Origin of the sequence: Undibacterium sp. TC9W (genome assembly GCF_049339865.1) — a bacterium.
Taxonomy (GTDB): domain Bacteria; phylum Pseudomonadota; class Gammaproteobacteria; order Burkholderiales; family Burkholderiaceae_D; genus Undibacterium.
Genome location: NZ_JBMPPJ010000012.1, coordinates 1 through 57671, shown reverse-complemented (window position 1 = coordinate 57671; position 57671 = coordinate 1). Strand labels below are relative to the sequence as shown.

The following is a 57671-nucleotide window of genomic DNA, read 5'->3' as shown; positions in this document are numbered from 1 at the left end:
AAAGGGGGCGTATTTTTGACGCCTTTTTCAGGCTGGACCGCAGTCGTGACCGCAGTACTGGTGGTTTTGGCCTGGGGTTGGCTATTGCAAAAAAAGCTATCGCTGCCCATGGCGGTGAAATAGTGGTGCAAGAAGGGCAATATGGTGGAGCCAGATTTGTTATTTCCTTGCCTGTTTTGCAGCATCTGGCACCAGTAAATCCATCAAATTCCGGGCTTACAAATTGATGACATTTGCCAGACAAGTTGGGGAAGACTTGCACCTTGCTGCTCTCTATCATTGCCCAATGTCGCAGAATTATTTGCGTTCTGTTTTGCCCTGATCAAGGCCCGCCATGAAAGTATTGCATTTTTACCGCACTTATCACCCCGATACGTTTGGGGGAATAGAGCAAGTAATACGACAACTGGCGGTGGGAACAGCCCGCCTGGGTGTGGATGCCGAGGTGCTGACCCTGACACGTAAGCGTGGCGATCTGGAACTGGAGCTGGAAGGGCATAAAGTACACAGGGTAATACAGAGTTTTGAAATTGCTTCCACCGGGTTTTCCTGGCGGGCGCTTTCGCGATTCAGGGAGCTGGCGAATAGTGCGGACATTATTCACTATCACTTCCCCTGGCCTTTTATGGATTTGATGCATCTGTTTTGCGGAATCAGAAAGCCAACTATCGTGACCTATCATTCAGATATTGTGAGACAAAAATTACTGGAAAAAGTGTATCAGCCTTTGCGCCACTGGTTTTTGAATGATGTGGACAGGATCGTTGCCACGTCGCCCAATTACCTGTCCAGCAGCCCGGTGTTGAACCGCTACCGCGACAAGACTGAGGTGATTACTTATGGACTGGACAAGGATATATATCCGCAGCCATCGCCAGAATTAATCGACAAATGGCAGCAGCGTTTTGCTGACCGCTTCTTTCTGTTCGTCGGTGTGCTGCGCTATTACAAGGGATTGCATATCTTGCTGGAGGCAGTGGCCGGTACAGATATGCCTGTGCTGATCGTTGGCAACGGGCCTGAGGAGGCTGCGCTGAAGCAGCAAGCCAGGGATTTGAATTTGGACAATGTGCATTTCCTCGGAGCCTTGCCAGAAGAAGATAAAGTTGCCTTGCTCAGTGTTTGCTATGGAGTGGTGTTTCCCTCGCATTTGCGCTCAGAAGCTTTTGGTATTTCGCTGCTTGAAGGGGCGATGTATGCAAAGCCCATGATTTCGAGCGAGATAGGAACTGGGACAACTTATGTCAATGTTGCAGATGAAACCGGAGTAGTGGTGCCTCCCGATGATGTGCCGGCCCTGCGGGCAGCGATGGTGCGTTTGAGGGATAAACCCGCGCTGGCAGCGCAAATGGGGCAATTTGCACAAAAGCGTTATCAGACAATATTCACATCTGAAATGATGGCTAGAAACTATGTACGTCTGTATGTGGATGTCATATCAGGAAATACGAGAGAACCTTGAGCATGGGCGTTGATGTTGCGAAATTGGAAAGAGGTGTCTATGATGCGGATTTCTTCCGCCCTTATGCCCGTAATGCCGCTTCGCTATTTTGATGATATTGAAGATATTGGCGATAAACCGGGTATACACACGACTACAATTGATCAGCATGAAATCTATACTATTTGCCTCCCTTTTTTGCATCGCCAATCTTGCTTGTGCCCAGACCCCGGCAGCTAGCATGTTGCCAGACGGTAGTTCGGATATGTATGTCGGCCTGGGGGTGGTTTCAGAGCCCAGTTGTGAAGTGGGTGGTGAGCAGACTAGCCGCATCATGCCTAATGTCCAAATGCAATGGAGTAATGGCGTGTTCTTGCGTAACACCAATCTCGGCATGCATTTGAGCCGCTCCAGTGGTTATGAGTATGGTCCTTTATTGTCTTATCAGCGAGGCTGCAGTGCCTCAGCTGCGCGCAAGCTGGCCGGGTTTGGTGATGTAGATGGCAGTTTTCAAGTCGGTGGTTTTTTTAACTTCCGTCCTATGAGCAACTTGCGTCTGGGGTCCAAATTATTATTCGGCACCGGCGCCGGTAAGAAGACTACGTACCTGAATGTAGAGGCACGCACTTATTACAAGATAGCATCCCATCATGGGCTGGCTTTCTCTTCTGGACTGGCCTGGAGCAGACGCTATTTTGATGGCGCCAACTCAAGGTTTGATCCTAATTTCGCAGATGGCTATCCTGTCTTTGTCAACGGCGATGGAAACAATTTTGTCGGTTCTGGCAGTCAGGTAATGATCGCAAAGTCGGGCAAGGACTTGGTGCATACCAATGCCAATGTCAGGAATTTTTATCTGGGTGCGAACTGGAACTGGGAGTTGAGTTCATCCTGGATAATCACTTCGCATGTGACCGGAGTGCATCAGTTTGATATCGACAGTGACAGTTTGTGGCTAGGCAAGAAGAATTACGTCACCGTGTATTCTGGCCTGGCATATCGATTTTAATTCGATTTTAATTTTACTAAAGCATGATCAATAAGTACGCCTCCATTTTTGTCCTGATGCAGTTAGCTTCAGTACAGGCTTTTGCGCAAATGAATAGCGCGACGCCTGTTACGAAGCCTGCGGCTGCACAGGTGGCAGAAAGCCAGGCCGAGACTGAATGGATCAGCTATCGCAGTGCTTACCGCCTGATGATACAGTTTGAGAAGTATGGCAAGCCCAAGAACCTGATCCAGAGCCATTTCCAGGTGAGCGCAAAAAATGGCAATCCTTTGCCAGACAATCTGCAATTGCATCTTGTCAGCAAAAACATGCGCTTGAATTTGCCACTGGATGCAGTTGGCCGTGCCAGTTTTCCCTTGCTGAAGTCTGCCTATGATGAAAATGCCGAGCTGGTGTTGAGCCAGGCTTCCGGGCAAGTCAATTTTCAAAGCCGGATATCGATTATTGCCAGGGCTGATGGTATTTATGAAGTTGCCGAATTACGCCAGGCATGTGAGCAGGCACTGACTTATCTGAAAAACATGGGGGATGCCAAAACTGCAAGCAAATCCTGTGTCGGCGTGAGATTTTCTTATTTGAAGAATACCGCTCAGGCAAGCATCAGGCTCAGGAGTGCGGACATGTCTGTGCATGCAATGACTTGGCAAGAGAATAGCGCATTCCCTGACGAAAGCAACAAGGCCTATAAAACCGTGACCTTACGTTTTGCAGACGCGCCAGAAAAAGGGCAGCTACTGGCGCAACAGCCACCTGTGGCAATTGCACCAGTCTTTGAATGAATTAACTACTGATTAATGCATTAATACAGCTTGCGTCCTACCAGCGACGCCAGTGCCTGCCGCCACCGCCACCCCAGTGAGGGCCGCTCTGTATTACAACGGGCGGAGGGCTGACATAGACCCGTGGCCCATAACCATAACCATACCCATAGTTTTGTGCCGGAGCTACGACGCAGCCAGACAAACCCAGCGCGCCTGTAAGTATGATAGCCAGTCCAAGAATGTTTCTTCGCATGATGTACTCCTGTTAGTACTCCAGTTGTAATGCTTGACAGGGCGTTTGCGTTGACAATTCAAGTGTAAGACTCTGTTGCTGATGTTTCAAAAAATAATTTGTAAGAATTGATAAGAATGTTGCTTATTTGAAAACTGTAATGAGCAATAACTTGAGCAAACATTTGTTGCGTCGCGGAACTTGACGCCGTGTGGTATGGTCTTAGGTTTGTTCTCTAACGACTATTGCCACAATAATATCTATATGCAAACCCACAGTTTAGCCTTACGCCCAACTATCTTGTCCCTGGCTATCATGGCCGCCTTCAGCCAGTCTTCCTATGCGCAAACTACTGCGCCGGCGACGCCTGCTAAAGCCGAAACTGCTGAAAAAGCAGATTCCAAGGCTCTTGAACCCAAAATACAAAAAGTAGAAGTACAGGGTAACCGCGTCTATGACGAACGCCGTCAGGACACAGCGTCCAAGATCGTCGTCACCCAGGAAGAAATCCTGCGTTACGGTGATACTACCGTCAGCGAAGTTTTGAAGCGCCTGCCCGGTGTGACCATAGGTGGCGTACAGGGCCGTGGTGGTGATATCCGCATGCGTGGTCTAGGCGCAGGTTATACCCAGATCATGCTCAATGGCGAACCCAGCCCACCCGGGTTTTCGCTGGATTCACTGTCCCCTGACCTGATAGAGCGTATAGAAGTCATACGAGCAGCGACGGCTGATCTGAGTACGGCATCTATTGCGGGTACCATCAATATCGTCTTGAGAAAGACCGTGCAGACAGCACAAAAAGAACTGAAGCTAGGCCTGTTTGAGGATGGTGGCAAGTTTGGTGAGAACATCAATTACCAAGTGTCTGACAAGGCTGGGCGCATGTCTTATTCGATCTCTGGCAACCTGAACAACGGGCAATATGAGCGCCCTTCGTATTCGGACGAGGTGCGCACGGATGTCAATGGCAGGCCTTACGCAACAACGCATACCAACAGTTTCGGGTGGGGCACTTTCAATAACCTGGGATTTTCACCGAGGATAAACTGGAATTTTGAAAACGGCGACACGTTGACCACGCAGAGCTTTGTCAATGCGAGCCGCTTTGATGGACACTTCAGTGAAGTGAGGACACCGGCTATTGTAGGCGCGTTACCGCAAGAATTAATTGGCAGGGAGGATAGCTTAAAGCCCATTTATGCGAGCGATTTGCAAAATGTACACACCGACTTCTCCATGTTGCGCACCAACTTGAACTGGATACATAAGCTGGCAGATAGCGCAAAGCTGGATGTCAAGCTGGGGCTGAACTACAACAAGCGCAACTCTGACGTTGAGTTGTGGGGTTATAACCCAAATAATGTACAGATACTTGATCGCAGGAGCATTTCAGGCGCTACAGACAAAGGCCTGACCATGAGCGGCAAATACAGTGCGCCATTTGTTCAGGATCATTCGTTTGTGTTTGGCTGGGATGGCGCATATAGCAAACGTGGTGAAACACGTACGCAATTTGATGTCAGTAACACTTTGCCGCTGATCAATCTTGACGAGAACTTCAATGCCGATGTGACCCGCATGGCTTTATTCGCCCAGGATGAATGGAATGTCACCAAGCAATGGTCTGTCTATGGCGGCTTGCGCTGGGAGGGTATTGATACCCGTAGCAGTGGTGCCTTCAAAGCGAGTACTGCTGATGCGACGAACACGCCTTACAGCATCCATAACAAATCCAGCGTCTGGAGCCCGATACTGCAAACTTTGTACAAGCTACCAGACAGCAAGAACGACCAGATCAGGCTGGGTCTTACCCGTACTTACAAGGCACCAGATACCAGCCGTTTGATACCGCGCCGTTTCATCTCGAACGATAACAAGAACCCGAATAGCCCGGACAGTATGGGTAATCCTAATCTCAAGCCAGAATTGGCCTGGGGTCTGGATATGGCCTATGAACACTATCTGCCTGGCGGGGGTATGCTCAGCGCCAGCGTGTTTGTACGCAAAATTGATGATATTACACGTACAAGGTTGTTGCAGGAGGCAGATGGCACTTATGTGACTATGCCAGTCAATGATGGTCAGGCAACGACTAAAGGTATAGAACTGGAAGCCAAATTTCCTCTGCGCGCCATGATGGAGGGAGCCCCTGCGATCGACTTCAGGGCAAATGTTTCTTTCAACTGGTCCAGCATCAGCAGCGTGCCTGGCCCGAACAATCGCCTGGATTCTCAAACACCTGTCAGCGCGAACTTGGGCATAGATTATAAACTGGACAAAATTCCCCTGACGGTAGGCGGTAATGCCAGTTTCCAAAGTGGTGGTCCAGTGAATATTTCTGCGACGCAAAGTTCTTATTCTGTGCCCAAGCGCGTTCTCGATGTATATGCCTTGTGGAAGTTTGACCCCAAGACGAACTTGCGTGTTTCTCTTGGTAATACCCTGCATCAGGATAATGTCAATATCGGTACTTACACAGGCAATACCGGTTCAGTGATCCAGACTTCAGTCACCCCTACCACCGTGACTGCCCGCGTCATGTTTGAACACAAGTTCTGACATCATCAGAACTAAAACAAGAAGGGCACTTCAATAATGAAGTGCCCTTTGTCTATATGGATAGGCTTAGAGTGTAAGTTAAGCGGCCAACTCAGCTTATTTCTTGCTCTCTTGCTTTGGTCTGCAGTATGAAGGCAGGTTGGCTGGCGGTACTGTGGTCTTGTCTATGCCTTTGACCGTCATTTTTTCTGGCGGTGTGCCTGTGGCGCATACCCATGCCACTGGCACAATAGGCGCATCTTCAACCACTGCCGGGCGCAGGCTCAGTACCTTGCCTTTTAGTACACCGTGGGCATTATTGCCAAAAGTGATATTGACCACACCCTCTTGCACCTCCACCGAGCTGATGAGGTTGCTGACAATTTTGTCGGCGACTGGCAAGCCAGCTGCAATATTGTCTGTCGGAAACTTCTTTTCAGTTTGCCAGGTAGCGGCGACAGGTTTTTTTGCGATATCAGCAAACTGTATGCCGACTTCCAACTGCTCCCTGACGACCTTGAACATATAGGATGGAACAGCCATGGCGGCCAGAATGGCAATGACGCCGATGACTATCATCATTTCCAGTAAGGTGAATCCTGAGTGTTTTTTCATAAAGCTGATTTTTGTTGAATGTTGAGTTTTTAGGAATATAGCGGATAAGCCTTGCTTATCACAATCTAAATATCAAGAGAATGTACTTCTGCAGCAGTTGGCGACACCTGTTGGCGTAATAAGCTATGACACAAGTAGACCTATCGTTGATAATGCGGGCAAACCAATTATCTTTTGCATCATGAATGATCCTATCCCTATATTCGGCTTCACCACCACCTTGCTGGAGCTGCTTTCATTTGCCTTGTCCGTCATTACGGTCGCCCTGAATATACGGCAGATACACTGGGCCTGGCTGTTTTCCATCCTTTCCTCTGGCATGTATGCCGCCGTATTTTTTGAAACCAAGTTGTACGGAGACATGGGTTTGCAGTTTGTCTTTATCATGGTATCTGTCTGGGGCTGGTTCAACTGGCTGCGTGGCGATGATAGTCATGAGCGCTTGCAAGTTACGCGTTTGAATGCGCAGAGCAGGTGGAATTCTCTAGGGGTGACTGTGCTGGCCTTTGTCTTGCTGGCCTGGTTCCTCAAGACCTATACCGATACTGATGTACCTTATGCAGACGGTTTTTTGACCGCAGGCAGCTTGCTGGGGCAGGTTTTGCTCAGCCGTAAAAAACTGGAGAACTGGCATGTCTGGATCTTCGTCGATGTGCTGTATGTTGGTCTGTATGTCTATAAGGGCCTGATGCTGACGGCACTGCTGTATGCAATTTTCGTTATCATGGCCATCATTGGCTTGCGTGCCTGGAGTAAAACATGTCCTCAGTAAATCGTGTCGTTATATTGGGGGCCGAGTCCTCAGGTAAATCCATACTGGCCGAGGCTTTGGCCGCGCATTACCAGACTCTGTGGGTGCCTGAATATTTGCGTGAATTCGTTGAGCAAAATCAGCGTGTTCCTAAGGCAGAAGAGCAAATCCTTATCGCCAGGACACAGGTGCAAAGGGAAGTCGAATTGCTGCCCAAGGCAAGGCAGTGGCTGTTTTGCGACACTGGTCCCATCATGACAGCCATTTACAGCCGCCATTATTTTGGTGAGCCTGATGCTGAACTGGCCGAGCTGGAGCTGGCGCATCAATATGATTTTTGCATAGTCACTGCGCCGGATTTCCCATGGCAACCAGATGGCTTGCAGCGTGAATCTGCCTATGTGCGCGACCGCGTACATCAGGAGGTATTGGATGTGCTGGATGAGAGGGAGATTCCTTTCTTGCTGGTCGAGGGACATACCCAGTCCAGGCTTGAACAAGTACAGTTCGCTCTATCTTTTCTATTGAGTTGAGTTCAATAAAAAAAGCACTGCAATCCTGGAGATGCAGTGCTATTTATGTGAGCTTATTTGGGTTTATCTGAGTTTATTTTAACTCATTTAAAACCCGGGCCAGGCTTAGTTATTTTCCATCAGGCTCTTCAGATGATCAGCGCGGGCCGGGTGGCGCAGTTTTTTCATGGCCTTGGATTCAATCTGACGTATGCGCTCACGCGTTACTTCAAATTGTTTGCCTACTTCTTCCAGCGTGAATTCGGTACTCGTTTCCAGGCCAAAACGCATGCGCAAGACTTTGGCTTCGCGCGGGCTTAAAGAATCCAGTGCCTCTTTCAGTTTCTCTTGTACGGATGCCTGCATCGCTGCTGCCATCGGTGACAGGGTCATGCTGTCTTCAATGAAGTCGCCAAGTTGAGAATCACCGTCGTCACCAATAGGCACGTCGAGCGAGACTGGTTCTTTGGCGATCTTCAGGATTTCCCTGACCTTGCCTTCTGGCAGGCCCATTTTTTCAGCAATCGCTACCGGCTCTGGTTCCAGGCCTGTGGTTTGCAGGAGCTGGCGACGTACCCGGTTCATCTTGTTGATAGTTTCTATCATGTGCACTGGTACACGGATAGTGCGTGCCTGGTCGGCAATCGCACGGGCAATCGCTTGCCTGATCCACCATGTCGCATAGGTAGAGAATTTATAGCCGCGACGGTATTCAAATTTATCCACGGCCTTGAGCAAACCGATATTACCTTCCTGGATCAGGTCAAGGAATTGCAGGCCACGGTTCACATATTTTTTGGCGATGGAAATGACCAGACGTAAATTGGCCTCAGTCATGGCGGCCTTGGCTTCGCTGGAACGTTTTTCACCAGCCACCATCTGCTTGTTGATTTCACGCAGGTCATGCAAAGGCAGGCTGACATTGTGTTCCAGGTCGATCAGCTTTTGTTGCAATTCACGCGCAGCATGAATATTGCGGCCCAGAATGGCAGCATAGCTGGATGTGCCATTCATTTCTTTGTTCAGCCATTCTGGATTGGTCGCATTCTGGCGGAAATGCTCAACAAAATACGCACGTGGCATGCCGCATTTATTGACCATCAGTTCCAGCATTTGTTTTTCAGTCTGGCGCAGCGTCTTCATTTGCTTGCGTAAGGAGTCGCACAATTTTTCCGCGGTCTTGACGCTGAAACGCATGCCTTGCAGCTCACGAGTGATAGCAATCTGCGCCTGCTGGTAAGCCGGAGATTTATAACCATCCGTGGCGCGGGCAGCCTGCATTTGTTCAAAGCGCATGGCGACGATCGCGAACTTTTGCAAAACCACATTTTTCATGTGCTGCAATTGCTCATCGCTGATGCCGCTGGCGTTTTCTGCTACTGCATCATCGTCGTCATCCAGATCGTCTAGATCGTCGTTGTCGCTCAGTTCTATGGCTGGCGCATCACTTGCATCAGGGTCCAGCAGACCGTCAATGATGTCATCCACGCGGATTTCATCTTTGGAAATCTTGTCGGCAATCGCCAGCATTTCTTGTATCGTGCCAGGACAGGCAGAGATAGCCTGCACCATGTCTTTCAAGCCATCTTCAATGCGTTTGGCGATTTCGATTTCGCCTGAACGCGTCAGCAATTCCACGCCGCCCATTTCACGCATATACATGCGTACCGGGTCAGTGGTGCGGCCAAAGTCTGAATCAACTGTGGCCAGCGCGGCGGCTGCGGCGGCTTCTGCCTCATCTTCAGTGACATTGTTGGCGACGTTATCGGTCAGCAGCATCATCGCAGCATCAGGTGCGGCGTCATAGACGGCAATACCCATGTCGTTGAGTGTGCTGATAACGCCTTGTATCATTTCAGCGTCTGCTACATCGTCAGGCAGGTGATCATTGATCTCAGCGTGGGTCAGGTAACTACGGTCCTTGCCCAGGTTGATCAACTTGGTCAACTGCTTGCGGTATTGTTCTAGTTGCGCTTCCTGGCTTGCCGCATTGGCAGGCGTTGGCTTTTTTGCCTTGACACGCGCTGCGCGCTTCATCTCTGCTGATTCTGCTGCATTCAATGCCTGAATTTCATCATTTTCAAAATGAAATTCAGAAGACTTGCGGCCACGTTTGGCAGGCTCGCGCATCGCTGGCAAGACATAGGCCGATGTGTCGATATCCTTGATACTGGTGACGGCGGTAGCAGCAGCGGATGCTGCCACTGCAGCTGTAATAGCCGCCTTAACAGTTGTTGCAGCGGGCGTGGAAGCCGCAGGTGTGAATGACGTAGCAGAGCTGGCATTCGCCACTGGCTTGAGCGTGACTACCGGCGCAGGCGGTGCCAGTTTGCCTGAGCCTATGCGTGCTTCGCGTTTAATAACAACCGGCGCGGCAGTCGCAGGCTGGTCAGCCAGCAGCAATTTTTTTGCCAGCTTGGGGCCGCTCTTGCGGATCACAACGACGCGCGGCTTGGCGGCTTCTGTCTCTGTTGTATCTTTTGCTGCATCGGTTTTATGGATGCTTTCCGTAGCATCGACAGCAGCTTCAGTATTTGTATCTGCTAATGCTGCAGGCAGGGCTGTGCTGCCACTGTCGTCGCTATCAGCCGTCATTGCGTCCGTTTCTGTAGATACGCTTGCTGTTACTTCAGGCGCATCGCTGCCCTCGGCCACCGCAGCCTGTAATCTGGAACGACGTTTGGTAATCACTGTCACCGGTGTTGAGACCAGTGTCGGTGTTTCTTCGATCGAATCTACTGGATTCGACACCGGCACCACCACCTGTACAGTTTGCACCGTCGCCGTGCGCGCTACACTGAGCGCGGGGCGGTTCAGTTGTAGTTGCGGTTTTTTACCTAATGTCAGCGTTGAGCCTGTTTTTGTTGTAGGAGAAGTGTTTGAGTCAGTTAAGCTGTTTTTCATGTAACAAATTCGAATACGACAACAAATGCTTGTCAATGGTGTTAGGCAATAGCAAGGGCGAAAAAGCTGCTGGCGATCATCATCTACGGGATCAACGGCAGGCGTGGCGCGGATAAAAAAGCCCGCTGGTAAAAGCGGGCCAGGTCATCTTGCTGAATCTGGGCCTCAAAAGAGACGAAAGGGCAGAATTATCCTCGGCTTAGGCATTCTTGACAAGCAAGACTTTGCTTTCTTTTGCAGAAAAATTCTTCCCTCGCCCGCGCCGGTAAGTTGGCAAGTGTCCAAGGGCCTGATATCTACAGGCTTTGCACCTTTTTACGGCATTTTTGCTTGGGGTTCAAGTAGTGAATAGCTTGGCAATGTTTGATGCAGATCATATGTTCTTACATATGCTCTTAAAGAAGTTGGACAAAATGTTAAGCTAGCGTCTTTGTGCCATGATTTGTTTTTATCGCCATGCATTTTACTTTTCGCCTGAAAGCCAGCCTGTTTTGCATGTGGCTGGGCTTGCCGCTAATCGCTGCGGCACAAACTGCTCAGCCTGCCCAGTCAACTTTGAAGGTGCCTGACACTCTTGAACAGAGACTGAAGGCTTGTACCTCCTGTCATGGTGCTGAGGGCAGGGCAGCTACTGATGGCTTTTATCCGCGTATCGCTGGCAAGCCAGCGGGTTATTTGTATAACCAGTTATTGAATTTCAGGGAAGGCAAGCGTGCCTATCCCGCCATGCGCTATATGGTGGCCCATATGTCTGACGCCTACCTCAAAGAAATCGCAGACTATTTTGCCAGCCAGCATCCGCCGTATGCCGCACCACAGGCCAGTGATGCAAATGCCGTTCTGCTGGAGCAGGGCAGGCAGCTTGTCATGCTGGGAGACAAAGCCCGCAATTTACCGGCCTGTGTTTCTTGCCATGGCAAGAGCATGACAGGTCTGGCACCTTTTATGCCCGGCCTGGTTGGCTTGCCGCGTGATTATCTGATTGCACAACTGGGCGCATGGCAAACCGGTAGTCGCAAGGCACATGCGCCAGACTGCATGCAACAAGTGGCCAGCAAACTCAAGCCTGAGGATATTGCAGCGGTATCAAGCTGGCTGGCAGCACAGACTGTGCCTGGCGATAGTATCGCTCCCATATTGAAACCGACAGAATACGGACAATTGCCGATGAAATGCGGCAGCCTGTCTCAATGATCTCCATAAAAATCATGAAAAAAATTCTCATGTCCGTCCTGCTGTTCTTGCTGGTCTGCATTGTTGTGGTAGCGGGCTTTGGCTATTATCTGGTCGATGACAAAAGTGCTGCAAACACGGCTGCTGACAAAACAAATACGGCAGATCAACTGCTCAGAGGTGAATATCTGGTCAAAGCCGGTAATTGTATGGGCTGCCATACGGTACGTGGTGAAGCCGCCTTTGCTGGTGGACGCTTGTTGCAAACTGATTTTGGCAACTTCAGGACGCCGAATATCACGCCTGATGTAAAGACCGGCATAGGCAGGTGGACCGCAAACGATTTCTGGCAAGCCCTGCACAATGGCAAATCCAGAGACGGGAGCCTGCTATATCCATCCTTCCCCTATACCAATTACACCCAGGTCTCACGTGCAGATGCCGACGCCATGTATGTCTATCTGATGTCCTTGCCCAAAGTGGAAAAGCAAAACCAGGCGCATGAACTGCGCTTCCCTTATGATCAACGTGCTTTGCTGGCTTTCTGGCGTGCTGCTTATTTCAGGCCTGCCAGCTATCAGGAAGACAAGAGCAAGTCTGCCGAATGGAACCGTGGCGCCTATCTGGTCAATGGACTGGGGCATTGCAGCGCCTGTCATAGCAGCCGCAACAGCCTGGGGGCAAATGGCGGCGTTAAAGATTTGTCTGGTGGCGAATTGACCAGTTGGTACGCACCAGCACTGACCAATAGCAAAGAAGTCAATCTGGCTAAATGGTCGCCACAAGAATTGATCGCCTTGTTGAAATCCGGTGTCAATCAGCATACCGCCGTCTCTGGCCCCATGGCTGAGGTGGTCGCAGGTAGTACCCAGCATCTGTCAGATGCTGATGTCAAATCCATGGCAACTTATCTGCAGGCCATACCTACTGTGCAGGTGGCTGAGAAGGATATGCTGGACAAGTTCATGGCAGGTTCTGAGCTGAGTGCGGAGCGCATGGAAGCAGTCATGAAGCAGGGTGGGGCACTTTATAAAACCCATTGCATGGATTGCCATGGAGCGCAGGGAGAAGGTGTCAGCAACATTTATCCAGCACTGAAATCTAATCCAGGTGTGCTCAGCCATGCCTTGTCGAATCCGGTACGCATGGTCTTGTCTGGTGGTTTTCCGCCGGTCACTAAAGATAATCCACGTCCTTATGGCATGCCACCTTTTGCCAATACCCTCACTGACAGCGAAGTCGCCCTGGTGCTCAGCTATGTGCGCAATGCCTGGGGCAATAAAGCCGAGCCAGTGACCCCGGCAGAGGTCAATCGATACCGTACTGCTGCAATGGAATAGGGTGGCAAATTACAATTTGATGACAATTCACATACATTTTTAAACATTCTTGCGCTTCATCCGCTTTTACACTTGTATTAATTGACATTGTTTGCAGACAGATTTGAAATCTGCAACCCGCTTGGCGACTTGTTTTTATAGTTATGTTGGCGGCGTGTGGTGGTGTCTCGAGCACTGGTGTGAACGCTGATGTAGTGAGGTCAGTGCAAGGGCTGGAATTTTTCTGGTCCGGTAGTGGCAGACATGGTGTTATCCGACGCCCCTGTAGCTATCGCTTGTCGCACTGGAAGTGACACCACCACGAAGTAGAGTATGGTAGCAGCCGCAGCCTTTTTGCATTGGCTGCAATCGTTACCATACTGCTGGCATACTCGAATGACTCCACCCGCCTGCCCAGGAAAAGTGTTATAGATCAGCAAATTCAGTTAAGATTGCTTCTTTATAAATCTTTTTCATCATATGCGATTCAGAATTGTTACCGTGCTGCCAGCACTTGCTCTCAGCATCATCTATCCAGCGCTTGCCGCCAATAATGTAGATCAACCCACTAAAACTGCGGGCCCTATCAAGAGCCTGGCAGTGGATCAAAAATCCGATGCGCGCTATGTGATTACAACTGTGCCGCAAGAATCGGCCATGGAGCGCTTTGAGATGAAAGATGCTCAGGGACGCAATATTGCCTATGTTGCCATGACCGATGGCGATGTTGGTGGACTGGTGTTTGTTGATAACAAACTCACGGGTGCGGTTTCCAAACAGGACGCACTGGCTTTCTATAGCTGCCGTGGCTATGCTTCTGCCACCAAATACCATTGGGCTAAAGACGCCAATGCCTGGATAGAGGGTTTACTGGCCGCCAGCCAGCCGACTTCCGCAATCAATTTGCAATTCTCTGGCAAGTCGAGCTGGCGCAGTATTGTTGAAGTGGTCAATAATCCCTCCCTGTCCCAGATCGGTTCGCTGGTGGATATCGGTACCAATCCCCTGGGTATTTTGCGCAAACTCAATAATGCGCGCGAGTCCATGGCCGAGCGTGAATTGTTTGAAAAAACCAGGCTGCGCCTGATGGAGGTCACCACCGGCACCAGTGAGGGCAAAGTAGCAGAGATCATCAAGCCTGAAGATGTTTCATTTGCAGTCGGTGGCCTGGTCATGGCTTACCCACGGTTTTCCATTGAATATTTTATTGCTGATGGTACGGTGAAGGCGATACAGCAGCCATCATTCCATGTCCTGTCCCACAAGCAGGCAGCATTATTTTATGTGACCAATGCAAAATGGGAAATGTGCACGCCAGAAAACTGGCGAAATGCAATGCCGGTAGTGAATATTCCTATCCCTGCAGTGAGCACAACGCCACCTGCGCAAACGACTGAGCCAAAATAAGTATCTGCATCAAGGTGGAATCCATCGCACATCTCCGTTTCCACCTGCTGGGCCTGGTACTGGCGTGGTCTTGTGCCGGACTGGTATCAGGACTGGCAGCAGGGCAAGCAAAAGCACAAGAAAAAGTGCAGGCCAAAGAAAGTACCTGCTATGGAACAGTCGCCAATGGCAGGCTGGACGCGGGCGTCAGTTTGCCAGAAAAAGGTAATAATTTTTCTGCGTATAGTGCCCTGGGCGTCAGTCTGGGGCGCACGTATGTTCATTCCACCGTTGCAGAAATTATTTCCCTAGCCTATCGACAGCTTGAGCAAACTGCCAGCGACAAAGTTTTTGTCTATGGTGAAACCGGCTGGAAAACAGGTGGGCGCATGCGACCTCATCGTACCCATAAAAATGGTCTGTCTGTCGATTTCATGATGCCCGTGCTCGATGCTCATGGTATTTCCCGGCCCTTGCCTGGAAACATGAATAACAACTATGGCTACGATATTGATTTTGATGCACAAGGGCGCTTTGGTGACTACCGCATCGACTTTGCCGCCCTGGCAGAGCATTTATACCAGCTTGATCTTGCAGCAAAAACCAAGGGCAAGGGGCTGGCCCTGGTGATTATTGACCCGCCTTACCAGGCAAAATTGTTTGCCACGAAGCGTGGGCCTTATCTGCAAGAACACCTGAAATTTATGAAGGGAAAAGCCTGGATCAGGCATGATGAGCATTATCATGTTGATTTTGATTTGCCCTGCAAAAAAGAATCCGGTTTCATTGTAAAACGCAGCACCGGATGACCTGAACTTACTTTACCTGATCATGCCCTGGACCTTTGCCCATCCACTCGCCATATTGCCCCTGCGCCGTCTGGCACCGCAAACTTTCAATCTGATGGCCCTGGTCATAGGCAGTATTGCGCCAGATCTTGGCTACTATGTGTTCGCTTTTGACCTGGCCACACTGGCGCACCAGTGGCCGGGTTTGTTGCTGGTCTGCCTGCCTTTAGGTTGGGCTGTATTCATGTTTTTGCGTTTGATGCAAACACATTTTATTTATCTGCTGCCACAGATGCAAAGGCAGGCATTGCAGGCGCATCTGCCTTCACCCCGGAGGCTGAATGTTTCGCAGGTGATCTGGATATCCTTGTCTTTACTGCTGGGGGCAATGACGCATATAGTCTGGGATGCATTTACTCATGCCAGTGGTTTTGCAGTCGCCTACTTTGATGTCTTGCGTGAACCGGTAGATATTGCCGGTTTTCATACTCGCGTCTTCCATCTGTTACAGCATCTGAGTACCTTGATTGGTGTAGGTGGACTGGCTTACTGCTATTGGCAATGGCTGAAAAAACTCCCGCATATCGTCATACTCGAACCCAGGGAAAGCGACCAGTGGAGGTATATTTTATTTGCCAGTACGGGATTGACTGCATTATTGCTCGCATTACCTATGGCGTTTGCCGTATCTGGTACGAAGAATGCCAGTGCAGCGAAAGAGGCATTTCTGTTTCGCTTTGCGCTATGTGCAACGACTTGCTTTGCCATACTGCTGACGATTGCTGCTTTACTGATCGCCAGGGCCAGAGTAAGACCAGAAGCACCGAAGTAAGCAATTGATACTCAATCAGTGACAATATGCCTATTACTACATCACCCTCATCAACTTAAATGCGTAGAGAATCATGAAAATTCAAAAACTGGCAGTCCTGTTTGTCGTCGCTACCCTGTCGGCTTGCGCCCAGGTGCCAAAACAGGCGACAGTATTTCATTACGCCACGATAGATGCACTGCTCGCAGGTGCCTATGAAGGTGAGCTGACGGTTGATGAACTTAAACGGAAAGGCGATTTTGGTATCGGCACCTTCAACCGCGTTGATGGTGAAATGATTGTGCTTGATGGCGACGTGTTCCAGTTCAAGGCAGATGGGACTGTGGCTAAAGCCAGTGGTGGACAATTCACGCCCTTTGCCGTGGTGACTAGCTTCAAGGCAGACAATCGCTATGAAGTCAGCAAAGAAACCAGCATGAAAGAGCTGGAAGACATGCTAGATGAACGACTGGTCAATAAAAATCTTTTTTATGCGATCAGGGTAGATGGCGAATTCAAGCAGTTGACTACACGTGCCATCTCACCGCAGGACAAACCTTATAAACCGTTGGCAGAAGTGACCAAGACACAAACACTGTTTAACTTCAGCAATACCAGGGGCACCCTGGTTGCATTCCGCAGCCCCGGTTTTGCCAAGGGCTTTAATGTGCCGGGTTATCACTGGCATTATCTTTCGGATGACCGCAAGGCAGGTGGTCATGTGCTGGCACTCAGCCTCAGTCAGGGGGCGATCAAGGTCGGCGCGGCATCAGACATAGAAATCAAACTGCCCGCCAACAGCATGTTTGCCAATACCAATCAGACTGTTGATCGCGCAACGGAATTAAAAGCGGTAGAGAAGTTGCGCAAGGACTGAAATATTTTCCGTTTTTTTAGTTTTTTGAACCGGGATCAGTACTCAGATTCCAGTTCAGGATATTGCCGTTCTTGTCGGTGACGGTCGTCATTTCCTTGAATATCCTGGCTTGCAAAATATCGGGCAGGCGCACGAAATCGACGCTGTTGACAAAGCGGTCACCGCGCATGAAGGCCCAGGTAAAGAACTTCATGGTGGCGGTGGTTTGCTGCGCATCCTTTGCGCGCTGTTGCATGATGATAAAAGTACCCATACTGATAGGCCAGGTTTTTTGCCCTGGTTTGTCAGTCAGCATTTCTTCAAAATTGGCATCTGTGTTCCAACTGCTGTTTGACAGGGCAGCAGAAAATGCCTCGGCAGAAGGGGCGATGAATTTGCCATCGCGATTTCGCAGCAGGGCGTAGTCGAGTTTTTCTTGCGTTACATAATTAAAGTCGATGTAACTGATGGAGTACGCCGTTTTCTTGATTGTGCTGGCAATATTGCTGCTGCTTTTGACTTGTATCAAACGGCTGTTCCAGGCAATGGTGAAATTCCTGCCATACTTGGTCTGCCAGTTTTTGCTGACCTTGCCCAGATAATCAGAAAAATTGTAAGTCGTGCCTGAACCATCCTGGCGCACGATGACTTCGATATTCTTGTTTGGCAAGCGCAAGCCAGGATTGAGCGCCGTGATAGCGGCATCATTCCAGCTGGTGATTTCGCCGGAAAAAATGCCAGCAAGGACTTCGCCGGTCAGGCGCAGTTCAGCGGTTTTGATGCCTGGCAGGTTGATCACCGGTACCACGCCTGAAATAGCTGAGGGAAACTGTATCAGTTTGTCTTTTTTCAGGTCAGCCTGGCTAAGGGCCGCATCGCTGGCGCCAAATTCCACACTGTTTTCCTTGATTTTCTTGATACCGGCGGACGAGCCGCTGGCCTGGTAAGTGACCGTAATACCAGCGTTTTTGCTATAAGCATCTGCCCATTTCTGGTACAGGGGAGCCGCTGCGGAAGAACCTGAACCCTGAATGTCGGCATGTGCAGGAAGGCTGGCAAGAGGGGAAAGCAGTAAAACCAGGGGGAAAAGTAGGGAGTTGCGTGTATTCATGATAAAAAATAAAGCTGAAAAGCGGGGGAACTGGAAACGAATTGGCGCGGATTATCTCACGAGCCTGAAAATTCCCCCCTAAAGCGGTAATTTCCGTAATGAACCTGTCATTTCTAGTGGCTATGCTTCTTCCTTGCATATCGACAATATATTGTTTATATTGTTTACATGTTTTCTAATCTGGAGGCTGGAATGGTAACCGCAGCAACGAAAAAAGTAAGTACTGTAGTCGCAGGTGCAGAGAAAAAAGTCGTAGCCCTCAAAAAAACGCCTGTTAAGCCTGCTGTTGTGGCTGCCGGGAAGAAAGTCGTCAGCAAACCTGCTGACGAGGTGAAAGTCGCTGCAAAAGCGCCCGTGAAAGCCCCTGTGCGCGCCAAGCTGGCAGCCAGGCTGCCTGAAGCCAAACCCGTGGCCGACGTGGTTGTCGAAAAAGTCAAAAAGGCCAAGCTGGTGCGCGACAGTTTCACCATGCCGGAAAGCGAATATGCGGCGCTTGGTGCTGTCAAAAAAGCCTGCCTGAAAGCTGGCGTTGAAGTCAAAAAGAGCCAATTGCTGCGTATTGGCGTTGCCTTGCTGAGCAAGACCGACGTACCAGCCCTCAAAAAACTGATCGCTGGCCTGGCACCGCTGAAGGCGGGCAGGCCAAAGAAAGAAAAATAATTCAGCTGCAGCAATGCGTGAATAGCAGGACATGATGCCGGGCATACGCCCGGTATCTATTCGTTATTCGCTTTTGTTCTGCTGGCATGCAGTTTTTCAAGACTATCCCCGTTCTGGTATCTGTTCGATATCAGCCAAAACGGGGATTGTTGTTTTTCAGACTTGTCATAAAACCGACATCTTGCTGTCATCTTGCTGAAGTAATCCTTGATTATTCTTCGTTCGTCGGATAAACGAACAACATGACAAGGACGATGAATGCGATTACTCACGATACCCGCCGATGCTAATCCCAGTTTTTCCAAACTCAATCTGAGCCTTGCTACCACGGCAAAAGAAGTCAAAGAAGTACAGCGATTGCGCTATAAGGTCTTTATAGAAAGCATGGGCCTGTCTGCTTTGTCTAACCCTGACGGCCTGGATAAGGATGAGTTTGATGAGTACTGCGATCACCTCATCGTGCGCGACTCCAAAACCCTGAAAGTGGTCGGTACTTACCGCATACTGGGGCCAAATGCTGCCCGTCAGCTCGGTCGCTATTATTCCGAAACAGAATTTGACCTGTCGCGCCTGCAACATATACGCAATAGCGTGGCAGAAGCCGGCCGTGCCTGTATACACCCTGATTACCGCAGTGGTGCCGTCATCATGCTGCTGTGGGCTGGCCTGGCTGCGTACATGCGCCGTGAGCGTTGCTCGCACCTGATAGGTTGCGCTAGTATCAGCCTGACCGACGGTGGTCAGAATGCAGCGGCGATTTACCGTGGCTTGTCTGTAGCAGATTTCTCGCCGCTCGAATACCGCGTCATCCCGCACACACCTTTCCCGCTTGATGAAATCGACAGCAGCACGACTGAGGCACGTATTCCACCCCTGTTGAAGGGCTACCTGCGTGCTGGTGCCTGGGTGTGTGGTGATCCTGCCTGGGACCCTGATTTCCATAGCGCTGATTTATTCGTCATGTTGCCACTGGCGAATCTGGATGACCGTTACGCACGCCATTACGGCACAGGGGTGCAATAAACATGAAACCAGCCGATCAGTTCCTGAATAGCAAATTGTATAAAACCGGTAAGAAAGAAACCCAGCGTTTCCGCACTATCTGGATTTCAGATTTGCATCTGGGAACGAGCGGCTGCCAGGCGACCAAGTTGCTGCAATTCTTGCGTGCCACCGATTCAGATACTCTGTACCTGGTCGGTGACATCATCGACGGCTGGCAACTCAAGCGCCGCTGGTACTGGGACCAGACCCATAATAATGTGGTGCAGACTGTTCTGAAGAAAGCCAAAAAAGGCACGAATGTCATATTTGTGCCTGGCAACCATGATGAATCGATACGCCAGTTTATCGACCTCGATTTTGGCGGCATTAAAATCAGGGATGAGCTGGTACACACCACGGCCGCAGGCAAGCGCATGCTGGTCTTGCATGGCGACCGGTTTGATGGTGTCATCGCCTGTGCCAAATGGCTGGCCTATGTGGGTGACAGCTTGTATACCGTCATCCTGAAATTCAACCAGATCTTCAATAACTGGCGCGCGCGCGCTGGCATGCCATACTGGTCGCTGTCACAATACCTGAAGCAAAAGGTCAAGAACGCGGTCAGCTATATCACGCAGTTTGAAGATGCGCTGGCAGACGAGGCCCGCCGCAAGGGCCTGGATGGCATCATCTGCGGCCATATCCACAAGCCTGAGATACGCGATATAGGCGGCATCTTGTACTGCAATGATGGCGACTGGGTAGAAAGTCTGTCAGCCCTGGTGGAAGACGCGAAGGGCGAACTCAGACTAGTGACCTGGCATGACATCTGCCACCCTGAGCATGTGGCAGATGTGGCAGCAGATATCGATGTGGAAGATACGGAACTGGAAACAGTCGCCGGCTAAGTTCAGGTGCTTGCAGCCGGTTTGAACCAGGACCAGATGCGCAAACCAAACTGGTTGCAAGCCAGACCACCGAGCACCAGCAGGCCCGCGCAGATTTTCCACCAGAATAAAGTCTCGTTCAATACGATAGAAGCGGTCAGCATGCCGACCACTGGTACCAACAGAGTAAACGGCGCTATTGTCGCGGCAGGGTATTTACGCATCAGCCATGACCAGATGCCAAAACCGACTATGGTATTCGGGTAAGACTGGTAAGCAATGGCACCGATAGACGTCCAGTTCAGTTGCGCATAGGCGGCTTGCCAGGCATCCATACCTTCCATCAAGTAGGACGCGAGTAGCAGGGGCGGGCTGGCAATGGCCGAACCCCACACCACCATCGCCAGCGGATTGACCACACCTATCTTCTTGGTGACGATATTGGCGATACTCCAGCATACCGCACCAGCAACCACCAGTAAGAATCCTATGATGGTTGCCTGCGCTTCCAGATGCATGGCAACCAGCGCCATGCCAGACAAGGCAATCAATGCACCCAGTACTTGCACGAATTGTGGTTTCTCACCCATGATGACAACGGCCAGGCCCATGGTGATGAATGCTTGCAATTGCATGACCAGAGATGCCAGCCCGGCAGGGAAGCCAAGCTTGATACCGCAAAACAAAAGCGTGAACTGGAAGGCAAACTGAAACATGCCATAGGCAGCCACCCATTTCCACGATGTCTTGGGAAATGACACAAAAAATACCAGGGGCAAGGCAGAGAAGATAAAGCGCGATGCTGTGAACAGCACAGGCGGCAATCCTTGCAAACCGATTTTGATGACTACGAAATTGATGCCCCAGGTGATGACTGCAATCAGGGCGGCAAGGATGTGCGTGGGTTTCATCGTGCTTTATGGGTAAAGACGGCCCTCCATACTAACAGCAAGCGGCATTTGCTGCAGAGAGCCAGTATTTTTACCTGTGGCTAAATGAATCTCAGGAGCGTTTATTTAACCACCAGGTCAGGCGACATGATGGCTTTCAGATAGGTTTGCATAATCTCGTTATCGCGCTGCTTTTGCGTGATCCACCAGACATTGCCTTTGCGTACGCTGTACTCTTGCAAAGGGTGACCCAGTAATTCAGCGGCGACCTGCCCCAGGTAAGGCTGGTGACCGATGATGAGTACAGGTTCGCGGCTGTTCGGCCAGTTGGCTGCAGTCAATACATCGCTGACAGTGGCTGCCGGCCCCAGTTCGGGAACGATTTTATATTTCCTGCCGCAGGCGATCAGGGCCTCAGCAGTATCTCTGGTGCGTATGGTGGGGCTGACCAGTATCCTGCAGGTTTCAGGCAAAGTACTGTCCAGCCAGTAAGCAATTTTGCTTGCCTGCTTGTTGCCTTTGCCTGTCAGCTTTCTGAATTCATCAGTCAGTTCAGCTGTCGCTGGTTCTGCTTCTGCATGACGCCAGAGGATAAGCTCCATTATTGATTATCCGTATCAGCCAGGGTACCCAGAGTTTGCATCAGATGTTGCTGGGCACAGAAACGCACTTGCTTGGCCCGGGCCCTCTTGCGTTCGTAATGTCCGTCTGAATCTAGTGTCCAGGCATTCACATTGTCTTTCAGATAGGGTTCCAGGCCTTCAGAAATAACGCGTTTTTTCAATGATTTTTCCAGCACCGGGAAAGCCACTTCTATACGGCGGAACAGATTGCGGTTCATCCAGTCGGCACTGGCAAGATACACATCATGCGCCAGATCATTACGGAAGTAATAGATGCGGCTATGTTCGAGGAAGCGGCCTATGATGGAGCGCACCTTGATGTTTTCAGACAAGCCAGGTACGCCCGGGCGCAAGGCGCAGGCACCGCGTATGATAAGGTCAATTTTTACGCCATCTGCCGATGCCGCATAGAGCGCACGGATGACAGACTCATCCAGCAATGCATTCATCTTGGCGATGATGCGGGCAGGGCGGCCTTCGCGGGCTATGCGTGCTTCATTGCGTATGGCCTTGATGATTTGCGGTTGCAGGGCAAACGGTGCAAGCCACAGGTAATCAAGTTTTTTAGGTTTGGTCAAACCAGTCAGGTGGATAAACACTTCATTGACTTCTGCCGCCATTTCAGGGTGGGCTGTCAGCAAGCCAAAGTCTGTATAAAAACGCGTGGTCGATGGGTGGTAATTGCCAGTGCCCAGATGAGCATAGTGGCGCAAATTGCCGCCTTCTTCGCGGCGTATCACCAGCGCCAGTTTGGCATGGGTTTTCAGGCCAACCACGCCATATACAACCTGGGCACCGGCGCGCTGCAATTTGTCGGCCCAGTTGATATTGGCTTCTTCATCAAAACGCGCCATCAATTCGACGATGACGGTAACTTCCTTGCCCAGCCTTGCCGCCGTGATCAGGGATTCCATCAAATCCGAATTCATGCCGGTGCGATAGATAGTCTGTTTGATCGCAACTACGCTGGGGTCTTGTGACGCCGAGCGTATGAAGTCAATGACAGTCTGGAAAGGCTGGAAAGGGTGATGCAAGAGTATGTCTTGCTTGCGCAGCAAAGTGAAAATATCAGCATGTGCATATTTGCCTATTGCTTTGGCCGAGAACGGTGGGAAGCGCAGATTAGGCTGTTTGACATGATCAACCAATTCACCCAGCCTGACCATGTTGACCGGGCCATCCACCGGATACAGGCGGTCGCTGTCGAGATTGAATTGTTCTAGCAAGAATCTTGACAGGTCCTCGGGGCAGTTCTTTGCCACTTCCAGGCGTACTGCGGCACCGAACTGGCGGGTTTGCAATTCACCCTGCAATGCCTGGCGCAGATTCTTGACTTCTTCTTCATCCACCCACAGGTCACTGTCACGGGTGACGCGGAACTGTGAATAATTGATCACCTCACGGCCATTGAACAAGTCTTCTATGTGTGAGTGTATGACAGAAGACAGCAGGCAAAAAGCCATGCCATTGATAGAAAGTTCATCTGGCAGACGTATGATGCGCGGCAAAACGCGTGGCGCCTTGACGATGGCAATGGCGGTACCACGGCCAAAAGCATCCTTGCCTGCCAGCGAGACAATGAAATTCAAACTCTTGTTTACTACTTGAGGGAAGGGGTGAGCAGGGTCCAGGCCTATTGGCGTCAACAGGGGTCTGACCTCACGTTCAAAATAGGATTTCACCCAGGCACGCTGGGCTTCATTGCGCTCGGAATGGCGCAACAGATGTATGCCTTTTTTGGAGAGCTGGGGCAAAATCTCCTGATTCAGTAATTCATATTGTCTTTTTGCTAATTGATGGCACTCATCGCTTACGCGCTTGAGCATGGCCTGGAAGGTAGGGTGCTGTACCAGTTCACCATCGATCGTGTTCTGTGCCAGCAGGCTGGCAACCCTGACTTCAAAGAACTCATCAAGGTTGCTGCCGACGATGCACAAATATTTCAAGCGTTCGAGCAAGGGGATGCTGCGGTCCTCAGCCTGAGCCAGCACACGCCAGTTGAAGGCAATTTGCGACATCTCCCGGTCCAGGAAAATCACCGAACGTGACAATTCTGGTACCGCCACTGGCTTGACTTGCTTGACTGGCTTGGCAAGTGCCTTGATTTCAGTGTCAGGAACTTGTTTCATGTCTTCCGGCGCAGTTGCTGAAGAGGGTGTTTCCTGATTTGGCATAGTTTTTTGCATGTCATAAAGGACGTCATATATATACGCAAGCATTCTAGACGTCTTAAATGACAAGTTTATGACAAAAAAGTGATAACAAGTGCAATTATTTCACAGGCTTTGCTTCACGTCATAATCTTGTCATATTTGGCTTGTACAGTGCGCCTCGTAGTACTGAATACTGTTATTTAACTCTGAGGTGAACATGCAAATCAAACGTGTTGTCAAAACTCTCATCGCTGCAATTGGCGTCGCTGTCACATTTGGCGCTGCTCATGCTGCCGACATTACAGGCGCTGGCGCGACTTTCCCATATCCAATTTATGCAAAATGGGCAGAAGCTTATAAAAAAGCCAGTGGCAACGGTCTGAACTATCAATCCATCGGTTCCGGTGGCGGTATCAAACAAATCAAGGCAAAAACTGTCGATTTCGGTGCATCCGACATGCCTTTGAAGGCAGAAGAACTGGAAACTGAAGGTCTGGTGCAATTCCCGGCCATCATCGGCGGCGTGGTTCCAGTCGTTAATCTGGACGGCATCGCTCCAGGTAAAATGAAGATGACAGGTGAAGTACTGGCCGCCATCTACATGGGCAAAATCACTAAATGGAATGCACCAGAAATCGCAGCCATCAATGCCGGTTTGAAATTGCCTGCTGAAGATATCACTGTCGTACACCGCTCCGATGGCTCAGGTACTACTTTCCTGTGGACAGATTACCTGGCCAAAGTCAGTCCTGAGTTCAAAACTGCTGTTGGTTCTTCCACAGCCGTTAAATGGCCAGTCGGTGTAGGTGGCAAGGGTAACGAAGGCGTAGCTTCCAGCGTCAAGCAAATCAGAAATTCCATCGGCTATGTTGAATACGCTTATGTGAAGAAAAACAAGATGACTTACACCTTGTTGAAAAATGCTGATGGTCAATTCGCTGAACCAGATGATGAAAACTTCAAATCCGCTGCTGCGGGCGCTGACTGGAGCAAAGCACCAGGCATGTACCTGGTATTGACTAACCAGCCTGGCAAAATCACCTGGCCTATCACTGGTGCTTCTTTCATTCTGTTGCACAAAGCGCAGGCTGATGCTGAAAAAGGCAAAGAAGTATTGAAATTCTTTGACTGGGCATTCAAAAACGGTGGCGCAATGGCTGCTGAACTGGAATATGTTTCCTTGCCAGCACCAGTTGTCAAACTGATCGAAGACAACTGGAAAGCAAAAGTCAAAGATGCTTCCGGTAAAGCACTCTGGTAATAAAAAGTTTGACCCTGTTCAGAAGCTGAACTAAACGATCAAGGTAATCCGGAACTGTCCGGATTACCTTCCGGTGGAAAAGACACCCATGACTACCCAAATGTCCTCCGTCAACATGACTGCACCAACTGCAATTCCACCTGCGACTAACGCATTGCCACATCAGGCCGATCAGATCGACCCTGCGAGAATGGCTGAAGTAATGCGTCGCCAGCGTTGGCAAGATTTCTTTTTTCATAAACTGACCTTTACTTTCGCCGCTCTTGTGCTGGTGGTACTGGTTGGTATCATTATTTCTCTGTTCCTGCGTGCCATTCCGGCCATGAAGGAATTTGGTTTGCCATTCATCTGGACCATAGAATGGGACCCGGTCAATGATAAATTTGGTGGCATGATCGCCATTGTTGGAACGTTGGTGACTTCGGTCATCGCTTTGCTGATCGCCTTCCCCGTCAGTTTCGGCATTGCCCTGTTCCTGACAGAGATTTGCCCCAACTGGCTCAAGCGCCCACTGGGTACGGCAATTGAATTGCTGGCCGGTGTACCCAGTATTATTTACGGTATGTGGGGTTTGTTCGTATTCGCCCCCTTGTTCTCGCAATATGTGCAACCAGCTTTGGCCGCTACACTGGGTAAGCTGCCAGTGATAGGTATCCTGTTTTCTGGCCCCATGATAGGTATGGGTATCCTCGCTGCTGGCGTGATCCTGGCCATCATGATTATCCCTTTCATTTCTTCCGTCATGCGCGATGTGTTTGAAGTCGTGCCGCCAGTCTTGAAAGAATCTGCCTACGGTCTCGGTTGCACGAAGTGGGAAGTAGTACGCAAGATAGTTTTGCCTTACACCAAAATTGGCGTCGTCGGTGGTGTCATGCTGGGCCTGGGACGTGCACTGGGTGAAACCATGGCGATTACTTTTGTGATTGGTAATTCCCATCACTTGTCCTGGTCTTTGTTTGCTGCTGGTAACAGTATCGCTTCTACACTGGCCAATGAATTTGCTGAAGCTGAATCACCACTGCATACTTCTTCGTTGTTCTTGCTGGGTTTGATACTGTTCGTTATTACTTTCATTGTCTTGTCTGCAGCGAAGCTGATGTTGCTGGGCCTGTCACGTAAAGAAGGGGCAAAATAATGGAAAATTCTACGATGCAATCTGCCAGCAATCCGGTATATCGTCGTCGCGTGCTGATGCACAAGATAGGTATCAGCCTGTCTTCGATCGCCATGGTGCTGGGAGTGTTCTTTTTGATGTGGATACTGTTCACCTTGCTGCTCAAAGGCGCTTCTGCTGTCAACATTGCCATGTTCACCGAATCGACACCTGCACCTGGCAGCGACGGTGGCGGTTTGATGAATGCCATCTTTGGCAGCTTTGTGATGGTCGGTATCGCTACGCTGATTTCTACTCCGATAGGCATATTGGCAGGTATTTACCTGGCAGAGTATGGCGACAAGAGCTGGTTTGGCGGTGTAACGCGCTTCGTGACTGACATCATGCTGTCTGCTCCGTCCATCGTGGTTGGCTTGTTCGTCTATGCGATTTATGTCGCTAACGTCAAACACTTCTCTGGTTGGGCGGGCAGTATTGCGATTTCTCTTATCGCGATTCCCGTGGTTGTCCGCACTACTGATAATATGTTGGGCTTGGTACCTTCCAGCTTGCGCGAAGCCGCATTTGCACTGGGTGCGCCACGCTGGAAGGTCGCCCTGATGATACGTTTGCGAGCTGTCAAGGCAGGTGTTGTGACCGGCATCTTGCTGGCAGTAGCGCGTATCTCTGGTGAAACAGCACCTTTGCTGTTCACAGCCCTGAATAACCAGTTCTTCAGCAGCAATATGAATCAACCGATGGCAAACTTGCCAGTCGTGATTTATCAGTTCGCCATGAGCCCTTACGACAACTGGCGTGAGCTTGCCTGGGGTGGCGCATTGCTGATTACCTTCAGCGTCCTCGGTTTGAATATTTTGTCGCGTACTTTGTTTAACCAAAAAACACAGCATTAATACTGGCCTCGATATGACTACTACTCAAGACAACCAACAGAAAAAAGCAATCGAAATCGGCGGGCTGAATTTCTTTTATGGTGCGACACGCAGCCTGCGCGATATCAATCTGAACATCTACGACAAAAAAGTGACCGCCTTCATCGGCCCATCTGGCTGCGGCAAATCGACTTTATTGCGTACCCTGAACCGTATGTATGACCTGTACCCAGGTCAGCGCGCAGAAGGCAGCATTATTTATAACGGTAAAAATATCCTGGATACAGATCAGGACATCAACTTGCTGCGCGCCCGCGTCGGCATGGTGTTCCAGAAGCCTACGCCTTTCCCTATGTCGGTATATGACAACATCGCTTTCGGTGTGCGTCTGTATGAAAACCTGTCCAAGGGCGAGATGGATGAGCGCGTAGAATGGGCCTTGAAAAAAGCCGCGATCTGGACTGAGGTCAAAGACAAACTCAACAAGAGTGGTCTGAGTCTTTCTGGTGGTCAGCAACAGCGTCTGTGCATCGCCCGAGGTGTTGCCGTTAAGCCGGAAGTTTTGCTGCTGGATGAACCAACCTCAGCACTCGACCCTATCTCTACAGTCAAGATCGAAGAACTGATCAATGAACTGAAAGAGGAATACACCATCGCCATCGTCACTCATAATATGCAGCAGGCAGCCCGTTGTTCTGACTACACTGCTTATATGTACCTGGGTGAACTGGTCGAGTTTGGTGAGACTGATCATATCTTCATGAACCCGGTGAAGAAAGAAACTCAAGACTATATTACTGGCCGTTTCGGCTAACAGACGTACCATGCTTGCGCAGATCTATCCGTGGGAGCACGGATAGATTATATTGCGCGAGCTGGCGTTTATATTTTGCAATTGCGAATTCAGGAGAAACCTGTGACAGGCGAACACTCTTCAAAACAATACGATATGGATCTGGAGACGATACGCTCCAAGGTCTTGTTGATGGGCGGCTTGGTGGAAAGCCATTTTCACGATGCGATGTCCTGCTTCCGTACCGGTAATGCGGTACAGGCAGAAGCCGTGATCCAGTCTGACCTCGAAGTCAACCGCCTCGAAGTGTCGCTTGATGACATGTGCAGCCATCTCATCGTCAAGCGCCAGCCAGCAGCAAATGACTTGCGCACTGTCATGGCAACCGGCAAGGTCATCACTGATCTTGAACGCATAGGTGATGAATCAACAAAAATTGCCCGCATCTCCAGAGATGCAGCGACTGGCAAGCGTGGCGTGCCCATGTTCAGCGGCTATGAAACCGTACGTGTACTGGCAAGCAGTGTGGCAGACATGTTGCATCAGTCTCTCGATGCCTTTGCCCGTCTTGACGGCGGCAAGGCTGTACAATTGATTGCTCAGGATGCACTGATCGACAATGATTTCCGCTCCATCATGCGTAATCTGATTACTTTCATGATGGAAGATCCAAGTACGATATCATCGTCCCTGGATGCCCTGTGGGTGGCCAAGGCGATAGAACGTATCGGTGACCATGCCAAGAACATTGCCGAGCATACGATTTATATCGTTGAAGGCAAGGATATCCGTCATTCAGATTATGTGGCTAGCAAGCAGGAACAACAGAACTAATTATTGATAATGGCTACAGACACAACAATACTCATCGTAGAAGATGAGCCGGCAATCGTAGAACTGGTCAGTTTTTCCCTGCGCGCTGCAGGCTGGAACACTTTCGCTGTCAATACGACAGCAGAAGCCTGGGAATATTTGCAACGCCGTACACCTCAATTGATTTTGCTGGACTGGATGTTGCCTGATCAGAGTGGTTTGCGTCTGTTGTCGAAGATACGCTCAGACCGTCAGTTCAATGAAATACCCGTCATCATGCTGACGGCAAAGAGTATGGAAGAAGACAAGATCGCCGGCCTTGATCACGGTGCTGACGATTATGTGACCAAACCTTTCTCGCCACGTGAACTGACTGCCAGAATCAAGGCCCTGTTGCGTCGCAAGAGCCCTGAGCATGCCCAGACTGCCCTGACGGCAGGCTCAGTGGTACTTGACCCTGTCAGCTGCACCGTCAAGATAGAAGACAACAAAGTCGATATTGGCCATGCTGAATACAAGCTGCTGAAATTTTTCATGGCACATCCAGAGCGCGTATTCTCACGCAGCCAGCTGCTCGACAAAGTCTGGGGCGACCATGTCGTCATCGAAGAGCGGACGGTAGATGTCCACGTACTGCGTCTGCGCAAAGTCTTGAAAAATGCAGAATCTCTGATCAAGACCGTGCGTAGCGTTGGCTACATGCTGTCTGAAAAATAAACTGGCACCAGCTCATGCTATTTACGGCATCGCACACTGCATAAGCTATATGCAGTGTGGCAGCGCCATTCCTGTTTGGGAATAGGTTGCAAACATTGCTCACTGATATCAGTAAAACCTATATCATTACATTTGTGCATTACATTTCAAGCAATTACTGAGAACCCTCAGGAACCACTATGTCTCCACGCCTTATTTTTTGGATTTCTGCATTTGTACGCATCGCCCTGGTTCTTATGGGTGCCGCATCCGCTATGTATATTTGGGGTCCGGTAACAGGTTTGGTGTTAGGCTTGATCGGTATGGTGACCCTGTTTTGCGTACAGCTATTTTATTTGCAGCGCCTGGCAGACTGGCTGGATAACCCGAATAGTTCACGTTTGCCTGATGGCTGGGGTGCCTGGACTGATATATTTTCTCGCCTGTATAAATTGCGTCGTGACGATGAAAAAAACCAGGCTGAGCTGGCAGAGTGGCTGGCGCGCTTTCGCCAGGCCATGACCTTGCTGCCAGATGGTGTGGTCATCATGGATGACGTGCTGTTTCTTGAATGGTGTAACCCGGCAGCAGAAAGCCATCTGGGCCTGAGCCATGCGCAGGACAAGGGTATGCGGGTCACCAATCTGGTACGCAGCCCTGAATTCATGGATTACATTATCCTGGGGCGCTACGAGACACCATTGACACTGTCATTTCGCGACCGCAAATTGATTGCCCACATCATCCCGTTCGAAAACCGCCGCCAGATTCTGGTGACGCATGATGTGACTGAATCAGAACGCATAGATATGATGCGGCGCGACTTCATCGCCAATGCCTCGCATGAATTGCGTACTCCATTGACGGTCATTAATGGTTTTCTGGAGATCGCCTCCATGCAGGACGACCTCGATAACCACACCCGCAATATGCATCTGAAACTGATGACAGAGCAGGGCGAGCGCATGCAGCGCCTGGTAGAAGACATGCTGACCCTGACGCGACTGGAATCGGTGGATTATCCGCCACGCCCTGAACGCATCAGCATGCAAGGCTTGCTGGAGCAAATCATGCAGGAAGCACATGCGCTGTCTGCAGGCAAGCACAAGATCACACTGGAATGTACAGGCCCGGATATACGCGGCAGCAATGATGAAATCCGTAGTGCCCTGACCAATCTGGTGACGAACGCAATCCGCTATACACCCGAGAATGGCAACATCAAGATCAGTTGGATAGATACTCCAAATGGCCCCAAATTTGGAGTGCAGGATGATGGCATAGGTATCAGCGCAGAACATATCTCGCGCCTGACAGAACGTTTTTACCGCGTCGATAAAAGCCGTTCCCGCGAAACCCAGGGAACTGGTCTGGGCCTGGCGATTGTCAAGCATGTGCTGCTCAGGCACAAGGCGAATTTGTTGATTGAATCTACGCCGGACGTAGGTAGTAAATTCTGCGTGCAGTTTCCGGGTTCGGCAATCACTGCTTAATTTTTGCAGTCCAGTAGAGCTGGTGAATTGATAAATTTGCCGGCACTATCTCCTTCTTTGCTGCCTGCTCCTTGTCCGCTTATTGTCCGCCCCTGTCCGCCTGCTCCAAGTGGACAGGCGCCTCCATAAATATTCTGCATAAAATCAAATATTTACATAATGGCATATTTCATGCTGTGGGCTTGTGCATGGCAGCATGGTCCATTTGTCTTGCGATCCGTGTCTGTTGATTTGGGATGGCAGATTATATGGAGAGAGATAAATTGAAATACCCCAGCCTAAGCAGCGCTTTTAAATTCAGTATGATGGCACTCATACTTTGCGCTATGAATGCGCAGGCAGCTGCCGCACTGAGTGATACGGAAATTCGGACTATCCTCAAGCAACGTATCGATCAGGAAAAAATGGCTGCAAGTATTGTTGTCGGCATCATCGATGATAATGGCAGCCGTGTCATCAGCCATGGCTATGCTAGCTTGGAAAACCGTAAATTGGCAAATGCTGACACTGTGTTTGAAATCGGCTCGATTACCAAAGTATTCACGAGTCTGGTCTTGATGGATATGGATACAAAAGGCGAGCTTAGCTTGAATGATCCGGTAGCAAAATACCTGCCAAAATCAGTGACAGTACCTGGCCGTGCTGGCAAACAGATCAGCCTGCGCGACCTCTCTACCCATGTGTCTGGCTTACCCAGGATGCCAGGTAATTTTGCACCCAAAGACCCCGCGAATCCTTACCCCGACTATACCCAGGATTTGTTATACCAATTTTTGTCCACTTATCAGTTGCCCCGCGACATAGGTTCCAAAATGGAGTATTCAAACATTGGGGTAGGTTTGCTTGGCCATGTGCTGAGCTTGAGGGCGGGTGTGGATTATGAACCACTGTTAAAAAATCGTATTCTCATACCTTTGAAAATGCAGGACACAGGTATTAGTCTTACTGCTGACATGAAGAAACACCTGGCTACCCCCTACATCGTGACTGAGGAAGGTGCCAGCGAAGCAACATTGACAGCTACTTCCAACTGGGACCTGGGAATATTTAATGGAGCAGGTGGCTTGCGCTCATCCATGACTGATATGCTCAAATTCCTCGCTGCAAATATGGGGAAACAAGAGAGTCCTGTGCAAGCCATCGTCGATAAAATGCAGGAGCCTTTAGATCCCCAAGCGTTTGGCAAGCCAGTCAGGTTAGCCTGGGGTGGCGGTAATAAATATGGGAGTGAGATTATTTCTCATGCTGGTGCTACTGGTGGTTACCGCAGCTATATCGGGTTTGATAGAAAAGCTGGCAAAGGCGTAGTTGTGCTATCTAATGCTACGACAGATGTAGATGATATAGGTAGCAAGATCATCAATAGCGAGTACCGTTTGCGGCAATTGAAAATGCCACTCGGTTTTGTGCAGGCAATAGAGAAAGCGGGTTACGACCAGGCGTTTGCTGTCTATCAGGATTTAAAAGCGAAAGATGCAGACTTCTATTTGCGCGAAGAAGTCTTGAACGAATGGGCTTACGCCAAAATGAAAACCGGGAAGCCACAATCGGTTGTGGAATTATTTAAACTAGGTGTTTACCTGTATCCCAAAAGTGCCAATACTTACGATAGCCTGGCAGAAGCCTATGAAACAGCAGGCATGAATGAACTTGCAAAGAGCAATTACCAAAAATCCCTGGAGCTTAATCCGCAAAATCAGAATGCTATCCAGCGCTTGCAAGTGTTGGCAAATGGCGCCAAGAGAGGCCTGTAGAGGACAGAAGGTAGCGCATGCGCTACCTTCTGTCTTGTGCCTTATTTAACTCAAGCAGTATTTCTCAAAACGGGTAAGCAAACAATCAACTGGCTGGGCGCAACAAAGGCTTGGTTCTTCCCTTCAGCCATTCCAGCGCCATACCGCTGACGCGTGGCGACAGGCGTTGCAAAACTGTAGCGTGGTAATCATTGAGCCATTTGATTTCGTCTTCGCGCAATAAACCTACTGTGATGCAGCGGGTGTCTATGGGGCAGAGCGTCAGTGTTTCAAATTCCAGGTACTCACCAAATTCGGTTTGCATGGCTGGCACGTTCAGCAGCAGGTTTTCTATGCGTACGCCCCATTTGCCCGGGCGGTAAATGCCTGGCTCATTCGAAGTAATCATGCCAGGCTCCATCGCCATATGTACCTCTGCGATCGCAGGCGAAATGCTTTGCGGACCTTCATGCACATTCAGGAAATAGCCTACGCCGTGACCAGTGCCATGACCATAGTTAATGCCGTCAGCCCAGATAGGGGCACGGGCTACGGTATCAAGCATCGGTGACAGGGTGCCACGCGGGTAGCGCATTTGCGAGAGGTTGATCATACCCTTCAAGACCAGGGTAAAGTCACGTTTTTGCGCTTCTGATACCTGGCCTACTGGAACGACGCGGGTGATGTCCGTTGTGCCATTCAGGTATTGTCCACCAGAGTCTATCAACAGCAGGCCATCACCTTCAATCACCGAATGTGATTCCTTGGTGGCGCGGTAATGTGGCATGGCACCGTTGGCATTGAAGCCAGCGATGGTATTAAAACTGGGTGAGACAAAATGAGGCTGGCGTGCACGTGCGGCGCAGATTTCTTCATCGATAGTCAGCTCAGTGATGCGCTGCTTGCCTAGCGCGCTTTCAAGCCAGGTGAAGAATTCACACAGCGCTGCACCATCCTGTTCCATGGCTTCACGCACGAATTGCGCTTCTTCTGCAGTCTTGCGGGATTTGGCAAATACCGATGGGTTGATGGCTTCGATAACTTTGACAGTTGCTGGTATGCCCTGACGGAAGCCGTAAGTGATTCTGCGCGGGTCTATCATGATGCTGCTATTTGCTGGCAGGGCTGCCAATGCAGCGGCTGCTTCGCTATAGTCTGCCAGGCTGACGCCATCTTTGGCCAGTACCACAGCCAATTCTGCCGGAACTTTGCCTGCCGAGACGAACAATTTCGCCTCAGTCTGGCTAATGAGCGCATGACCAACAAAGACCGGGTTATAACTGACATCAGCGCCACGCAAATTGAAAATCCAGGCCAGGTCATCAACCGTAGAAATAAAATGCCAGTCAGCGTTTTGGCTACGCATCTGTTCGCGTAACATCGCCAGTTTGTCGGCGCGGGCGACCACCGCATACGGTGCGGCATGTTCATAGATAGCAGCCTGTGGCAGGCTGGGACGTTCGTCCCACACCTTATCCAAAAGATCATGGCTGGTATTGAATGTAATGTCCTTGCTTTGTAAGGCATGTTCCAGCGCCCTGGCAGTTGCCAGACCCAATACTGCGCCATCTACACCCACCGTTTGTCCGGGCTGCAAATTGCTGGCCAGCCAGTCTATGTACAGTGTGGCTGCGGCTGAGGCGATTTTCATCATCTTGATGCCAGTTGGTGCCAGCTCTGTTTCTGCTGAACTCCAGTAGCGGCTGTCTACCCACAAACCTGCAAAATCTGCCGTAACGATCAGCGTACCTACCGAGCCGGTAAATCCAGAGAAATAGCTGCGTCCTTGCCAGCGGTCAGGCAGATATTCAGACAGATGCGGATCGGAGGACGGCACGATATACGCATCCAGACCCTGCGCCTGCATGACAGCGCGTAATTGCACCAGGCGGGCAGGGATGGGAGAGGTGATGGCAGAAGGGCTAACAGGGCTGTTCATGGATGGATTTCCAAAGCAGGATAGACAGGATTGAGGCTAAGTTTAATACGAAGGCGGCGTAAATGCAGGGCGAGTTTGATTATATGGCTCAAGTCATTGCTTAAGCGATTGCTTAAACATCATCATTCGTCTGGATTAACAAAGCTGGAGGATAGTATACCTAAAATATATTAGATAGGAGCAAGTATGCCGATTTCTTTAATTTCTCAGAAATCGCCGCATGACATGCGGAGCTGGCTCATTTGGATTGGCGTGGGAATATTCAAGCTGGGGCGCGAGTTCAAATTCGAATGCGGCATACAAGTCCAGCAAACGGGGTTGGTCACTGCGTACACCGAGGCGCAATTCTTCTATGCCGGAAGTCTGCGCTGCATGAATCACGGCTTCGAGTAAATGCTGGGACAGGGCTTCACCCCGAAAAGCGGGCAAAACGCCCATGCGCAGCATTTCCCAGCAATTATTTTCTGTATCCAGCGGTAGCCAGCGCACCGAGCCTACCGGTTCGTCATCCAGCTACAGGACAAAGCCGCCACCCTGCATTAAATCATTGCAGACGCGTTCACTGCTTTCATGGTGGCCGCTGGAGGTGGCAGCCACCTTATCAGTCCAGCAAGTGCGGGTCAGATGCGCGATGAGTTGCGCATCTTCTATGACAGCTTCACGGACAACAATATTCATACGCTGGTACTGTATCTACGCACACAAGTATTAACGGACACGCATGCCAGGTTGCGCACCAGGCCAGGCTTCCAGTATGTACAAACCTGGGTTGGCCTTTTCATCAGCAGCAGATGCGGCCAATACCATGCCTTCTGATATGCCAAATTTCATCTTGCGTGGTGCCAGGTTAGCCACCATGACAGTGAATTTGCCTATCAGCTGTTCTGGCTGGTAGGCAGACTTGATGCCTGAGAATACATTGCGGGTACGGCCTTCGCCCACATCCAGCGTCAGACGCAGGAGTTTGTCTGAACCCTCTACATGTTCGCAATTGACGATTTTGGCAATGCGCAGATCGACTTTGGCAAAGTCGTCGATCTTGATTTCTTCGGCCAGTGGTTCGATATCAGTGGATGCAGTTTCAGTTGCAGCTGCTACACCCTGATCCGGTTTTTCAAATAATTCATCAAAAATTTTCACATCGATTCTTTGCATCAGATGTGTGTAAGGATTGATTTTATGCAGGTGTGGTAATGGTGTCGCTACATCTGTCCATTGCAGTGGGGCGATATTCAACTGCGTTTCTACCTGTGTTGCCAGTTGCGGCAAGACTGGTTTCAGGAAGATAGTCAGAATACGGAAAGCTTCCAGCAAGCGGCTGCAGACTTCCTGCAATTTTGCATCGTTCTCGGCCTTTTTTGCCAGTTCCCAGGGCTTGTTGGAATCGACATAGGCATTCACCAGGTCAGCCTGTTCCATTGCCGCACGCAAGGCTTTGCCGTATTCACGTGCTTCAAACAAGGCCTGAATTTCTGGCGCAACATTGCGCAAATTATTGAGGAAAGCGTCATCTGCTGTTGCCCAGTCAGTCGCCACCACGCCGTCGAAGCGCTTGGTGATAAAGCCGGCAGCACGACTGGCGATATTGATGTATTTGCCAATCAGGTCAGAATTGACACGTAATGCGAAGTCTTCTGGATTCATGTCCAGATCTTCAACCTTGGCATTGAGTTTGGCTGCGAAGTAATAACGCAGCCATTCTGGATTCATGCCCAGTTCAAGATAGCGCAGTGGTGAAATGCCTGTACCGCGCGACTTGGACATCTTTTCGCCAGATACCGTCACAAAACCATGGGCATACACATTGTCCGGTGTTTTATAACCAGAAAACTTCAGCATCGCTGGCCAGAACAGTGTGTGGAAATAAGTGATGTCCTTACCGATGAAATGGATTTGCTCAGTCGTCGGGTCAGCCATGAAAGCATCGTAATCACGGCCAATTTTACCGAAGTAATTTTTCAGCGAAGCGAGGTAACCCACAGGCGCATCCAGCCAGACATAAAAATACTTGCCCGGTTGATCAGGAATCTCGATACCAAAGTACGGCGCGTCGCGGCTGATGTCCCAGTCACCAAGACCGCCTTCGCCTTCCAGCCATTCCTTGCATTTATTCGCTACCTCGGATTGCAGACGGTTGTCTTTCAAAGCCCAGCCACGCAAGAATTCTACGCACTTTTCATCCGACAATTTGAAGAAGAAATGCTCTGACGATTTCATGATCGGTGTCGCACCGGTCAGGACGGAATAGGGATTTTTCAATTCTGTAGGCGCATACACTGCACTGCAAACTTCGCAAGAATCGCCATACTGATCTTTGGCGCCGCATTTAGGGCATTCGCCCTTGATGTAACGGTCGGGCAGGAACATGTTTTTGACCGGGTCAAAGAACTGTTCTATGGTTTTGCTGGTGATGAAGCCAGCAGATTTCAGTTTGCGATAAATGTCCTGCGACAACTGATGGTTTTCTTCACCATCGGTTGAATGCCAGTTATCAAACTGGATATGAAAGCCGTCGAGGTATTGTTTGCGTCCGGCAGCGATCTGCGCCACAAAAGCTTGTGGCGTGATGCCAGCTTTTTCAGCCGCTATCATGATAGGTGCACCGTGTGCATCATCCGCGCCGACGAAATGTACCTCGTGACCCGACATTCGCTGATGCCTTACCCAGATGTCAGCCTGGATATATTCCATGATGTGACCAAGGTGGAAGGGCGCATTAGCGTACGGCAGGGCAGTGGTAACAAACAGCTTACGGGTCATGGTTGATGCACTTTTTATGAACGGACAAGAACATTATTCTAACAGCGAATGCACATATTGCAGCCGCTATGCCCTGATCCGGGGTGAGAGTAGTAGAGTTTTTGTGTTGTTTTGCTAATGGATGCGGCTCAAACTACCCAGGCACCGTTCTTGTAGACAACTTCATCATCAAGTTTTACCGCTTCGGTAACAGCGAAGACATCGACATGATGACGGCCTTCACCACGCTTGATATGCGGTTTGGCATAGCTGCCATGCTTGGCCCCCAGGGATAAATGGACGCCGCACATGCGCTCATAAGTTCCTATGTCGCGCACGGTCTTGTCTTTGGAGAAGGCTTTATTCATGCCAAAGCCCAGTTCGCGCACCCAGACTACGCTGTCGTCAGCACGGATATTGGCCAGCACTTGATCAAATTCAGGCGTGGAGTTGATGGTATCAATAACCTGGCCTTTTTCCACGATCAGGGTAATCGGCTGTTCCGGGCGGTTGACGGTAAACGTGGTATCACCAAAGGCAAAGATACGGATTTGGCCATACACGTCTTCCAGCGCTACCGATTCTGTGAACACTTCACCGATGGGGAACTGACCGCCTACATTATTCATCTGGCGATAGTCGCCGACATTGAGCTTGGCTGGCTCAAGACGGCCACTAAAGATCAATTCGGCACCGTCGCTATCGACCACGCCACCGCTGGCGCTATCGATTTTTTGTTTGAGCGCATTGCCAGTACCGCGATAGTAGTTGGCATCATAGGCCAGCGACTCTATGTAATACAGATTTTCATCCCCTTCCATGCGTGCGAGGTGGGGATGTTCTATGACCTTCAAACCACGCTTGAATAACTCCACCCGCAATCGGTAAGCTTCGAGGCGAAAATTGGTGGATTGTATCAACACCGCCAGATCAGAAGCCTGCAAGGCATTCAAGGTCGATAAAATCAGTTCTGGTGTTTCTACATCAAAATCGATAAAGCGTGCATTGGGTAAACAGGCGCGATAGGCGCTGGTCAGTGCCACTGCCAGGGGGCAGCGCTGGTCATACACGACTACTGCCTGATGTTGCACAGTATGCTCAAAAGCCAGTTGCAGGATGTCGCGTAAATGCTGTGCTGCTATCGCAACTGTTGCTGCAGGCAATATCTCCATAGGTTTTTCTGGGTTTGTAGCTGGATTAACGATGGGGATATTCATGATTTTGCCTGCGCCTGCCGCATCAATAGATGCGGGCAGTTTATTTACGTTGAGAGCTTTAGCTGAGGCCGCTATTTTAACTTCTAACAGCAAAGCATGGATTTGATTTAGTCCAGTTTTCAAGGCATTATGCTTAACTTTATGGAAACTAAATGTGTATAAATACATAATATCCATGAATCTGCAGTACTTAATCTGTATTACTTAATTCAGCGTACTCAATAAATGATGAGCAAATGTCAGGATGCCATATTGCTCATTAAAATATAAATTCACAGGGAATGAACATGATCGCCAAGCAGTATTTAAAGTGGGTATTAGCCTTATTTGTTGCAGTCTTTAGCCATTTTGCTTACGCGCAAAATGCGGCTGCCGATGCAGAAGTCAAAGCAGCATTCGACGAAGCAAAAAAAGTCATGCAGGCAGGTCCGGCAGAAATCAAAATGATAGATCAGGCGGTATTGAAAGTGCCAGCCGGCCAGATTTTTATCCCCATGCCTGAGGCTGGCCGGATCATGCGTGCCATGGGCAATTCGTCTGACCCTAGCTTGCTTGGTGCCATCTTCCCTGAAGAAGGGCACTGGATGATCGTCGCACGCTACCAAAAATCTGGTTATATCAAGGATGATGATGCCAAAGACTGGAATGCGGACGATTTGCTGAAAAGCTTAAAGGAAGGTACCGAAGAGGGAAATAAAGAACGTGTACAGCGCGGTATCCCTGAAATGCAACTGGTGGGCTGGGCAGAAAAACCGAATTACGAAGCCGCAACCCACAGGCTGGTATGGTCTGCGATCACCAAGGACAAACAAGGCAGCAGCGACAGGCAGGGCGTGAATTACAATACCTATGCTCTGGGCCGTGAAGGCTATATCAGCCTGAACCTGGTGACAGCATTGAACGATTTGCCACAGCAAAAATCCATCGCCAAAGATTTATTGGGGCATCTGGAATTTACAGATGGCAAGCGTTACAGTGATTTCAATATCAGTACCGACAAAGTAGCTGAGTATGGCCTGGCAGCTTTGGTTGCCGGTGTCGCTGCCAAAAAGCTGGGTTTGTTTGCCCTTATCTTCGCTTTCTTCGCCAAGTTCGCCAAACTGGCACTGGTTGCCGTGGTAGGCTTGGGCGCGTTGATAGGCAAATTATTTGGCCGCAATAAAGCGTAAAGTTATAAAAGCTTGAAGAGTGAAGTCCAGGCAAAAATAAATAGGATGTAATAAAAATGATGAAGCTGCTGTTCCTGCTCTTTTCAGGCGTCAAATTTAGCAAGTTGCTGGCGTCCGGCGGCACCATGATTATTTCTGTTGCTATCTATGCCTGGATATTTGGCTGGTGGTATGCCGTGGGGTTTGTCTTGCTCATGTTTGTGCATGAAATGGGCCATTACATCGCTGCCCGCCAGCGCGGTCTGAATGTAGGCCTGCCTACCTTCATCCCTTTTCTGGGGGCCTGGATAGAATTGAAAGACATGCCGCATGATGCCGAGACCGAGGCCTACATTGGCCTCGGCGGGCCATTGGCTGGCACTGTTGGTTCTATCCTCTGTTATTTCCTTGCCCGCAATTACGATAGCGATTTATTGATGGCGGTAGCCTATTCAGGTTTCTTTTTGAACCTGTTCAATATGATACCGCTGTCGCCCTTTGATGGCGGCCGTATCACTGCCGTGCTGACGCCGCGCATCTGGTTTGTCGGCGTGCCGGTCTTGCTGGCTTTGTTTTATTATCGCCCCAGCCCCATGCTGATCATCATTGGTTTATTGGCCTGGCCACAATTGTGGCGTGCCTGGAAATATGATCCTGAGGCAGAAGAGAACAAGGCTTACTACAATATGTCTGGTGAGGTACGCTTCACCTATGCCGCTTATTACCTGATCTTGCTGGGCTTTCTGGCGGTAATGACGAATGATGTGCACGAGTTGGTGCAGGCGGCACGTCAGGTCAAAGGCATTTAGCTGGAACACATCTCATCCTTGTTGGTGAGATGTGTTGTGCTTCAGTACGCCCGCTATTTGCGCTTGCAGAGATACCTATTTAGAAACTGGGCTTGTTCACCATCAAAAAGTACACGCCTATCATGGCGATGAATGCAGGGTAGCCCAGCCATTCCCATATCTTTGCATAACGCCAGTACTGCTCTGGCAGCACAGTCGTATTGTTGGCATCAGCAACTTCGAGCATGGCTTTCATGCGTATTTGCAGCCATACCACAGGCAACCAGCAGGCACCGGCAAACAGGTACAAAACAAAGGACCACATGATCCATGGTGTGCTCAATGGCCAGCCTGCCATGTGTACCATGGCAAAGCCAGTCAGGGGCTGAATGATTACAGCAGGTGTGGTAAAGCACCAGTCAGCCAGTACGACCAACCGCGCCACCACGACTTGCGCCTTGAATTGCCTGCTGCGGTTGGTAAAGAACATATAAAACGCCGAGCCAAAGCCGGTACCAACCAGTAAGACAGAAGACAGGACGTGCAGGGTTTTAAGCAAGAGATAAGTGTTCATTTTGTGTCTTTTCGTGTGTCTGTTTGATGAGCAAATAAGTAAGCGAGTAAAGCCAGGATGGGCAGGTTTTTCAGGACCGGGCCAAATGGATGTAAATAATATTCAGGCGAGTAGATCGCAATGATGCCGCTATAGCCGACAATCAGGGCAATCTGCATCAGCCATAAAATGCGCCTTGGCCAGAGCAGGGTAGCCACACCCAGGCACAGATCCAGCGTCGATGCGGTCATCAGCATGAACATCGCAGGAGCACCACCGAGCCCCAGAGGCTGCAATAAAGCCAGGCTGCCGGAGATAGGGTAAAGACCAAACGATACCGCCGCAGTAACAAACCAGACCACCGCCAGCACATAGCGAAACAAGGGCAGGCTCCAGCCTGCAATCGCGCTGCTGGCGAGCAAATGGGCAGGGATGCCCGTGAACCAGTCTTTATGCGATTTTGCTGGTCTGCCCAGATGCGCAACAAAGTTGGTGGCATCAGCAATATTGTCTTGCTCCAGCATGCGTAAACTATCCGTTGTCAGGAGATTTTGCGGCAACAGCCTTGCCGCGCTGGCAGCGAAGCGCATCAGAGGCATGGGGATAGAAAACATGCATTGCGCAGTCATACCCATGGCTGACCGATAAATTTCCAGCATGCGTCGGTAAGACAGCGCTTGAGGGCCGACTGCATTCAAGACCATGCTATGACGGTTTTCATCAGCAAGCCAGAGCGCGATTGCCGCGCACAAGTCATCTACATGAACGGGTTGTACTTGTTGCTCACCACGCCCCGGCAAACCAAGTACAGGTAAGCTGGCCATGCCTCGGAATAACTGGCTACTGCCACCATCAATGCCAACCACCAAAGAAGGGCGCAGGATCAGGTAGCTGAGGCCACCAGGGCCGATATCCATGAGTACCTTGTCAGCAGCGCGCTTGCTGCGCATATAGCCCGTCATGGTTTCAGGATGTTCAGCCTCGTTCGTACCACCGAGGGCAGATATTTGTACGACTGCTTTGACGCCACATCTGGCTGCTGCATAAAACAAGGCAGCAGGTGCATCTCGATGGATGGCATCAAAACTTAATTCTGGTGTTTCATTGAGTATGCCGACGGCATTGATGATGACATCAATTTGCCCAAGGCTGCGCAGACGTTTTTCCCAGATGGCTAGCTCGGTATCCTGCGCATAATTGATCGCTATTTCTTCAGGATCAGTCAGGCGTTCAGGCAGTTTGGGTTTGCGTACGCCGTGACAGATTTCATGCCCGGCATCTTGCAAAACCTGGCTGATATGGCGACCTAAAAAACCTTGGGCGCCGCAGATAAGAATTTTCATGATCTTGTTTTTGTAAGGGCTTACGCTAAATTGTCCCGGCAAGGCGCTGCACTGCAACTGTGCCGGTTTTTTTGCAAATTTTATTTGATGTCGCAGTGACCTTCTTTGCAAGCGCGGCTGCGTTTTTCAGCACGTCTGGCAGCAATGCGCAAAATGGAATCTGCAAATACTTCAGAAACCCAGTGACGGTTTTTGGCGAAATGCTCATAGCCCCAGTTACAGATTGGTTTGAGTATGGGCCAATTACTGAATGCCGTCAGCCAACCCAGACCTGCGGCACGATAGGCGAGGTGTATGACTTCCACACCAGTCACGACTGTGCCATCGGGTTTGATGCCATGGATGACGCGCATCACTTCTGTCAAGCTCACGCCATATTTTGCGACATCAAAACCAGGCGCTGAAGCATCAATGAAATTCAATTTATTCAATTGATCGCGCTCACGCAAATTGTCCATCTCCAGCTTGCAGACAGGGCAGGATGCGTCGTACAGAAGGGTCAGTGGATAGTCGCTCATTTTAGTCTTTCTCAAATTTAACTTTTATTTCTGATGTTTCTGTCAAAACAGAAATATATCTTCAAAAAAAATGCCTGAGCATTTTTTCTTGCGCGAATCAGATGAATAAATGCTTTAGCAAGCTTATTGCTTGTCATCCCCACGCACAAATTTTTGTACCGCCGCACCCATCTTCAACAGCTTCATCAGGGTATTCGGTTCCAGTCGCAGCATTTCATCGGTCCAGGTGGTGACGGTCTTCATCAGCGCCAGGGTTTCTGCTATACGCAACTGCGTGGCCTTGTCTTCCTGATCCAGGTCCGGGCTATCCAGACATTGTTGCAGGGTAGCGATGGTAGGATTGAATTCTCTTTCCTTGCGTTCACGTACTACCGTGCGGAACAATTCCCAGACATCCAGCGAAGTTTCGTAATGTGCCCTGCGGTCACCCATGACATGCGCCAGTTTTACCAGCTTCCAGTTTTGTAGCTCTTTGAGCGAATTTGATACATTCGATCTGGCTACACCCAGTGTGTCTGCAATTTCTTCTGCCTGCATGGGGCAACCGACGATATACAGCAGAGCATGAATCTGGCTCACGGTACGGTTAACACCCCATAAGGTGCCCATTTCGCCCCAGTGCAGGATAAATTTTTGTTTGACGGGTGTAAGTTCCATGAGCACAGTGTAGTTAATTCCCTTATTTCAGTCAAGACAGAAATAAAAGAATTATTAATTTCCTTGATGAAAAGATAAAATTGCTCACAATGAAGCTTAAATCTTAGGGGACATAGATGGATGATGTACATGCAGTATTAAATTTCTGGTTTGGCCTGGATGCCGACGATGCAAAAACTGCGCAATCCCAGGCCAAGCTATGGTGGTCCAAGAGCGATGACCTGGATGCTTCAATCAGGGATGGCTTTGCCAACCTGACCGAGCAAGCCATACAGGGTGAATTGTCGGGATGGGAAAATACTGCCGAGGGCAGGCTGGCATTGATTATCCTTTGCGATCAGTTTCCAAGAAATATGTACCGGAACCTGCCTGAATCTTTTGCCTATGATGCGCAGGCCAGGCTTTACTGTGAGGCAGGGCTGCAATTGCAGGCAGACCGTCAGTTGCGCCCCATACAAAGAGTATTCTTTTATCTGCCACTCGAACACTCAGAGTCGCTGGCAGATCAGGACAAATCGGTTGCTTTGTATGACGCATTGCGGCGCGAGACTCCAGAAGCACAGCGTGAGATTTTCGATGGTTTTTATAAGTTCGCGATAAAACACCGCGCGATCGTTGGCCGCTTTGGTCGTTTCCCGCACAGGAATGCGATACTCGGACGTACATCTACTGCGGATGAGCTGGCATTTTTAGCTGGACCCGGCTCATCATTTTAAAGCCGGAATTATCAGGCACACTACCAGGGAGTATCCAGGCATGATAGAACAACGCGCAACACCAGTGTTTATGTTACTGAGGTGGATGGTTTTTCCAGTGCCGTGGTGGCAGTGCCCACCGGTATTCCGGTATTTCTTGGCTATACAGCAAAAAACAGCACCAAGGCAGCCGGTACAGCTCTGCCGGTACGCATTTCGTCTATGTTGGAATACACTGATATCTTTGGTGCTGCTCCACAGATAGAGTACGACTACGTCAGTAATAGCCAGGCAACACCGCCATATCAGGCCAATATGGCTGCTCCGGCTTTTGGCTTGTACTATGGCCTGGAATTGTTTTTCAATAATGGCGGCGGGATTTGCTATGTACTTTCTCTTGGCACGTATGATGAGTTGATTGCTGCCGGTGCTTTTGGCAAAGACGTCTATGCGAATGCATTGTCTGTTGCCGCTGATTGCACAGAAGCCGATTTGCTGGTCATGCCAGATGCTGTGTATCTTAGCTTCGATGACTGGGTTAGCGTATCGCAACTGGCATTGCAAAGCTGTGAACAATCGCAGCACATCATATGTGTACTGGATGTGCACAATGGCTATTTGCCTGCTGATGGCACTGCACAAGACCCCATTACAGGTGGCAACGGCAGCGGTGGCTTCTACAGGATTGCCGGGCTGGGTGAGGAGTTCAATAAATATGGTGTCAGTTATTATCCATGGCTAAACACGAATATCGTTAGCCTCAGTGATATAGATTACAGTTGGATTTCTGCCGCCAGCTTGCCCTTGGTGGTAGCAGATTTGAATACAGAAGCCCCGACTTTATTTTCCCCCGACGCCTCAGGCGCTGCTTCATCAAAATTGCAGTCTTATCTCAATATCGTCAACGCATTGACTCAGGCAGGCGATGCAGTGGCAGTGCGCCAGCGTCATCAAAGCCTGATGGCGGTGTCACCCCTGTATCGATCCTGCATGAACAATATCGCAACCAGCGTTAACCTGTTGCCACCAGCAGCCGCGATGGCGGGCGTATATGCACGTACCGATCATACCTTTGGCGTGTTTCAGTCGCCTGCCAACACAACCATCATCAATGCTGTTTCTCCTGCGGTCGCCATTAGTGATCAGGAGCAAGAAAATTTAAATATGCCCTTGAATGGCATGGCGGTGAATGCCATACGCACGTTTCCCAACTACGGGCTGCTGGTTTGGGGTGCACGCACTCTGGCTGGGAATAGTGATGACTGGCGTTATATCAGCGTAAGGCGCACCATGATCATGCTGGAGCAATCAATAAAAACTGCATTGCTGTCTTATGTGTTTCAGCCCAACACTAACCTGACTTGGGTAGCGGCTACTTCTACGATTAGCAATTTTTTGAATGCGCAATGGAAGGACGGGGCACTGGTTGGTAGCAAGGCAACAGATGCCTACATCGTTAGCGTGGGGTTGGGTAGCACCATGAGCTCGCAAGATATACTGGATGGCGTGATGAATGTCACCGTCCAGGTCGCGCTGGTGCATCCTGCAGAATTTATTGTACTGACTTTCCAGCAACAAATGCAAACGAGCTAAGCTTATTAAACTGTTTGCGAGTGCCCGGTGCTTTGCCGGGCACTCTGCGAATCACATCAAATCAGTCATAACCAAATGTCGCAGTCTTGCTCAAGTTGCGGGGTGCTGGCGGTGCCTTGGGCGCAAAATTGAACTGGAATTTGACATTGGTTGGGCCATCGTTCGTCACTTGCACAGTTTGCGCCATTGGTTCGCCAAACATATTCGGTGCCCAGGCTTTGACTTCATACTTGCCGGCGGGCAGATTATTCAGGGCCACACTGCCTGACGCATCGGTCTTGGAAAAATACGGCGTATCAACCACATAGATAAAACCGCGCATCCAGTCGTGGAAGTGGCAAACCAGGGCAACTTCTCCTGCTTTATCAAATACGATGGGAGCTGGCTCTTCTTTTTTGCTATTTACACGCAATTCAAAGGTCTTTGCAGGAGAAAATGATTTCAGGTGATGCTCGTGATTATCCTTGTTGGGAAAGCGCACCTGAGTGCCGCTGCGTATCACCGTCAGAAAAGGGCTGAAGGCATAATTTTCTTGCGCTACCACGCTGGTTTCGCCAGGTTTTTTTGCAGGCGAGGGCGTATCCAGGGGTGTTGCAAACAGGACCGCATTGCTCATGGCTTGACCGTTCTTGTCGGTCAAATGCCCTACCAGCAAGCCAGCCTGGGCAGTCAGGGAATAACTGAGCAATCCCAAAACGGACAATGACAGGCAGGATTTGCGGGGCAGCAGTTTTGCTAGTATTTGCATCAATTTCTCCTGATTTTCTTATAAAAACAAATGAGCGCGGGACTATTATGCTTGAACTTTATTTGGCAAAGGAGTTTGTATCTTCTCAAGATGCACCCTTACAACAAGCCTGTCTGCATGGGTATTGCAGCCCGGACGCGCAAATTGCGCTAGACTTGCAGGATATCTATGGAGAATTGCATGAGTATTACAGTAGACGACATTAAAGCCGTATTGGCAAAAGTGACAGACCCAAACACGAATAAAGACCTGGTCGCGACTAAATCAGTAAAAAATATCAAGGTAGAAGGCGCAGATGTCAGCCTAGACGTGGAACTGGGCTATCCAGCCAAAAGCCAGTTTGAACTGATACGCGCTGCTGTTGTGGCTGCCATTGCTGCCTTGCCAGGTGTGGGCAAGGTCGCGGTCAATGTGACTTCAAAAATCATCGCCCATGCCGTGCAGCCTGGCATCAAGCTCATGCCCAACGTGAAGAATATTATTGCTGTGGCCTCAGGCAAGGGCGGGGTCGGCAAATCGACTACCGCTGCCAATCTGGCCCTGGCTCTGGCTGCTGAAGGCGCGGCTGTTGGTATCCTGGATGCCGACATCTATGGCCCTTCGCAACCGATGATCATGGGTATCTCTGGCCGTCCTGAAACGGTCGATGGCAAAACCATGGAGCCACTGGAAAACCATGGTCTGCAAGTCTCATCTATCGGTTTCATGATAGATCCTGATGAACCCATGGTCTGGCGTGGCCCGCTTGTGACGCAGGCAATGCAACAATTGCTGGGGCAAACCAACTGGCGTGATCTGGACTATCTCATCGTCGATATGCCACCGGGTACGGGCGATGTACAACTTACCCTGTCGCAAAAAGTGCCAGTGACTGGCGCTGTCATCGTGACGACACCGCAAGACATCGCCTTGCTGGATGCGCGCAAGGGCCTCAAAATGTTTGAAAAAGTCGGCATTCCTATTCTGGGCATCGTCGAGAACATGAGCATCCATATCTGTTCTAATTGCGGTCATGCCGAGCATATTTTTGGCGAGGGTGGTGGGCAGAAGATGTGCGCCGACTTTGGCGTCGATTTCCTCGGTGGCCTGCCTTTGACGATGAGCATACGCCAGCAAGCCGATTCAGGCGCGCCTACAGTGGTTGCCGAACCTGATGGGCAAATCGCCGGTCTGTATAAAGACATCGCCCGCAAAGTTGCCATCAAGGTTGCGGAAAAGGCCAAGGACATGACCAGCAAGTTCCCGACTATCACCATACAACATACCTGAGGTGCAGGCGAGTATGGATGGTATGGATAGGCAGGCTGATTATGCTTACATGCAGCAAGCGCTGGAGCTGGCCAGACGCGCGACCATAGAAACTTCACCCAACCCCAAAGTGGGTTGCGTGATAGTGCGTGATGGTCAGGTGCTAGGGCAGGGATGGACCCAGCCGGTAGGGCAGGCGCACGCAGAAGTACAGGCACTGCGCGACGCATCCGCAAAAGGCCATGAAGTGCGTGGCGCTACTGCCTATGTCACGCTGGAGCCCTGCAGCCATTTTGGTCGCACGCCACCTTGCGCAAATGGTTTGCGTGATGCCGGTATTGCGCGTGTGGTCGCTGCCATGCAGGATGCCAATCCACAAGTAGCAGGGCGCGGTTTAAGTATCTTACGGGAAGCTGGTGTTGAAGTTGAGTGTGGTACTTTTCCTGATCTCGCCTTGCAGGCACGCGAATTGAACATAGGTTTTTTCCAGCGCATGGAAGCCGGCAAGCCCTGGGTCAGGATGAAAGTTGCCGGTAGCCTCGATGGCATCACCGCTTTGAGTAATGGGCAAAGCCAGTGGATTACCGGGCCAGCAGCAAGGCAGGATGGCCATCAATGGCGGGCGCGTGCAGATGCGATTTTGACTGGCATAGGCACGGTGCTGGCAGACGACCCCATGCTGAATGTGAGGGGTATAGACACGCCACGTCAGCCAAAAAAAATCATCGTTGATTCACATCTGCGCATGTCGCCGCAGGCCAAGGTGTTGCTAGGTGGTGCCTTGATCGTATGTGCTGTGTCCGACACTGAAAAACAGGCGCAACTGGAACAGGCTGGAGCAGAGGTGATTTGCTTGCCGGGCGCAAATCAGCAAGTGGATTTGCCTACCCTGATGCAAGAGCTGGGGCGCATGCAAATCAATGAATTGCATGTGGAGGCGGGGGCGACTCTGAATGGCGCATTGATCGCACGAGATTGCGTCAATGAATTACTGCTGTACCTGGCGCCCAAGCTGTTGGGTAGTGGTGCTGGTTTATTTAATTTACCTGAATTGACGCATGTGGATCAGGCGAGTGTTTTGCAATTTCACGAAATCAGCCAGGTAGGAGATGATTTGCGGATACTGGCTCGCTTGAAATAAATCATTTATATGTGAAGCAAAAATATGTGAAACCGGAAAATGTAAAGCAGAAAAGAAAAAAGGATCGTTGAATTATCAACGATCCTTTTTAACTGGTCGGAGTACAAGGATTCGAACCTTGGACCCCCTGCTCCCAAAGCAGGTGCGCTACCGGGCTGCGCTACACTCCGAAAAACTGGTCTGTCTTGCCTGACATTTATTATCTCGGTTAATACAGCTTGAAAAAACAAGATCTGAATTTGCTGAAATAAAAGGGATCGTCTGTGACGATCCCTGGAATCTGGTCGGAGTACAAGGATTCGAACCTTGGACCCCCTGCTCCCAAAGCAGGTGCGCTACCGGGCTGCGCTACACTCCGAAGACCGCAATATTACTGCTTTAGAGACTCGCTGTCAACCCGTTTGCCCGCGTAGCTCTCTATGACAGGCGATCATAAGGACTTTTTGCTTTCAAAATAGCGTTGCTGTCCAGTAATCGGATCATCAAAACAGATGGATTTTGCCAGTAACTGCAAAGGTGCAGAAAAATCGTCCGCCTTGCAGGGAAGGGCCGCCGGATAAAATGCATCATTCAAAATAGGTGCGCCGAGACTGCTCATGTGCAGCCGCAATTGATGTTTTCTACCGGTCACAGGCTGCAATTGGTAGAGGCTATATTCGCCACGTCTTTCCTTGATATCAAGCAGGGTTTCTGAATTTGCCATGCCTGCCACTTCGCGCATGACAAAGAACTTCTCGGCTTCTTCCATGCGGCTGCAATGCCGTAGCGGGAAAGCCAGTTCTGACAAATGCTTCGCAATGGCGTGATAAGTCTTTGCCATGCTTTTGCGCTGGAACAGGGATTGATACTGCCCGCGGGTGGCTGGATTGTGTGAAAACAGCATGACGCCTGCGGTTTCCCTGTCCAGTCTGTGTATGGGGGTCAGATCCATCAAGCCAGTATTTTTCTTCAGCCTGACCAGCAAGGTTTCCCGCAAAAATCGACCAGATGGAATGACTGGCAGGAAGTGCGGTTTATCGACCACCAGCAAATGCTCATCCCGGAACAGGATTTCTTCATGAAACGGGACAGGTGTTTCATTCTCGATTTCACGGTAGTAGTAAATACACATGCCGCGTTTGACAGCACTATCTGCAAGCAGGACTTTGCCGTGTTGATCAACGACCTCTTGTCTGTCCAGGCGTGTTTGCCAGATGCTTGCACTCACATCCGGGAAATGAGCTTGCAAAAAACTGAAGACATTGTCCCAATGGCCTTCTGGTATCCAGATATAGCTGGGTGCGATGCCGTCGCGTACTGGCAAAGGCAGGGGCAGGGAAGGCTGGGCTTGCATATCTGTTGCTTTATCTGGGTGTTAGTTTTCGCCGCCATACTATCACGCAGGCTTCATTCCAGAGTTCAGTTGGGCGCCCTACCTCATGAAACTATCCGTCCTGGATGTTAAAACGGTAAAATGCTGGTTTTAACCATTATCGCGTTCTTGTATGTCAGTTGTATCGACAACAGGGCGCAGGCTAGTGATCTCATGACTGTACGTACCCGTTTCGCTCCCAGCCCTACCGGCTACCTCCACGTTGGTGGTGCCCGCACTGCCTTGTTCAGCTGGGCATTTGCCCGTCATTTTGGTGGCACTTTCGTGCTGCGCATAGAAGATACCGATCTTGAACGCTCAACGCCAGAAGCTGTGCAAGCCATTCTTGATGGCATGAACTGGCTGGGTCTGCATCATGACGAAGGCCCTTACTATCAAATGAAGCGCATGGAGCGCTACAGCGAAGTGCTGGCCGACATGCTGGCAAAAGGTACTGCCTATCACTGCTACTCCTCGCAGGAAGAAGTTGAAGCCATGCGTGAACGTCAGCGTGCAGCAGGTGAAAAACCGCGTTACGACGGCACCTGGCGTCCTGAAGCTGGCAAGACTTTGCCTGTGATTCCGGCTGACCGCAAACCAGTCATACGTTTCAAAAACCCGCTGGATGGCGAAGTCAGCTGGCTGGATGTCGTCAAGGGGCAAATCACCATAGCCAACCGTGAGCTCGATGACCTGGTCATCGCCCGCCCCGATGGCACACCTACCTATAACTTCTGCGTCGCAGTCGATGACTGGGACATGCAAATCACCCACGTTATCCGTGGCGATGATCATGTCAATAACACGCCGCGCCAGATCAATATCCTGAATGCGCTCGGCGCGACTCTGCCGCATTATGGTCATTTGCCTATGATATTAGGCCCTGATGGCCAGAAACTGTCTAAGCGTCATGGCGCTGTCAGTGTGATGGAATATCCAAAACAGGGCTATCTGCCTGAAGCCATGCTGAATTATTTGGCGCGCCTGGGCTGGAGTCATGGTGATGATGAGATATTCTCCATGGAGCAAATGTGCAGCTGGTTTGATTTAAGCCATTTGTCTGGTTCTGCTGCCCAGTTCAATCCTGAAAAACTGGCCTGGATCAATAACCACTATATCAAGGCAGCTGACAATGTGCGCCTGGCTGGTTTGATCAAACAGCAAATGCTGGATGACGGTGCACAGTTTGATAATGCGCCCGCACTGGAAGCCGTAATCGCGCTGTTGAAAGAACGCACAAATACCACAGTAGAGCTGGGGCAGGCTGCCATGCTGTTCTATCGTCAGCCAGCAGCAGATCCGGCATTGTTGACCCAGCATGTGACAGAAGCGATCTTGCCAGCCTTGCGTCAATACGCCGAGTTGTGCAAAACCGTGGAATGGAACAAGGCAGCCCTGTCTGCGGCCATGAAACAAACCTTGGCTGACTTCTCACTGAAGATGCCGCAACTGGCCATGCCTTTGCGCCTGCTGCTGACGGGTCAATTGCAAACACCATCCATCGATGCCGTCATTGAGCTGTTTGGCCGTGAAGTTGTTACGAAGCGCCTGAGCGTAATTGCAGGCTAGAAAGTCTGGGGGCTTTACATCTGACGATGTATCCCCTATAATCTTGTTTCTGTTCTGCAGCGTCGGGGGTATAGCTCAGCTGGGAGAGCGCTTGCATGGCATGCAAGAGGTCAGCGGTTCGATCCCGCTTACCTCCACCAAAAAATGTGGCAGAGCAGATAAACATACTTGTTGTCCCCATCGTCTAGAGGCCTAGGACATCACCCTTTCACGGTGAGTACAGGGGTTCGAATCCCCTTGGGGACGCCAATAAACTTCATTATTTATTGTGGACAGCAAGTAGTTTACGATTTAGGTCAGCAACACGGACAGAATCTGTCCCCATCGTCTAGAGGCCTAGGACATCACCCTTTCACGGTGAGTACAGGGGTTCGAATCCCCTTGGGGACGCCAGTAAGTTCTCGTTAAGAGAGTGAAAAAAGCCTTGAGAAATCAAGGCTTTTTTTTCGCCTGCACGTTTCTGCTTTACAGTTCGGCGTTATTCGACACACCAATATGGATTGCTGCCTTGGTTTCAGTTGAGGCGCTCAAATTTAGTCAATTGCTTTTTCCATCCAACTTCATCCAACGGCCCAATGCTCCGGGACAAACGCATCAGCATTCCTGTCGATCTAGTGATGCTCGCTAAGCCTTGCCTGTTCGTTGTAATGTTTGCTAGTTTTTTGTTGATATGAGACTATTTTTCTGATGATGGAATGTTTTTTTAAATTTGCTTTTTAAGGTTGAGGATGAAGAAAAAAATTTTGCAAAGTTCAGGTGTAGTGTTGATCACTTCCCTGCTATGCGCAGCGACGTTTGTGAAGGAGGGTAACTCCAGTGATTTGCCAGCGTCATCCGGACTTAAGCCAGAGGCTCCCGGCGTCTTTACGCCGCTGGCCTCTGCAATCCCGGGATATCCGGCACCTGTGTTGCCATCTGCTCCAGAATCGGCATGGATTAACGCAGACAAAGAGCAATTTGCTGCTTTACTAGCAGGACAAAAAGCAGATTTTTTCATCGCACCGGTTGAAAACCGCATCAATGGATTTGATCGCAGTACTCGCTCTTTAATGGCTGCGTTTCTGGCGACAGCATTGGCCGATAATTTCGGCGAGAAGTCACTGAACCCTTACCTGGTGCAACGGGCACTTGGTGAAGGACACAGGAAAATCGAGCTAGCGCAAATCCTGCGCCTGGCGAATGATACCGGCGCGCTGAAACGATTAATTGTGGAAGCAGACTACGATGATGCCGGGAACTGCCTTGTCAAATTCCGTTATTCTCAGCGATCGACTGTCAGCGATACGTGGCCAGAAGAAAAATCGCAAACACTGACTATTCCAGTTGAAGAAAACCAGACTTACGCCGAAACCTTCCGTATAAAAGCAATACCTGAAATCGCGAAGGCGATGGGATTAAAGTCTTCAACAAAAACAATAACAACGAGTCCAAGTCCAATCGCTGTTATGACGCGCTTGCCTGATAATTTGACGCAGGCAAGATCCGCAGCGGACATGAGTCGTCTCAACGAGAGCATTTTGTATCAGGTGCTGGGCACAATTTCTCCTGGCCAGCCCGAGCGTGCACGCGAGAGACTATTTGAGCAGTCATTGCTTGCCCTGCACAGTAGCGGGCAAAAAGGTGAATTTGCAGGGTATCTGGAAGCGCGTGCAAATTTCTACTTGCATTCCCGGCCAGCAGCCCTGAAAAGTCTGGGGCAAACCAAGAGTGCAGAGGGCATTGCTTTCCGTGCTTTTGTGAACGGTAATCTGCCAGAAATGGAAAAAGCAGTTTTGGGCGTGAAGAACGAAATTTCCCGCCTGATGCTGGAGATAGAATTGCAAGATTTGCGCCAGGCATACGGCGTCTCGCTGAAAACCCCAGTACCAGCTTTTGTCGTGACAGCATTGGACAAGCGGCCTTTCTGGCAAGCCTTGTTCTTGAGAAGATTGCAGGAATATGATCAATGGACTGTGCAAAGCAACGTGCAAGTGAAATGGCAGCTTGATCAAAGTTTGCCGATCGAAGGGTTTGATCTTGAAACCAAAGTCAGAGATTTGCAGGCCCAGGGCAAGAAGGTTGATGAAATCGAACTGGGAATGTCCGCACTGGAACATATAAGACGTGCACGTGGCCCTGCCTTGCAAGCTTGTAAGTTCAGCCACCCCATGTGTGTCGATGCTGCGTATCTCGATATGCTCGAGGCAAACCTGATTTCAAATGTCGTGAAATTGCTGAATAAGACTGCGTTATCTCAGGGTAATTACGAACGCGCGGAAAAAATGGGCGAGTATTTTTCTGGCTATTTGAATGGCAATCCTGATTATGCGCTGGCAATGGCGAATGTTTTGAATTTCAAATTAAAAGCTGCGGCACCGGAATTACGTCTGGCAATCATCGATAAAATCAAGAAGCAGGCGAGTTTGGCTGCTTATTGGGAACAAGGGCAAACTGAAACCTCTGTCGCAGCAGCGAAGTTGCTGCATGGATTGCATTTGAATGTGGAATCGACCCCGTACTTCAGTGTTTTTGCCGGTGATCTGCCACTGCGTCCTTATTGGGTTGACCGGACCTGGTACACAAGCTTCACGGCACGTACTGAAGCAGCATTGTTGAAAAAGACCATGGATGAGATGCGGGTGAAGCTCGACTATGCGCAAACTGAAATAAATTTGGCACTGGCTATCGCACAACAAAGGGACGTGACGGATGCAGAATTAAAGACCTTGAAGAATCAGGTTGCTGACAGGTTTAACGGTAACCCAAGTCGCGCTGGCTTAATGGCGATAGTCGATAAAGCCCCTGACACAGAGCAAAACAGGATAAAAAACTATGAGCTGGCAATTCGGAATAATCCGGATGCATGGTCAAGCTATCATCATTATGCCAATTACCTGATCAGTTTCAAAAACGACTATCGCCATGCAAAAGAAATTTTTCTAAAGTATCCAGGCTTCAGGCAGCCAGATGTTCATGGTGTTGTTGAGGTGAGTAATCATGCCGTCGATGCTGGGAATACCTTTTTCTGGAATGCGTATCCAGAAGATGCAAAAATATTTTATAAGATTGCAGCCGATTTGGACACTGGCTCAGGCGCCAGTCATTTGGGTGCTATCAGATTGCATTTGCTGAAGGGAGACTATGAGCAGGTTTCCGCATTGTCACTTCATAATGCGCAACGATATGATATTCCCCGGTCGTATGGCGACTATATGGCCTGGCAATTCGTGTTTGGTAAAAGCCAGCAGGGATGGGATGTGTTCAATCAGATCAAAGCGAGACTCAAATCCCCGGAAGCATGGCGAGCTGCTGACATTGGATACAGAATAGACCAGCGCTCATGGGAAGACATCAGTGCCTGGTTGCTTAAGGATGAAATCAAAAATATCAAATTCGGTTTATATAAGCCAGCAATGATATTGGCGGTCTTGCACAATAGCGTCGATCGCATGCCAGCGGCAGATTTGCCTGATGTCATGAAATCGATAGAGGGAAAAGCGACGGGCAGCTATCGCTATCCGCCTATGTTTACCGTTCCCACAGAATCTGGCCATGAGGTTGCGCTTCCTTTCTCGCCGCTCAGTTCACGCGAAAATACCAAAATAGCGGCGGGCGACCTTTGGTCAGATTCCATCATGTTTGCCGAAGCCTACCTGAGTTTTCGCAAACGCGATTACAAAGAAGCTGCAGAAAAATTTTATAAGATGGAGGCTTTTTATCCTGTAAATTATGAGGCCAGCCTTAACCAGTACGCATATACCCTGCCGTATTTTTCCTGGGCCAGCGCCAGGTCAGGTGACCCTTATAAGCTGGAAGCATACCTCGATAAAATAGGTGTGCTCACCAGTGCCGAGCATGATTACTACCTATCCAAGGCAATCTTTACCGGTTTGCGTGGCGAGACAGCAAAGGCAGTGCAATACCTGACTCTGGCATTTAACAATAGAAGAGAGAATGACACCAGGCTTATCTTGAAAGAATTTCAGTGGGCTGAAATATGTGAAATGCTATTTGAAGCCACGAAAGACAAGAAGTATCGTGACCTGGCTTTGAAGTGGAGTAAAACCTACCAAAAGCTGAATCCAACTTATGCGTGGGCTTATGCGATGGAGGCCAAATTGACTTCATCCCCAGAAGACCGCTTGCGCGCCTTGGGTATTGCTTTATATTTGGACCCGGGTTCAGAAAGGGCTAATGCTTTTCCTGAGAACCTGAAACAGCAAGCGAAGAAATGGTTTGAATCCCACAATCCATTTATCCGTGCAACAGGAGCCGCAAAAAATAGCAAGCTTAAATAAGAGCATTGCTAAATAAAAGTACAGCCTGAGCCATACTGATGGTTCAGGCTTTATGAGGTAGGGGAGGGCAGGAATGAATGAAATTAACAACCCCCGGGTCGCACAGGTGTTTGCTAACTATCCACCCCCGATACGGCAAAAGCTGATGCACCTGCGTCAACTGATCCTCGATACCGCATCAGAATATAAACTTGCCAGCAGGCTGGAAGAAACCCTGAAATGGGGTGAGCCAAGTTATCTCGTGAAAACCGGCAGTATGATCAGAATTGGTTGGAGGAGTGCAAGACCTGAGCAATACGCGATGTATTTTCATTGCCAGACCAGCCTGGTCGATACCTTCAGGCAGCTATATGCAGACAAGCTGACATTCGAAGGTAACAGGGCGATTATTTTTCATCAGGATGATGAAGTCCCCATCGATGAACTCAAGCATTGCATACTTTTGGCGCTCACTTATCACGACAGAAAACATCTACCCATGCTGGGTGCATAAACAATATGCGTTGTTTGATGTTTTGTTTGCGCTGATTTCTGTCGTGTTGTTTGCCAGGGCTTTATTATCGACTTACTTCTTGATGTAAATCTTGTCAAACTCACCGCCATCATCAAAGTGTTTTTTCTGCGCCTGCTTCCAGCCGCCAAATACATCATCAACAGTAAATAAATTCACAGGCTTGAAAGAGGCGGCATATTTCTTTGCTGCGATTTCTGAGCGTGGGCGCAGGTAGTGTTTAGCGATCAGGTCCTGGCCAGCTTCGGTATAGAGGAACTGCAAATAGGCTGTGGCGATTTTGCGAGCCTGTAAATAAAAGTGTGTAAGTAATTCTGGCCAATGAACCTCCTATAATGAGGAATTGCCAAAATGACGACAAACGCAATGGAAAGAAGCAAACTGCAGGCGCTGGCCAAAGAGCTGGCGAAAGACATCAAGACCGAAGCTGATTTGAATGCATTCTCCCGTGAGC

General features: G+C 49.9%; 49 protein-coding genes, 5 tRNA genes and 2 pseudogenes (1 of these 56 running past the window's edge). 36 read left to right on the top strand and 20 right to left on the bottom strand.

From position 1 onward, the window contains the following. The 4 genes from ACO0LN_RS17720 to ACO0LN_RS17705 form a co-directional block, all read left to right on the top strand. Nucleotides 1–227, top strand: partial view of an ATP-binding protein gene (locus tag ACO0LN_RS17720; RefSeq protein ID WP_422976023.1) — the final stretch only. Its footprint begins 1132 nt before the window's first position; only the last 227 of its 1359 coding nucleotides appear in the window; its start codon lies beyond the left edge, outside the window; its stop codon occupies nucleotides 225–227. A gap of 107 nt (nucleotides 228–334) precedes the next feature. Then, the gene (locus ACO0LN_RS17715; protein ID WP_422976021.1) at nucleotides 335–1462 is read left to right on the top strand and encodes a glycosyltransferase family 4 protein; all 1128 of its coding nucleotides are present in this window, start codon (nucleotides 335–337) and stop codon (nucleotides 1460–1462) included. Between the two features lie 148 nt (nucleotides 1463–1610). Further along, nucleotides 1611–2450, top strand: coding sequence for a MipA/OmpV family protein (locus tag ACO0LN_RS17710; RefSeq protein WP_422976019.1), 840 nt, complete (start codon nucleotides 1611–1613; stop codon nucleotides 2448–2450). A 23-nt stretch (nucleotides 2451–2473) separates the two neighbouring features. Next, nucleotides 2474–3229 (top strand): hypothetical protein, encoded by a 756-nt coding sequence (locus ACO0LN_RS17705; protein ID WP_422976017.1) that lies wholly within the window; start codon nucleotides 2474–2476, stop codon nucleotides 3227–3229. A gap of 37 nt (nucleotides 3230–3266) precedes the next feature. On the opposite strand, the gene ACO0LN_RS17700 is transcribed toward ACO0LN_RS17705, so the two are convergent. Further along, on the bottom strand, nucleotides 3267–3464 hold the full coding sequence (locus tag ACO0LN_RS17700) for a hypothetical protein (RefSeq protein WP_422976016.1): 198 nt from the start codon (nucleotides 3462–3464) through the stop codon (nucleotides 3267–3269). 243 nt (nucleotides 3465–3707) lie between these two features. Here ACO0LN_RS17700 and ACO0LN_RS17695 point away from each other — a divergent pair, with 243 nt between their 5' ends. Then, nucleotides 3708–6005: a TonB-dependent receptor plug domain-containing protein gene (locus ACO0LN_RS17695; protein WP_422976014.1), complete on the top strand. Its 2298-nt coding sequence runs from the start codon at nucleotides 3708–3710 to the stop codon at nucleotides 6003–6005. Nucleotides 6006–6101: 96 nt separating this feature from the next. On the opposite strand, the gene ACO0LN_RS17690 is transcribed toward ACO0LN_RS17695, so the two are convergent. Next, on the bottom strand, nucleotides 6102–6599 hold the full coding sequence (locus ACO0LN_RS17690) for a pilin (protein ID WP_422950488.1): 498 nt from the start codon (nucleotides 6597–6599) through the stop codon (nucleotides 6102–6104). 181 nt (nucleotides 6600–6780) lie between these two features. On the opposite strand from ACO0LN_RS17690, the gene pnuC reads away from it, so the two are divergent. After that, the gene (gene pnuC / locus ACO0LN_RS17685) at nucleotides 6781–7371 is read left to right on the top strand and encodes a nicotinamide riboside transporter PnuC (RefSeq protein ID WP_422976012.1); all 591 of its coding nucleotides are present in this window, start codon (nucleotides 6781–6783) and stop codon (nucleotides 7369–7371) included. Continuing rightward, the gene (locus tag ACO0LN_RS17680; protein ID WP_422976010.1) at nucleotides 7359–7883 is read left to right on the top strand and encodes an AAA family ATPase; all 525 of its coding nucleotides are present in this window, start codon (nucleotides 7359–7361) and stop codon (nucleotides 7881–7883) included. Before pnuC ends, ACO0LN_RS17680 begins: the two co-directional genes overlap by 13 nt. Before the next feature lie 105 nt (nucleotides 7884–7988). On the opposite strand, the gene rpoD is transcribed toward ACO0LN_RS17680, so the two are convergent. Then, a complete protein-coding gene (gene rpoD / locus ACO0LN_RS17675) occupies nucleotides 7989–10766 on the bottom strand; it encodes an RNA polymerase sigma factor RpoD (RefSeq protein WP_422976008.1) in 2778 nt (925 codons plus the stop codon). A gap of 456 nt (nucleotides 10767–11222) precedes the next feature. Between rpoD and ACO0LN_RS17670 the strand changes: the two genes are divergently transcribed. From ACO0LN_RS17670 to budA, 6 genes are all read left to right on the top strand, one after another. After that, on the top strand, nucleotides 11223–11960 hold the full coding sequence (locus ACO0LN_RS17670) for a c-type cytochrome (RefSeq protein WP_422976006.1): 738 nt from the start codon (nucleotides 11223–11225) through the stop codon (nucleotides 11958–11960). A gap of 14 nt (nucleotides 11961–11974) precedes the next feature. Then, nucleotides 11975–13279: a c-type cytochrome gene (locus ACO0LN_RS17665; protein ID WP_422976004.1), complete on the top strand. Its 1305-nt coding sequence runs from the start codon at nucleotides 11975–11977 to the stop codon at nucleotides 13277–13279. Nucleotides 13280–13738: 459 nt separating this feature from the next. Continuing rightward, the gene (locus ACO0LN_RS17660; protein WP_422976002.1) at nucleotides 13739–14665 is read left to right on the top strand and encodes a hypothetical protein; all 927 of its coding nucleotides are present in this window, start codon (nucleotides 13739–13741) and stop codon (nucleotides 14663–14665) included. A gap of 14 nt (nucleotides 14666–14679) precedes the next feature. Further along, nucleotides 14680–15453 (top strand): penicillin-insensitive murein endopeptidase, encoded by a 774-nt coding sequence (locus tag ACO0LN_RS17655; RefSeq protein ID WP_422976000.1) that lies wholly within the window; start codon nucleotides 14680–14682, stop codon nucleotides 15451–15453. Nucleotides 15454–15475: 22 nt separating this feature from the next. After that, nucleotides 15476–16264 (top strand): DUF4184 family protein, encoded by a 789-nt coding sequence (locus ACO0LN_RS17650; RefSeq protein ID WP_422975998.1) that lies wholly within the window; start codon nucleotides 15476–15478, stop codon nucleotides 16262–16264. A 73-nt stretch (nucleotides 16265–16337) separates the two neighbouring features. Next, the gene (gene budA, locus ACO0LN_RS17645) at nucleotides 16338–17120 is read left to right on the top strand and encodes an acetolactate decarboxylase (protein ID WP_422975996.1); all 783 of its coding nucleotides are present in this window, start codon (nucleotides 16338–16340) and stop codon (nucleotides 17118–17120) included. Nucleotides 17121–17136: 16 nt separating this feature from the next. Here the strand turns inward: budA and pstS (ACO0LN_RS17640) are convergent, their stop codons facing one another. Then, entirely contained in the window at nucleotides 17137–18210 is a 1074-nt protein-coding gene (gene pstS, locus ACO0LN_RS17640; RefSeq protein WP_422975994.1) for a phosphate ABC transporter substrate-binding protein PstS, read from the bottom strand. A 192-nt stretch (nucleotides 18211–18402) separates the two neighbouring features. Between pstS (ACO0LN_RS17640) and ACO0LN_RS17635 the strand changes: the two genes are divergently transcribed. The 3 genes from ACO0LN_RS17635 (at nucleotide 18403) to ACO0LN_RS17625 (ending at nucleotide 20762) form a co-directional block, all read left to right on the top strand. Further along, nucleotides 18403–18870: a hypothetical protein gene (locus ACO0LN_RS17635; protein ID WP_422975992.1), complete on the top strand. Its 468-nt coding sequence runs from the start codon at nucleotides 18403–18405 to the stop codon at nucleotides 18868–18870. Nucleotides 18871–19128: 258 nt separating this feature from the next. Beyond that, nucleotides 19129–19893, top strand: coding sequence for a GNAT family N-acetyltransferase (locus tag ACO0LN_RS17630; protein WP_422975991.1), 765 nt, complete (start codon nucleotides 19129–19131; stop codon nucleotides 19891–19893). A 2-nt stretch (nucleotides 19894–19895) separates the two neighbouring features. Then, the gene (locus ACO0LN_RS17625; protein ID WP_422975989.1) at nucleotides 19896–20762 is read left to right on the top strand and encodes a UDP-2,3-diacylglucosamine diphosphatase; all 867 of its coding nucleotides are present in this window, start codon (nucleotides 19896–19898) and stop codon (nucleotides 20760–20762) included. 2 nt (nucleotides 20763–20764) lie between these two features. Here the strand turns inward: ACO0LN_RS17625 and ACO0LN_RS17620 are convergent, their stop codons facing one another. The 3 genes from ACO0LN_RS17620 to ppk1 all read right to left on the bottom strand — a co-directional run bounded on the left by ACO0LN_RS17620 (nucleotide 20765) and on the right by ppk1 (nucleotide 24428). Continuing rightward, entirely contained in the window at nucleotides 20765–21652 is an 888-nt protein-coding gene (locus ACO0LN_RS17620; RefSeq protein WP_422975987.1) for an EamA family transporter, read from the bottom strand. A gap of 101 nt (nucleotides 21653–21753) precedes the next feature. Next, nucleotides 21754–22233, bottom strand: a complete 480-nt coding sequence (gene sixA, locus ACO0LN_RS17615) for a phosphohistidine phosphatase SixA (protein ID WP_422975985.1) — start codon at nucleotides 22231–22233, stop codon at nucleotides 21754–21756. Further along, a complete protein-coding gene (gene ppk1 / locus ACO0LN_RS17610) occupies nucleotides 22233–24428 on the bottom strand; it encodes a polyphosphate kinase 1 (protein WP_422975984.1) in 2196 nt (731 codons plus the stop codon). The genes sixA and ppk1 overlap by 1 nt, the downstream gene beginning before the upstream one ends. 196 nt (nucleotides 24429–24624) lie before the next feature. On the opposite strand from ppk1, the gene pstS (ACO0LN_RS17605) reads away from it, so the two are divergent. The 8 genes from pstS (ACO0LN_RS17605) (at nucleotide 24625) to ACO0LN_RS17570 (ending at nucleotide 33203) form a co-directional block, all read left to right on the top strand. Further along, nucleotides 24625–25668 (top strand): phosphate ABC transporter substrate-binding protein PstS, encoded by a 1044-nt coding sequence (gene pstS, locus ACO0LN_RS17605; RefSeq protein ID WP_422975982.1) that lies wholly within the window; start codon nucleotides 24625–24627, stop codon nucleotides 25666–25668. A gap of 190 nt (nucleotides 25669–25858) precedes the next feature. Further along, nucleotides 25859–26803 (top strand): phosphate ABC transporter permease subunit PstC, encoded by a 945-nt coding sequence (gene pstC, locus ACO0LN_RS17600; protein ID WP_422976178.1) that lies wholly within the window; start codon nucleotides 25859–25861, stop codon nucleotides 26801–26803. Next, a complete protein-coding gene (pstA, locus tag ACO0LN_RS17595) occupies nucleotides 26803–27675 on the top strand; it encodes a phosphate ABC transporter permease PstA (RefSeq protein WP_422975980.1) in 873 nt (290 codons plus the stop codon). The genes pstC and pstA overlap by 1 nt, the downstream gene beginning before the upstream one ends. Before the next feature lie 13 nt (nucleotides 27676–27688). Beyond that, nucleotides 27689–28468, top strand: a complete 780-nt coding sequence (gene pstB / locus ACO0LN_RS17590; protein WP_422975978.1) for a phosphate ABC transporter ATP-binding protein PstB — start codon at nucleotides 27689–27691, stop codon at nucleotides 28466–28468. 102 nt (nucleotides 28469–28570) lie between these two features. Then, the gene (gene phoU / locus ACO0LN_RS17585; protein WP_422975977.1) at nucleotides 28571–29281 is read left to right on the top strand and encodes a phosphate signaling complex protein PhoU; all 711 of its coding nucleotides are present in this window, start codon (nucleotides 28571–28573) and stop codon (nucleotides 29279–29281) included. A gap of 9 nt (nucleotides 29282–29290) precedes the next feature. Further along, entirely contained in the window at nucleotides 29291–29977 is a 687-nt protein-coding gene (phoB, locus tag ACO0LN_RS17580) for a phosphate regulon transcriptional regulator PhoB (RefSeq protein ID WP_162041889.1), read from the top strand. Nucleotides 29978–30156: 179 nt separating this feature from the next. Further along, complete coding sequence (phoR, locus tag ACO0LN_RS17575) at nucleotides 30157–31449, top strand: phosphate regulon sensor histidine kinase PhoR (RefSeq protein ID WP_422975975.1); 1293 nt, start codon at nucleotides 30157–30159, stop codon at nucleotides 31447–31449. Nucleotides 31450–31751: 302 nt separating this feature from the next. Next, complete coding sequence (locus ACO0LN_RS17570) at nucleotides 31752–33203, top strand: serine hydrolase (RefSeq protein ID WP_422975973.1); 1452 nt, start codon at nucleotides 31752–31754, stop codon at nucleotides 33201–33203. An 85-nt stretch (nucleotides 33204–33288) separates the two neighbouring features. Here ACO0LN_RS17570 and ACO0LN_RS17565 read toward each other — a convergent pair whose 3' ends face one another. The 4 genes and pseudogenes from ACO0LN_RS17565 to ACO0LN_RS17550 all read right to left on the bottom strand — a co-directional run bounded on the left by ACO0LN_RS17565 (nucleotide 33289) and on the right by ACO0LN_RS17550 (nucleotide 39077). Continuing rightward, complete coding sequence (locus ACO0LN_RS17565) at nucleotides 33289–35121, bottom strand: aminopeptidase P family protein (protein ID WP_422975971.1); 1833 nt, start codon at nucleotides 35119–35121, stop codon at nucleotides 33289–33291. A 198-nt stretch (nucleotides 35122–35319) separates the two neighbouring features. Beyond that, nucleotides 35320–35799 (bottom strand): annotated as a pseudogene (locus ACO0LN_RS17560) (GNAT family N-acetyltransferase). Between the two features lie 30 nt (nucleotides 35800–35829). Then, a complete protein-coding gene (gene metG, locus ACO0LN_RS17555; RefSeq protein ID WP_422975969.1) occupies nucleotides 35830–37881 on the bottom strand; it encodes a methionine--tRNA ligase in 2052 nt (683 codons plus the stop codon). A gap of 128 nt (nucleotides 37882–38009) precedes the next feature. Next, on the bottom strand, nucleotides 38010–39077 hold the full coding sequence (locus ACO0LN_RS17550) for a hypothetical protein (protein ID WP_422975967.1): 1068 nt from the start codon (nucleotides 39075–39077) through the stop codon (nucleotides 38010–38012). Between the two features lie 287 nt (nucleotides 39078–39364). On the opposite strand from ACO0LN_RS17550, the gene ACO0LN_RS17545 reads away from it, so the two are divergent. Beyond that, a complete protein-coding gene (locus ACO0LN_RS17545) occupies nucleotides 39365–40246 on the top strand; it encodes a DUF2167 domain-containing protein (protein ID WP_422975965.1) in 882 nt (293 codons plus the stop codon). Between the two features lie 56 nt (nucleotides 40247–40302). Further along, complete coding sequence (locus ACO0LN_RS17540) at nucleotides 40303–41034, top strand: site-2 protease family protein (RefSeq protein ID WP_422975963.1); 732 nt, start codon at nucleotides 40303–40305, stop codon at nucleotides 41032–41034. Between the two features lie 79 nt (nucleotides 41035–41113). On the opposite strand, the gene ACO0LN_RS17535 is transcribed toward ACO0LN_RS17540, so the two are convergent. The 4 genes from ACO0LN_RS17535 to ACO0LN_RS17520 form a co-directional block, all read right to left on the bottom strand. Then, complete coding sequence (locus ACO0LN_RS17535) at nucleotides 41114–41587, bottom strand: DUF2269 family protein (protein WP_422975961.1); 474 nt, start codon at nucleotides 41585–41587, stop codon at nucleotides 41114–41116. Next, nucleotides 41584–42909: an SDR family oxidoreductase gene (locus ACO0LN_RS17530; protein ID WP_422975960.1), complete on the bottom strand. Its 1326-nt coding sequence runs from the start codon at nucleotides 42907–42909 to the stop codon at nucleotides 41584–41586. Before ACO0LN_RS17530 ends, ACO0LN_RS17535 begins: the two co-directional genes overlap by 4 nt. An 80-nt stretch (nucleotides 42910–42989) precedes the next feature. Then, nucleotides 42990–43427 (bottom strand): thiol-disulfide oxidoreductase DCC family protein, encoded by a 438-nt coding sequence (locus tag ACO0LN_RS17525; RefSeq protein ID WP_422975958.1) that lies wholly within the window; start codon nucleotides 43425–43427, stop codon nucleotides 42990–42992. Nucleotides 43428–43550: 123 nt separating this feature from the next. Beyond that, nucleotides 43551–44084, bottom strand: a complete 534-nt coding sequence (locus ACO0LN_RS17520) for a GbsR/MarR family transcriptional regulator (RefSeq protein WP_422950456.1) — start codon at nucleotides 44082–44084, stop codon at nucleotides 43551–43553. A 116-nt stretch (nucleotides 44085–44200) separates the two neighbouring features. On the opposite strand from ACO0LN_RS17520, the gene ACO0LN_RS17515 reads away from it, so the two are divergent. Together ACO0LN_RS17515 and ACO0LN_RS17510 are read left to right on the top strand one after the other, a co-directional pair. Further along, nucleotides 44201–44800 carry a DUF924 family protein gene (locus tag ACO0LN_RS17515; protein ID WP_422975956.1) on the top strand — a complete coding sequence of 200 codons (600 nt, stop codon included), beginning with the start codon at nucleotides 44201–44203 and terminating at the stop codon, nucleotides 44798–44800. 81 nt (nucleotides 44801–44881) lie between these two features. Continuing rightward, the gene (locus tag ACO0LN_RS17510) at nucleotides 44882–46372 is read left to right on the top strand and encodes a phage tail sheath family protein (protein WP_422975954.1); all 1491 of its coding nucleotides are present in this window, start codon (nucleotides 44882–44884) and stop codon (nucleotides 46370–46372) included. A 61-nt stretch (nucleotides 46373–46433) separates the two neighbouring features. On the opposite strand, the gene ACO0LN_RS17505 is transcribed toward ACO0LN_RS17510, so the two are convergent. Continuing rightward, a complete protein-coding gene (locus tag ACO0LN_RS17505) occupies nucleotides 46434–47120 on the bottom strand; it encodes a carboxypeptidase regulatory-like domain-containing protein (protein WP_422975952.1) in 687 nt (228 codons plus the stop codon). Between the two features lie 180 nt (nucleotides 47121–47300). On the opposite strand from ACO0LN_RS17505, the gene apbC reads away from it, so the two are divergent. Continuing rightward, nucleotides 47301–48389, top strand: a complete 1089-nt coding sequence (gene apbC / locus ACO0LN_RS17500; RefSeq protein ID WP_422975950.1) for an iron-sulfur cluster carrier protein ApbC — start codon at nucleotides 47301–47303, stop codon at nucleotides 48387–48389. Nucleotides 48390–48411: 22 nt separating this feature from the next. Continuing rightward, nucleotides 48412–49509 (top strand): bifunctional diaminohydroxyphosphoribosylaminopyrimidine deaminase/5-amino-6-(5-phosphoribosylamino)uracil reductase RibD, encoded by a 1098-nt coding sequence (gene ribD, locus ACO0LN_RS17495; protein WP_422976176.1) that lies wholly within the window; start codon nucleotides 48412–48414, stop codon nucleotides 49507–49509. A gap of 93 nt (nucleotides 49510–49602) precedes the next feature. On the opposite strand, the gene ACO0LN_RS17490 is transcribed toward ribD, so the two are convergent. The 3 genes from ACO0LN_RS17490 to ACO0LN_RS17480 all read right to left on the bottom strand — a co-directional run bounded on the left by ACO0LN_RS17490 (nucleotide 49603) and on the right by ACO0LN_RS17480 (nucleotide 50842). Then, a tRNA-Pro gene (locus tag ACO0LN_RS17490) sits at nucleotides 49603–49679 on the bottom strand. A 111-nt stretch (nucleotides 49680–49790) separates the two neighbouring features. Then, nucleotides 49791–49867 (bottom strand) — tRNA-Pro (locus ACO0LN_RS17485). A gap of 72 nt (nucleotides 49868–49939) precedes the next feature. Beyond that, entirely contained in the window at nucleotides 49940–50842 is a 903-nt protein-coding gene (locus ACO0LN_RS17480; RefSeq protein ID WP_422975948.1) for a pseudouridine synthase, read from the bottom strand. A gap of 192 nt (nucleotides 50843–51034) precedes the next feature. Between ACO0LN_RS17480 and gltX the strand changes: the two genes are divergently transcribed. The 6 genes from gltX (at nucleotide 51035) to ACO0LN_RS17450 (ending at nucleotide 57199) form a co-directional block, all read left to right on the top strand. Beyond that, the gene (gltX, locus tag ACO0LN_RS17475; RefSeq protein WP_422975946.1) at nucleotides 51035–52429 is read left to right on the top strand and encodes a glutamate--tRNA ligase; all 1395 of its coding nucleotides are present in this window, start codon (nucleotides 51035–51037) and stop codon (nucleotides 52427–52429) included. Nucleotides 52430–52493: 64 nt separating this feature from the next. After that, a tRNA-Ala gene (locus tag ACO0LN_RS17470) sits at nucleotides 52494–52569 on the top strand. Between the two features lie 33 nt (nucleotides 52570–52602). Continuing rightward, nucleotides 52603–52678 (top strand) — tRNA-Glu (locus ACO0LN_RS17465). Between the two features lie 68 nt (nucleotides 52679–52746). Continuing rightward, nucleotides 52747–52822, top strand: a tRNA-Glu gene (locus ACO0LN_RS17460). 335 nt (nucleotides 52823–53157) lie between these two features. Beyond that, the gene (locus ACO0LN_RS17455; protein WP_422975944.1) at nucleotides 53158–56706 is read left to right on the top strand and encodes a hypothetical protein; all 3549 of its coding nucleotides are present in this window, start codon (nucleotides 53158–53160) and stop codon (nucleotides 56704–56706) included. A gap of 73 nt (nucleotides 56707–56779) precedes the next feature. Beyond that, complete coding sequence (locus ACO0LN_RS17450) at nucleotides 56780–57199, top strand: DUF1801 domain-containing protein (protein WP_422975942.1); 420 nt, start codon at nucleotides 56780–56782, stop codon at nucleotides 57197–57199. A gap of 72 nt (nucleotides 57200–57271) precedes the next feature. Here the strand turns inward: ACO0LN_RS17450 and ACO0LN_RS17445 are convergent. Then, nucleotides 57272–57502: pseudogene (locus tag ACO0LN_RS17445) on the bottom strand (sulfate ABC transporter substrate-binding protein); the annotation flags it as partial. Nucleotides 57503–57671: the final 169 nt, after the last annotated feature.

Bases quoted from the DNA above. Each gene is read 5' to 3' on its own strand.
- ACO0LN_RS17715 (WP_422976021.1), top strand. From the start codon at position 335: ATGAAAGTATTGCATTTTTACCGCACTTATCACCCCGATACGTTTGGG.
- ACO0LN_RS17710 (WP_422976019.1), top strand. From the start codon at position 1,611: ATGAAATCTATACTATTTGCCTCCCTTTTTTGCATCGCCAATCTTGCT.
- ACO0LN_RS17705 (WP_422976017.1), top strand. From the start codon at position 2,474: ATGATCAATAAGTACGCCTCCATTTTTGTCCTGATGCAGTTAGCTTCA.
- ACO0LN_RS17700 (WP_422976016.1), bottom strand. From the start codon at position 3,464: ATGCGAAGAAACATTCTTGGACTGGCTATCATACTTACAGGCGCGCTG.
- ACO0LN_RS17695 (WP_422976014.1), top strand. From the start codon at position 3,708: ATGCAAACCCACAGTTTAGCCTTACGCCCAACTATCTTGTCCCTGGCT.
- ACO0LN_RS17690 (WP_422950488.1), bottom strand. From the start codon at position 6,599: ATGAAAAAACACTCAGGATTCACCTTACTGGAAATGATGATAGTCATC.
- pnuC (WP_422976012.1), top strand. From the start codon at position 6,781: ATGAATGATCCTATCCCTATATTCGGCTTCACCACCACCTTGCTGGAG.
- ACO0LN_RS17680 (WP_422976010.1), top strand. From the start codon at position 7,359: ATGTCCTCAGTAAATCGTGTCGTTATATTGGGGGCCGAGTCCTCAGGT.
- rpoD (WP_422976008.1), bottom strand. From the start codon at position 10,766: ATGAAAAACAGCTTAACTGACTCAAACACTTCTCCTACAACAAAAACA.
- ACO0LN_RS17670 (WP_422976006.1), top strand. From the start codon at position 11,223: ATGCATTTTACTTTTCGCCTGAAAGCCAGCCTGTTTTGCATGTGGCTG.
- ACO0LN_RS17665 (WP_422976004.1), top strand. From the start codon at position 11,975: ATGAAAAAAATTCTCATGTCCGTCCTGCTGTTCTTGCTGGTCTGCATT.
- ACO0LN_RS17660 (WP_422976002.1), top strand. From the start codon at position 13,739: ATGCGATTCAGAATTGTTACCGTGCTGCCAGCACTTGCTCTCAGCATC.
- ACO0LN_RS17650 (WP_422975998.1), top strand. From the start codon at position 15,476: ATGCCCTGGACCTTTGCCCATCCACTCGCCATATTGCCCCTGCGCCGT.
- budA (WP_422975996.1), top strand. From the start codon at position 16,338: ATGAAAATTCAAAAACTGGCAGTCCTGTTTGTCGTCGCTACCCTGTCG.
- pstS (WP_422975994.1), bottom strand. From the start codon at position 18,210: ATGAATACACGCAACTCCCTACTTTTCCCCCTGGTTTTACTGCTTTCC.
- ACO0LN_RS17635 (WP_422975992.1), top strand. From the start codon at position 18,403: ATGGTAACCGCAGCAACGAAAAAAGTAAGTACTGTAGTCGCAGGTGCA.
- ACO0LN_RS17630 (WP_422975991.1), top strand. From the start codon at position 19,129: ATGCGATTACTCACGATACCCGCCGATGCTAATCCCAGTTTTTCCAAA.
- ACO0LN_RS17625 (WP_422975989.1), top strand. From the start codon at position 19,896: ATGAAACCAGCCGATCAGTTCCTGAATAGCAAATTGTATAAAACCGGT.
- ACO0LN_RS17620 (WP_422975987.1), bottom strand. From the start codon at position 21,652: ATGAAACCCACGCACATCCTTGCCGCCCTGATTGCAGTCATCACCTGG.
- sixA (WP_422975985.1), bottom strand. From the start codon at position 22,233: ATGGAGCTTATCCTCTGGCGTCATGCAGAAGCAGAACCAGCGACAGCT.
- ppk1 (WP_422975984.1), bottom strand. From the start codon at position 24,428: ATGCCAAATCAGGAAACACCCTCTTCAGCAACTGCGCCGGAAGACATG.
- pstS (WP_422975982.1), top strand. From the start codon at position 24,625: ATGCAAATCAAACGTGTTGTCAAAACTCTCATCGCTGCAATTGGCGTC.
- pstC (WP_422976178.1), top strand. From the start codon at position 25,859: ATGGCTGAAGTAATGCGTCGCCAGCGTTGGCAAGATTTCTTTTTTCAT.
- pstA (WP_422975980.1), top strand. From the start codon at position 26,803: ATGGAAAATTCTACGATGCAATCTGCCAGCAATCCGGTATATCGTCGT.
- pstB (WP_422975978.1), top strand. From the start codon at position 27,689: ATGACTACTACTCAAGACAACCAACAGAAAAAAGCAATCGAAATCGGC.
- phoB (WP_162041889.1), top strand. From the start codon at position 29,291: ATGGCTACAGACACAACAATACTCATCGTAGAAGATGAGCCGGCAATC.
- phoR (WP_422975975.1), top strand. From the start codon at position 30,157: ATGTCTCCACGCCTTATTTTTTGGATTTCTGCATTTGTACGCATCGCC.
- ACO0LN_RS17570 (WP_422975973.1), top strand. From the start codon at position 31,752: ATGATGGCACTCATACTTTGCGCTATGAATGCGCAGGCAGCTGCCGCA.
- ACO0LN_RS17565 (WP_422975971.1), bottom strand. From the start codon at position 35,121: ATGAACAGCCCTGTTAGCCCTTCTGCCATCACCTCTCCCATCCCTGCC.
- metG (WP_422975969.1), bottom strand. From the start codon at position 37,881: ATGACCCGTAAGCTGTTTGTTACCACTGCCCTGCCGTACGCTAATGCG.
- ACO0LN_RS17550 (WP_422975967.1), bottom strand. From the start codon at position 39,077: ATGAATATCCCCATCGTTAATCCAGCTACAAACCCAGAAAAACCTATG.
- ACO0LN_RS17545 (WP_422975965.1), top strand. From the start codon at position 39,365: ATGATCGCCAAGCAGTATTTAAAGTGGGTATTAGCCTTATTTGTTGCA.
- ACO0LN_RS17540 (WP_422975963.1), top strand. From the start codon at position 40,303: ATGATGAAGCTGCTGTTCCTGCTCTTTTCAGGCGTCAAATTTAGCAAG.
- ACO0LN_RS17535 (WP_422975961.1), bottom strand. From the start codon at position 41,587: ATGAACACTTATCTCTTGCTTAAAACCCTGCACGTCCTGTCTTCTGTC.
- ACO0LN_RS17530 (WP_422975960.1), bottom strand. From the start codon at position 42,909: ATGAAAATTCTTATCTGCGGCGCCCAAGGTTTTTTAGGTCGCCATATC.
- ACO0LN_RS17525 (WP_422975958.1), bottom strand. From the start codon at position 43,427: ATGAGCGACTATCCACTGACCCTTCTGTACGACGCATCCTGCCCTGTC.
- ACO0LN_RS17520 (WP_422950456.1), bottom strand. From the start codon at position 44,084: ATGGAACTTACACCCGTCAAACAAAAATTTATCCTGCACTGGGGCGAA.
- ACO0LN_RS17515 (WP_422975956.1), top strand. From the start codon at position 44,201: ATGGATGATGTACATGCAGTATTAAATTTCTGGTTTGGCCTGGATGCC.
- ACO0LN_RS17505 (WP_422975952.1), bottom strand. From the start codon at position 47,120: ATGCAAATACTAGCAAAACTGCTGCCCCGCAAATCCTGCCTGTCATTG.
- apbC (WP_422975950.1), top strand. From the start codon at position 47,301: ATGAGTATTACAGTAGACGACATTAAAGCCGTATTGGCAAAAGTGACA.
- ribD (WP_422976176.1), top strand. From the start codon at position 48,412: ATGGATAGGCAGGCTGATTATGCTTACATGCAGCAAGCGCTGGAGCTG.
- ACO0LN_RS17480 (WP_422975948.1), bottom strand. From the start codon at position 50,842: ATGCAAGCCCAGCCTTCCCTGCCCCTGCCTTTGCCAGTACGCGACGGC.
- gltX (WP_422975946.1), top strand. From the start codon at position 51,035: ATGACTGTACGTACCCGTTTCGCTCCCAGCCCTACCGGCTACCTCCAC.
- ACO0LN_RS17455 (WP_422975944.1), top strand. From the start codon at position 53,158: ATGAAGAAAAAAATTTTGCAAAGTTCAGGTGTAGTGTTGATCACTTCC.
- ACO0LN_RS17450 (WP_422975942.1), top strand. From the start codon at position 56,780: ATGAATGAAATTAACAACCCCCGGGTCGCACAGGTGTTTGCTAACTAT.